Source organism: Gordonia sp. i37 (assembly GCF_002043085.1).
Taxonomy (GTDB): Bacteria; Actinomycetota; Actinomycetes; order Mycobacteriales; family Mycobacteriaceae; genus Gordonia; species Gordonia polyisoprenivorans.
Genome location: NZ_MVPX01000513.1, coordinates 1 through 57,671, shown reverse-complemented (window position 1 = coordinate 57,671; position 57,671 = coordinate 1). Strand labels below are relative to the sequence as shown.

The 57,671-nt window shown below is 64.5% G+C and carries 48 protein-coding genes, 1 tRNA gene and 1 pseudogene (1 of these 50 running past the window's edge); 20 read left to right on the top strand and 30 right to left on the bottom strand.

Annotated features, from left to right (window positions below):
- The 4 genes from B1964_RS25375 to B1964_RS25360 form a co-directional block, all read right to left on the bottom strand.
- Nucleotides 1-2,067: the 5' portion of a dipeptide ABC transporter ATP-binding protein gene (locus tag B1964_RS25375; RefSeq protein WP_079931775.1), read on the bottom strand. It extends 570 nt beyond the left edge of the window; the window shows 2,067 of its 2,637 coding nt (coding positions 1-2,067); the start codon lies at nt 2,065-2,067; the stop codon falls past the left edge of the window.
- Nucleotides 2,064-3,029, bottom strand: coding sequence for an ABC transporter permease (locus tag B1964_RS25370; RefSeq protein WP_079931774.1), 966 nt, complete (start codon nt 3,027-3,029; stop codon nt 2,064-2,066). The genes B1964_RS25375 and B1964_RS25370 overlap by 4 nt, the downstream gene beginning before the upstream one ends.
- Nucleotides 3,026-4,633, bottom strand: coding sequence for an ABC transporter substrate-binding protein (locus B1964_RS25365; protein ID WP_079931773.1), 1,608 nt, complete (start codon nt 4,631-4,633; stop codon nt 3,026-3,028). The genes B1964_RS25370 and B1964_RS25365 overlap by 4 nt, the downstream gene beginning before the upstream one ends.
- 122 nt (nt 4,634-4,755) lie before the next feature.
- Nucleotides 4,756-5,646: a LysR family transcriptional regulator gene (locus B1964_RS25360; RefSeq protein ID WP_079931772.1), complete on the bottom strand. Its 891-nt coding sequence runs from the start codon at nt 5,644-5,646 to the stop codon at nt 4,756-4,758.
- A gap of 83 nt (nt 5,647-5,729) precedes the next feature.
- Here B1964_RS25360 and mqo point away from each other — a divergent pair.
- Nucleotides 5,730-7,232 (top strand): annotated as a pseudogene (mqo, locus tag B1964_RS25355) (malate dehydrogenase (quinone)).
- 24 nt (nt 7,233-7,256) lie between these two features.
- On the opposite strand, the gene B1964_RS25350 reads toward mqo, so the two are convergent.
- The gene (locus B1964_RS25350; RefSeq protein WP_253194188.1) at nt 7,257-7,520 is read right to left on the bottom strand and encodes a hypothetical protein; all 264 of its coding nucleotides are present in this window, start codon (nt 7,518-7,520) and stop codon (nt 7,257-7,259) included.
- A gap of 190 nt (nt 7,521-7,710) precedes the next feature.
- Between B1964_RS25350 and B1964_RS25345 the strand changes: the two genes are divergently transcribed.
- A complete protein-coding gene (locus B1964_RS25345; protein ID WP_079931770.1) occupies nt 7,711-8,571 on the top strand; it encodes an aldolase/citrate lyase family protein in 861 nt (286 codons plus the stop codon).
- Between the two features lie 41 nt (nt 8,572-8,612).
- On the opposite strand, the gene B1964_RS25340 is transcribed toward B1964_RS25345, so the two are convergent.
- From B1964_RS25340 to B1964_RS25325, 4 genes are all read right to left on the bottom strand, one after another.
- Nucleotides 8,613-9,338: a class I SAM-dependent methyltransferase gene (locus tag B1964_RS25340; protein WP_079931769.1), complete on the bottom strand. Its 726-nt coding sequence runs from the start codon at nt 9,336-9,338 to the stop codon at nt 8,613-8,615.
- 89 nt (nt 9,339-9,427) lie between these two features.
- Complete coding sequence (locus B1964_RS25335) at nt 9,428-10,807, bottom strand: MFS transporter (protein WP_253194187.1); 1,380 nt, start codon at nt 10,805-10,807, stop codon at nt 9,428-9,430.
- Nucleotides 10,808-10,858: 51 nt separating this feature from the next.
- On the bottom strand, nt 10,859-11,827 hold the full coding sequence (locus tag B1964_RS25330; RefSeq protein WP_079931767.1) for a PDR/VanB family oxidoreductase: 969 nt from the start codon (nt 11,825-11,827) through the stop codon (nt 10,859-10,861).
- On the bottom strand, nt 11,824-12,951 hold the full coding sequence (locus tag B1964_RS25325) for an aromatic ring-hydroxylating dioxygenase subunit alpha (RefSeq protein ID WP_079931766.1): 1,128 nt from the start codon (nt 12,949-12,951) through the stop codon (nt 11,824-11,826). Before B1964_RS25325 ends, B1964_RS25330 begins: the two co-directional genes overlap by 4 nt.
- 288 nt (nt 12,952-13,239) lie before the next feature.
- Here B1964_RS25325 and B1964_RS31260 point away from each other — a divergent pair, with 288 nt between their 5' ends.
- Both B1964_RS31260 and B1964_RS25315 read left to right on the top strand, forming a co-directional pair.
- A complete protein-coding gene (locus tag B1964_RS31260) occupies nt 13,240-14,067 on the top strand; it encodes a hypothetical protein (RefSeq protein WP_253194186.1) in 828 nt (275 codons plus the stop codon).
- A 422-nt stretch (nt 14,068-14,489) separates the two neighbouring features.
- The gene (locus B1964_RS25315; protein WP_079931765.1) at nt 14,490-15,548 is read left to right on the top strand and encodes a site-specific integrase; all 1,059 of its coding nucleotides are present in this window, start codon (nt 14,490-14,492) and stop codon (nt 15,546-15,548) included.
- 160 nt (nt 15,549-15,708) lie between these two features.
- Here the strand turns inward: B1964_RS25315 and B1964_RS25310 are convergent, their stop codons facing one another.
- From B1964_RS25310 to B1964_RS25290, 5 genes are all read right to left on the bottom strand, one after another.
- The gene (locus B1964_RS25310; protein WP_079931764.1) at nt 15,709-16,503 is read right to left on the bottom strand and encodes a hypothetical protein; all 795 of its coding nucleotides are present in this window, start codon (nt 16,501-16,503) and stop codon (nt 15,709-15,711) included.
- Between the two features lie 83 nt (nt 16,504-16,586).
- Nucleotides 16,587-17,345 (bottom strand): helix-turn-helix transcriptional regulator, encoded by a 759-nt coding sequence (locus tag B1964_RS25305; RefSeq protein WP_079931763.1) that lies wholly within the window; start codon nt 17,343-17,345, stop codon nt 16,587-16,589.
- A complete protein-coding gene (locus B1964_RS25300; RefSeq protein ID WP_139765867.1) occupies nt 17,342-18,223 on the bottom strand; it encodes a TIGR04255 family protein in 882 nt (293 codons plus the stop codon). The genes B1964_RS25305 and B1964_RS25300 overlap by 4 nt, the downstream gene beginning before the upstream one ends.
- Before the next feature lie 208 nt (nt 18,224-18,431).
- Entirely contained in the window at nt 18,432-20,933 is a 2,502-nt protein-coding gene (locus B1964_RS25295) for an AAA family ATPase (RefSeq protein WP_079931761.1), read from the bottom strand.
- A 278-nt stretch (nt 20,934-21,211) separates the two neighbouring features.
- Nucleotides 21,212-21,844 carry a hypothetical protein gene (locus B1964_RS25290; protein ID WP_139765865.1) on the bottom strand — a complete coding sequence of 211 codons (633 nt, stop codon included), beginning with the start codon at nt 21,842-21,844 and terminating at the stop codon, nt 21,212-21,214.
- Nucleotides 21,845-21,939: 95 nt separating this feature from the next.
- Here B1964_RS25290 and B1964_RS25285 point away from each other — a divergent pair, with 95 nt between their 5' ends.
- The 3 genes from B1964_RS25285 to B1964_RS25275 all read left to right on the top strand — a co-directional run bounded on the left by B1964_RS25285 (nt 21,940) and on the right by B1964_RS25275 (nt 29,062).
- A complete protein-coding gene (locus B1964_RS25285) occupies nt 21,940-22,200 on the top strand; it encodes a helix-turn-helix transcriptional regulator (RefSeq protein ID WP_079931759.1) in 261 nt (86 codons plus the stop codon).
- Between the two features lie 113 nt (nt 22,201-22,313).
- Nucleotides 22,314-27,263, top strand: coding sequence for a DEAD/DEAH box helicase (locus B1964_RS25280; protein WP_079931758.1), 4,950 nt, complete (start codon nt 22,314-22,316; stop codon nt 27,261-27,263).
- Nucleotides 27,264-27,307: 44 nt separating this feature from the next.
- Nucleotides 27,308-29,062: a DUF262 domain-containing protein gene (locus B1964_RS25275; protein WP_053778442.1), complete on the top strand. Its 1,755-nt coding sequence runs from the start codon at nt 27,308-27,310 to the stop codon at nt 29,060-29,062.
- Nucleotides 29,063-29,345: 283 nt separating this feature from the next.
- Here the strand turns inward: B1964_RS25275 and B1964_RS25270 are convergent, their stop codons facing one another.
- From B1964_RS25270 to B1964_RS25225, 10 genes are all read right to left on the bottom strand, one after another.
- Nucleotides 29,346-31,115: a relaxase/mobilization nuclease domain-containing protein gene (locus B1964_RS25270; RefSeq protein WP_079931757.1), complete on the bottom strand. Its 1,770-nt coding sequence runs from the start codon at nt 31,113-31,115 to the stop codon at nt 29,346-29,348.
- The gene (gene mobC, locus B1964_RS25265; protein WP_253194185.1) at nt 31,115-31,513 is read right to left on the bottom strand and encodes a plasmid mobilization relaxosome protein MobC; all 399 of its coding nucleotides are present in this window, start codon (nt 31,511-31,513) and stop codon (nt 31,115-31,117) included. The genes B1964_RS25270 and mobC overlap by 1 nt, the downstream gene beginning before the upstream one ends.
- A 444-nt stretch (nt 31,514-31,957) precedes the next feature.
- Nucleotides 31,958-32,500, bottom strand: coding sequence for a hypothetical protein (locus B1964_RS25260; protein ID WP_139765864.1), 543 nt, complete (start codon nt 32,498-32,500; stop codon nt 31,958-31,960).
- A gap of 348 nt (nt 32,501-32,848) precedes the next feature.
- Nucleotides 32,849-33,574: a hypothetical protein gene (locus B1964_RS25255; RefSeq protein ID WP_079931754.1), complete on the bottom strand. Its 726-nt coding sequence runs from the start codon at nt 33,572-33,574 to the stop codon at nt 32,849-32,851.
- Between the two features lie 120 nt (nt 33,575-33,694).
- Nucleotides 33,695-33,904 (bottom strand): helix-turn-helix domain-containing protein, encoded by a 210-nt coding sequence (locus tag B1964_RS25250; RefSeq protein WP_253194184.1) that lies wholly within the window; start codon nt 33,902-33,904, stop codon nt 33,695-33,697.
- 316 nt (nt 33,905-34,220) lie between these two features.
- Nucleotides 34,221-34,445: a hypothetical protein gene (locus B1964_RS25245; protein ID WP_139765863.1), complete on the bottom strand. Its 225-nt coding sequence runs from the start codon at nt 34,443-34,445 to the stop codon at nt 34,221-34,223.
- 98 nt (nt 34,446-34,543) lie between these two features.
- Nucleotides 34,544-35,167, bottom strand: coding sequence for a ParA family protein (locus B1964_RS25240; protein ID WP_079931752.1), 624 nt, complete (start codon nt 35,165-35,167; stop codon nt 34,544-34,546).
- A 339-nt stretch (nt 35,168-35,506) separates the two neighbouring features.
- A complete protein-coding gene (locus tag B1964_RS31610; protein WP_079931751.1) occupies nt 35,507-36,295 on the bottom strand; it encodes a helix-turn-helix domain-containing protein in 789 nt (262 codons plus the stop codon).
- Nucleotides 36,296-36,556: 261 nt separating this feature from the next.
- Nucleotides 36,557-36,628 (bottom strand) — tRNA-Gln (locus tag B1964_RS25230).
- A 126-nt stretch (nt 36,629-36,754) separates the two neighbouring features.
- Nucleotides 36,755-37,510 (bottom strand): SDR family oxidoreductase, encoded by a 756-nt coding sequence (locus B1964_RS25225; protein WP_079931750.1) that lies wholly within the window; start codon nt 37,508-37,510, stop codon nt 36,755-36,757.
- A gap of 211 nt (nt 37,511-37,721) precedes the next feature.
- Here B1964_RS25225 and glmU point away from each other — a divergent pair, with 211 nt between their 5' ends.
- The 5 genes from glmU to asnB all read left to right on the top strand — a co-directional run bounded on the left by glmU (nt 37,722) and on the right by asnB (nt 43,892).
- A complete protein-coding gene (glmU, locus tag B1964_RS25220; RefSeq protein WP_079931749.1) occupies nt 37,722-39,224 on the top strand; it encodes a bifunctional UDP-N-acetylglucosamine diphosphorylase/glucosamine-1-phosphate N-acetyltransferase GlmU in 1,503 nt (500 codons plus the stop codon).
- Nucleotides 39,225-39,303: 79 nt separating this feature from the next.
- Nucleotides 39,304-40,281, top strand: a complete 978-nt coding sequence (locus tag B1964_RS25215) for a ribose-phosphate diphosphokinase (RefSeq protein WP_006370856.1) — start codon at nt 39,304-39,306, stop codon at nt 40,279-40,281.
- Between the two features lie 118 nt (nt 40,282-40,399).
- Nucleotides 40,400-41,575, top strand: coding sequence for an MFS transporter (locus tag B1964_RS25210; protein WP_079931748.1), 1,176 nt, complete (start codon nt 40,400-40,402; stop codon nt 41,573-41,575).
- A gap of 10 nt (nt 41,576-41,585) precedes the next feature.
- Nucleotides 41,586-41,927, top strand: coding sequence for an arsenate reductase (glutaredoxin) (arsC, locus tag B1964_RS25205; protein ID WP_079931779.1), 342 nt, complete (start codon nt 41,586-41,588; stop codon nt 41,925-41,927).
- Between the two features lie 123 nt (nt 41,928-42,050).
- Nucleotides 42,051-43,892 (top strand): asparagine synthase (glutamine-hydrolyzing), encoded by a 1,842-nt coding sequence (gene asnB / locus B1964_RS25200; protein WP_079931747.1) that lies wholly within the window; start codon nt 42,051-42,053, stop codon nt 43,890-43,892.
- A gap of 28 nt (nt 43,893-43,920) precedes the next feature.
- Here the strand turns inward: asnB and B1964_RS25195 are convergent, their stop codons facing one another.
- From B1964_RS25195 to B1964_RS25185, 3 genes are all read right to left on the bottom strand, one after another.
- Complete coding sequence (locus B1964_RS25195; RefSeq protein ID WP_079931746.1) at nt 43,921-44,331, bottom strand: DUF2752 domain-containing protein; 411 nt, start codon at nt 44,329-44,331, stop codon at nt 43,921-43,923.
- A 37-nt stretch (nt 44,332-44,368) separates the two neighbouring features.
- Nucleotides 44,369-44,740, bottom strand: a complete 372-nt coding sequence (locus tag B1964_RS25190; protein WP_253194190.1) for a TM2 domain-containing protein — start codon at nt 44,738-44,740, stop codon at nt 44,369-44,371.
- A 78-nt stretch (nt 44,741-44,818) separates the two neighbouring features.
- Nucleotides 44,819-45,274, bottom strand: a complete 456-nt coding sequence (locus tag B1964_RS25185) for a limonene-1,2-epoxide hydrolase family protein (RefSeq protein WP_079931744.1) — start codon at nt 45,272-45,274, stop codon at nt 44,819-44,821.
- 270 nt (nt 45,275-45,544) lie between these two features.
- Here B1964_RS25185 and B1964_RS25180 point away from each other — a divergent pair, with 270 nt between their 5' ends.
- The 3 genes from B1964_RS25180 (at nt 45,545) to B1964_RS25170 (ending at nt 47,893) form a co-directional block, all read left to right on the top strand.
- Nucleotides 45,545-46,171, top strand: coding sequence for a 50S ribosomal protein L25/general stress protein Ctc (locus tag B1964_RS25180; protein WP_014359295.1), 627 nt, complete (start codon nt 45,545-45,547; stop codon nt 46,169-46,171).
- Nucleotides 46,172-46,180: 9 nt separating this feature from the next.
- Nucleotides 46,181-46,747, top strand: coding sequence for an aminoacyl-tRNA hydrolase (gene pth, locus B1964_RS25175; protein ID WP_006370848.1), 567 nt, complete (start codon nt 46,181-46,183; stop codon nt 46,745-46,747).
- Nucleotides 46,748-46,822: 75 nt separating this feature from the next.
- A complete protein-coding gene (locus tag B1964_RS25170; protein ID WP_079931743.1) occupies nt 46,823-47,893 on the top strand; it encodes a beta-ketoacyl-ACP synthase 3 in 1,071 nt (356 codons plus the stop codon).
- Nucleotides 47,894-47,896: 3 nt separating this feature from the next.
- On the opposite strand, the gene B1964_RS30790 is transcribed toward B1964_RS25170, so the two are convergent.
- Complete coding sequence (locus B1964_RS30790) at nt 47,897-48,319, bottom strand: hypothetical protein (RefSeq protein ID WP_216354287.1); 423 nt, start codon at nt 48,317-48,319, stop codon at nt 47,897-47,899.
- A 158-nt stretch (nt 48,320-48,477) separates the two neighbouring features.
- Here B1964_RS30790 and B1964_RS25160 point away from each other — a divergent pair, with 158 nt between their 5' ends.
- A complete protein-coding gene (locus B1964_RS25160; protein ID WP_253194183.1) occupies nt 48,478-50,214 on the top strand; it encodes a PQQ-binding-like beta-propeller repeat protein in 1,737 nt (578 codons plus the stop codon).
- A gap of 50 nt (nt 50,215-50,264) precedes the next feature.
- Here B1964_RS25160 and B1964_RS25155 read toward each other — a convergent pair whose 3' ends face one another.
- Together B1964_RS25155 and B1964_RS25150 are read right to left on the bottom strand one after the other, a co-directional pair.
- Entirely contained in the window at nt 50,265-51,026 is a 762-nt protein-coding gene (locus B1964_RS25155; protein WP_006370844.1) for an ABC transporter permease, read from the bottom strand.
- Nucleotides 51,023-52,036: an ATP-binding cassette domain-containing protein gene (locus B1964_RS25150; RefSeq protein ID WP_079931741.1), complete on the bottom strand. Its 1,014-nt coding sequence runs from the start codon at nt 52,034-52,036 to the stop codon at nt 51,023-51,025. The genes B1964_RS25155 and B1964_RS25150 overlap by 4 nt, the downstream gene beginning before the upstream one ends.
- A 258-nt stretch (nt 52,037-52,294) precedes the next feature.
- Between B1964_RS25150 and B1964_RS25145 the strand changes: the two genes are divergently transcribed.
- From B1964_RS25145 to B1964_RS25125, 4 genes are all read left to right on the top strand, one after another.
- The gene (locus B1964_RS25145) at nt 52,295-53,311 is read left to right on the top strand and encodes a beta-ketoacyl-ACP synthase III (RefSeq protein WP_014359290.1); all 1,017 of its coding nucleotides are present in this window, start codon (nt 52,295-52,297) and stop codon (nt 53,309-53,311) included.
- Nucleotides 53,312-53,396: 85 nt separating this feature from the next.
- The gene (locus tag B1964_RS25140) at nt 53,397-55,007 is read left to right on the top strand and encodes a peptide chain release factor 3 (RefSeq protein ID WP_079931740.1); all 1,611 of its coding nucleotides are present in this window, start codon (nt 53,397-53,399) and stop codon (nt 55,005-55,007) included.
- A gap of 114 nt (nt 55,008-55,121) precedes the next feature.
- Entirely contained in the window at nt 55,122-55,691 is a 570-nt protein-coding gene (locus tag B1964_RS25135) for a hypothetical protein (protein ID WP_253194182.1), read from the top strand.
- Nucleotides 55,692-55,986: 295 nt separating this feature from the next.
- The gene (locus B1964_RS25125; RefSeq protein ID WP_079931737.1) at nt 55,987-57,276 is read left to right on the top strand and encodes an HNH endonuclease signature motif containing protein; all 1,290 of its coding nucleotides are present in this window, start codon (nt 55,987-55,989) and stop codon (nt 57,274-57,276) included.
- Nucleotides 57,277-57,671: the final 395 nt, after the last annotated feature.

Here is a 57,671-nt window from a genome sequence, read left to right as displayed (position 1 = left end):
GTCGATGGCACGTCCGTCGACGTCGACCTCGATGCTGCCGCGCACGGTGGTGCCCGCACCACTGGTGACGAGTCCGCTGAGCACGCCGGCGATCGTGGATTTGCCCGACCCGGATTCGCCGACGATGCCCAGTGTGGTGCCGGCGGCGACCGCGACGTCAACATCCCGTACCGCGTGCAGGGTTTCGCGCCCGGTACTGCGTCGCACCGTGAAGTCCACCCCGAGCCCGCGGACCGCGACGATCGGCGATTCCTCGGCCACCACCGCCGATTCGGGTTCGGCGCGGTCGGCGACCCGACTGAGCAGCGGTCGCGAATCCAGCAGTGTACGGGTGTAATCGTTACGCGGGTGCGCGAAGACCTCGGCGACCGCGCCGCTTTCGATCACGGCACCCGATCGCATCACGATGACGCGGTCGGCGATCCGGCCGATGACACCAAGATCGTGACTGATCCACACCACCGCCATTCCGCGCTCTCGCTGCAGGTCGGCGACGAGATCGATGATCTGGGCCTGGGTGGTGACGTCGAGGGCGGTGGTCGCCTCGTCGGCGATGAGAACGTCGGGGTCACACGCCAGTGCCACTGCGATCATCACGCGCTGACGCTGCCCGCCCGACAACTGGTGCGGGTAGGACCGCAGCCGCGTTTCCGGGTCGGGTAGGTGCACATCCCGCAAGAGTTTCAGCGCCCGCTCGCGGGCCGCCGACCGGCTGAGACCGAGGTGACGTCGGGGCCCCTCGGTCAGTTGTTCTTCGATGGTCAGCAGCGGATTGAGACTCGACGACGGGTCCTGGAACACGAATCCCACACGCGCTCCGTGCACCGACCGCAGCACCGCGTCGGAGGCGCCGATCACCTCGGTGTCGCCGATGCGCGCGCTACCGGTGATGTAGGCACTCGGCGCGTCGAACAGGCCGGTGGCCGAGAGCACCGACAAGGACTTGCCCGATCCGGATTCGCCGACGATGCCGAGGGTTTCGCCCTTGGCGACGCTGAAACCGACGCCGTGCACGATCTCCCTGGGGCCCACCCCGACGACGAGGTCGGTGACGGCCAGTACCGGGGCGGACCCGGCATCCTGGGGGCCGGAGTCGGCCGTGCTCGAGTCGTTTCGGCGACCGGCCGGTGGCGGCGCGGGTGATACGGCCGTGCGGCGGCGCGATCGCCGAGAGCCGCGGTTGCGCAGCAGGGTTCGCTGCCGTGGGTCGAGGACGTCGCGCACACCGTCGCCGATGAGGTTGAACGCGAATACCGTCAGCAGGATCGCCAACCCGGGGAAGACTCCCATCCACCAGGCGCTGGTGATGAATCCCTGGGCATCGAAGAGCATTCGACCCCAGGACGGTTCGGGCGGCTGCACCCCCAATCCGAGGAATGACAGGGCCGCCTCGGAGAGGATCGCGAACGCCAGCGAGATCGACGTCTGCACCACCACCGGGCCCGAGATGTTGGGCAGCACATGGGAGAACAGGGTGCGCGGGGTCGAGACCCCCATCGTCGTGGCTGCGGCGACGTACTGCGTCTGTCGTACCCGAAGGGTGTCGGCGCGCGCGACCCTCGCGAATATCGGGATGTAGACGATGCCGATCGCCACCATCGCCGAGGTGACGCCCGGCCCGAGGATCGCGACGATCGCGAGCGCCAGCAGCATCACCGGGAAGGAGAACATCACATCGACGATTCGCATCAAGACGGTGTCGACCACGCCGCCGGCAAATCCGGAGAACATGCCGAGGACGACGCCGACGATCAACGAGATGGCCACGGCGACAACGGCTACCCGCATGCTGACCGATGCGGCGAGAACCACTCGGGAAAACACGTCGCGGCCGAGGTCGTCGGTGCCGAACAGGTGCGAGGCACTCGGCGCGGACAACGCGTCGGGCACGTTGATGTCGTTGGCGCCGTAGGGCGCGATCAGCGGGCCGAAGATCGCGCACACGATGACCACGACGAGCACGATCACGCCTGCCACCGAAGCTTGATTGCGCAGGAACAACCGCCACGCCGAATCCGTCGACACCGGTGTTCCGGCCGGAGCGGCCGTGGGCTCGGTCAGGGTCATGAGAGCCGAATCCTCGGGTCGATGATGGCGTAGAGCACGTCGACGACGAGATTGACGATCAGGAAGATCGCCGCGATCAGCAGGATGGCGCCCTGCAACATCGGGTAGTCGCGGGCGGCGACGGAATCGTAGACGAGTTTACCCAAGCCCGGCCAGGCGAAGACCACCTCCACCACGATCACACCGCCGAGCAGCGCCGCGAGTTGGATACCGGAGATGGTCAGCACGGGCACCAGCGCATTGCGGCCGATGTGAGCGACCAGGATTCGGCGGCGACCGAGTCCCTTGGATTGCGCGGTGACGACGAAGGGTGCGTTGGCAGCCTCGAGCACCGCCGTGCGTACATACCGGGTCATGATGGCGCCGGTGACGGCCCCGACGGTGATCGCCGGTAACACGATGTGCTCGAGCCACGGCACCGATCCCGCCGACAACGGGCGATAGCCCGCCGACGGCAGCCATCCCAGTGCGGTCGAGAAGACGGCGATGAGCAGGATGCCCATCCAGAAGTCGGGGACGGAGATGCCGAACTGCGACAGAACGCGAATACTGTTGTCGGCGATCCGTCCTTCGCGCATCGCCGCCCACGTGCCCAGCGGGATCGAGATCACCAGCGCGACGACGATGGCCGACAGGGCGAGCGCGATCGTGGCCGGCAGTCGTTGCAGCAGTGTGGTGGTCACCGGTTCGTTGTCACGAAAGCTCACGCCGAGATCGCCGGTGAACACGTTGCCGATGTAGTGGACGAGTTGGGTCAACGCGGGCTGATCGAGACCCGAGGCGTGCCGCAGGGCGTCATAGGCCTGCGGGGTGTACCGGGTGCCCAACGCGATGCGCACCGGGTCGCCGGGCACCACCTGGATCAGCAAGAACACCACGATGATCACCCCGAGCAGGACGATCGCCGAGTAGAGCAGGCGCAGCAGGATGAAACGTGCCAGGGGCCAACCGAATCCGTTCATTGTCTGCGGCTCCTGTCCAGGCGCGCGTTGCGGAAGCGGATGGCCTTGTCCGAGCGCACCGTGTAGTCGAGCAATGCCGTGGTGTAGGCCTGGGTGGCCGACGGGTTGTAGAGGTAGAGGTAGCTGACGTCGTCGGCGATGCGGGTGGCGGCGTCGGCGTAGATCGACTTGCGCCGGGTGACGTCGAGTTCGGTGCGACCGGCGTCGAGGAGGCGATCGACTGCCGGGTTCGAATACTTCTGGGAATTGGACGTGCCGCCCGTGTGGTGCTGGGCGTAGTAGTAGTCGTCGGGGTCGATGTTGCCCAGCCACCCGAGGAGCAATGCGTCGAACTTGCCCTGGGACTGCCTGTCGAGCCACACCCCGAAGTCGAGTTGTTCGATGGTCACGTCGATTCCGACGTCGGCGAGATTGGACGCGACGACCTGGGCGGCGGTGACGGTCTCGGGGTACTCGGTGGTGACCATCAGGCCCATGGGCAGTGAGCGGTGACCGGCTGCTCGGAGCAACCCGCGCGCCTTGTCCAGGGCCGCGTCGCGTGTCAGGCCGGCGGTGTACCGGTCGTATTCGGTGAACCACGGACTCGTCTTGGGGATGGCGAGCTGGTTGGGGGTGGCGGTGCCGTAGCCGACGACCTGCGCTATCGACGGCCGGTCGATGGCGTAGGCGACCGCCTGCCGAATCCTGGTGTCGCCGAACGGTGCTTTCGCGAAGTTCATGGCCACGTACCAGTAGTCGTTGGCGACGACCGTGCCGACGGTGAGCGCGTCGTCGTTGCGCAGGATGCCGATCTGTTGTGCAGGAATGGAATCGGTCCAGTCGACCTCGCCGGAGCGTACGGCCGAGACCGCGGTGGTGCCCTGGGAGATGAAACTGAAGGCGACGCCGTCCACGTGCGGGCCGCCGGACCAGTGTCCGGGACGAGCCTTGAGGACCAGTGATGTTCCGGGCGAGCCGGATTCGTAGGCGAAGGGGCCGGTGCCGATCGGTCGGGTGGTGATCTCCCCGGATTCCACATTGCGGCGGTTCACGATCGCCATGCCTTTGAACCCACCGATGTTGGCGAGCAGGTTCGGGCTCGGCGATCTGGTCGTGAGGACGACGGTCTGCGCATCCGGTGCCTCGACGGTGGCGACGTTCTCCAATCGCCATGAGCTGGAGAGCTGTTGGTCGATGATCCGGCGATAGGAGTACACCACGTCGTTGGCGGTCAGCGGATCACCGTTGTGGAACTGCACCCCGGGCCGCAGGATGAACGTCCATCGGGTGGCGTCCGGGCTGACCTCCCAACGCTGGGCGAGGGCGGGCACCATCTGCAGTTGCTCGTTCGGCTCGACGAGGGTGTCGAAGACATTCTCGAGGATTTCGAAGGAGAAATACGAGCTGGTCTTGTGCGGGTCGAGCTGATCGGGCTCGCCTGCGATGGCCGCGCGAATGGTGTTGGGCGAGTCCGCCAATCCCGAACCGGCACTCGGTGCACACGCCGACAGAGCTGACGCCCCAACCACTCCCATGCCCGCAGCAGCCGACAACGACAAGAACCCGCGCCTGCTCAGCGGGGACGCGAACGCCGATGACCTGCACTGTTGGTGCGCATCGGCCATGCGGCACATTCCCTCCCGCGCCCGCCGGGCGCCCGTGGTCAGTGTTTCGCAGTCTGCCCGCCGTCGCCCGACTTGGCAACCCAACGCATTTCATATCGTGGGACGGCAACCCGGTAGCCGCACTACAGCGGGGTGGATCGAAGCGCCTCGCGCAGGAAGTCATGCAGCGTCGTCGTCACTGCGGTCTCGCCGGCCGCACCCACCACGAGTGCGACATCTCGCTCAATTCCCCCGATAGGCGCTATTTCGACCATTCCGGTACCGGCCATACCCCGCGGCAGCAATGAGATCCCCAGGCCGCGTGAGACCAGCTCGACGATCGAGGAGAACTCGGTGATCTCGATCGCGACCTGCGGTTCGAACCCTGCGGTCCGACAGATCTCCTCGGTCATTCGTCGCAGGTGGTAACTCGGTGGGTTGGCAATGAAGGTCTCTCCACTGAGCGCGCTGATGCGCAGACGTCGGTGATGAGCCAGCCGATGGTCGTCGGGAACGACGATCACGATGCTCTGGCGGCCGATCAGTCTGTGCGGCAACTTCTCCGGTGGCGGAATCACCACCGCGAGGTCGAGTTCTCCGGACTGCAGGTCATCCACGAGCGCCTGGCCGTGGGCCTGCTTGAGATGCAGGTGTACGCCCGGGTGCCGACGACGAAACGCGGAAAGGATCTCGGGCATCGTGCCTGATCCCAGCGTCAGCGGGTAACCGAATCGCACTGTCCCGCGGTCGGCGTCGGCCGCCGATACCGTGTCGGCCAACACCCCGGCGAGTTCACGGAGTATCGGCCGCATCCTGGTGGCGAGTTCGCGTGCGCGCGGGGTCATCGTGACCGTCCGCCCCTCTCGAACAACCAGGTCCATGCCGAGCTCCCGCTCGAGAGCGTGGATTCGGCGGCTCATCGATGACTGCGGGATACCCAGCGACGTTGCCGCGCGCGTCATATGTCCGGCCTGCGCGTCGAGTTCGTCGAGAGCCCGAAGGCAGGGCGCGAGCGCCTCAACCAATTCATCCATTTTCCGATCATATCGTGCCGAACAATCATTGGACGCATCGATCAGCTGCGGCCCACACTGAGCCGATACCACGGAAGGACATCATGTTCAGTCACCGATATCGCACCCTCGCGCCGACCGACATCCTCATGATCGGCGGCGGAATCATGTGTGCCACGCTCGCATCGATGCTCGCCGTTCTCCAACCAGATTGGCGGACAACCGTTGTGGAGCGTGGATCGGGCGTGGCCGAGGAGAGCAGCAATGCCTGGAACAACGCGGGTACCGGCCACAGCGGATACTGCGAACTCAATTACATGCCGGACCCCAACGATCCGGCGAACGCGGTCGGTATCGCAGAGCAGTTCCTGGCGACCCGGCAATGGTGGTCGTCCCTGGCCGACAATGGACTCGTCGACCCGTCCCGATTCGTCTCGGCAACACCGCATCTCGATGTGGTATTCGGAAAAAGCAACATCACCTATCTGCGGCGCAGGTACGAAACCCTGAAGCGGCAACCATATTTCGCCGGCATCGAGTACAGCGAAGACCGCGCGCAGATCGCGCGGTGGGCGCCGTTGGTGATGGCCGACCGCCACTCCGAGGAAACCGTCGCGGCAACGCGGGTCGCCGACGGCACCGACGTCGACTTCGGCGCGTTGACCCGCGAGATGTTCGCCGTGAGCACGCGCACCGGCGGCACGGTGCTTTGTGATCACGAGATCAGGACGCTGCGTCGGAATTCCCAGGGCGGGTGGAAAGCTCGCGGACAGACCTCTGACGGTGAACGATTCGAGATCACCGCGCGATTCGTCTTCGTCGGCGCGGGCGGAAAGGCACTGACGTTGCTGCAGCGCGCACACGTTGACGAGGTCCGCGGCTACGGAGTGTTACCGGTCGGCGCGGCGTTCTTCCGGTGCGCGAACCCGTCGGTGGTTCAACAGCATCGGGCCAAGGTGTACGGCCAGGCACCGCTCGGCGCCCCGCCGATGTCGGTTCCCCATCTGGACTAACGCGTCGTGGACGGCACGCCCTATCTGATGTTCGGCCCGTACGCCACCTTCAGCACCAAGCTTCTCGCACACGGCGCCTGGACCGACTTCTTCGCGACACTGCGGTGGCACAACCTGCGAACGCTGAGTGCCGCCGGCCGAGACAATCTCGCGCTGGTGCGATATCTCGTATCGCAGCTGATCGCCCGTGAGTCGACCAAATTCGCGCAACTCCAGCGCTTCTACCCCGGAGCCGATCCCGCCGATTGGGACGTGATCGCGGCAGGTCAGCGCGCACAGTTGGTCACCCCGGATGCGGATCGGGGCGGAGTACTGCGGACCGGCACCGAACTCGTCGTCAGCGCGGATCGATCGATCGCGGGTTTACTCGGCGCTTCTCCCGGGGCGTCGACCGCCGTGCCGATCATGATCGAGGTATTGCGGCGCGCATTCCCCGACCACTGGCGTGAGCTGTGGCACGAGGTGATGACCGCCGCCGTTCCCGCACAGTCGAATCCGCCGCGGACTATCGACGGGGTCCATGACGCACTTGCCGCCACCGCGCGTTCGCTGGGTCTCGACGGGCCTGGTGCTCAGGCCGGTGTGTCAGCGTGAGCCCCTGGACCCGGCGGGTCTGGCTCAGCCGATCAGCCAGGCGACGATGGCAACCGCACCGAGATAGAACAAAATAACGCCGACCACGAGCACCAGCGCGAACACCGTCGCCACCGGCATGACGCCCCATCGCTGTGACCACGTTCCGAGGTCGCCGGTATGCGCGAGTGCTACCGCGAGAAGCCCACAGCCGACAACGAACAACAACGTGCGGACGAGATACGCCCACGGCCCGGTGATTCGTGCCGATCCGATCGACACCTCCACACGTCTGTGTCCCCACTTCACGATTGCCCACCTCCCCTTGCCTGCACTTTCGGCAATCGGGGAGTTAGTCGACCGGATTGCCGGAATGAGCACGCGAAAGTGACCGAGGTCTCATCCGCACGTCGGTTCGGATGGTGAACACAATGACAACAACCTTGGCCGACAGGCGTCGGCGCGCAACCATGGGCACGTCAACGGAAAGGCAGGACACATGGCGTTCGACACCACCGCTTCGACCCTCGACCCGACAGCCCGCCCCGATCTCGACATCGCCCGCAGCTGGCTGCTGACCCCGGCAACACCCGACCAGCCCGAGCTGATCGACGCCGCACTGCGATCCGACGCGGATGCGGTCATCCTCGACCTCGAGGACGGTCTGGCCGCCGCACTCAAGCAGGCAGGACGGAAGGCAGTCCGCCGATTCCTCGGCTCGACAAGCGCCTGGGTGCGTGTGGCCCAGACGGGAACCCCGGATTGGGCCGCCGACATGGTCGTTCTCGCCGGGGCATCCGGGCTGCGTGGCGTCGTTCTCGCCAAATGCGAGAGTCCCAACGATGTGGCGGCAACAGCCGGCCGTCTCGGCGTTGGTGTGCCCGTGGTCGCGCTGATCGAGTCCGCAGCCGGGGTGGAAGATGCCACCCTTATCGCCCGGCACCCGTCGTGTGTGCGCCTGGCCTTCGGGTCCGGCGACTTCCGCCGCGATACCGGTATGGCCGATGATCCGATGGCCCTTGCCTATCCGCGAGCTCGCCTGGTGATCGCGTCTCGGGTGGCCGGGTTACCGGGGCCGATCGACGGGCCCACGCGGGCAGCCGACGCCGACGACCTGCACGCCGACACCACACATGCGGCGTCGATGGGAATGACCGGCCGGCTGTGCCTTCGTCCCGACCATGCCGGGGTCATCAACACCGTGTTGAGTCCCACCGACACCGAGCTCGCGCATGCCCGTCGCCTCATCGACCATCTCGGTGATGGACAGCACGTCACCGACGGCAGCGATCTTCCGAATCTGGTGCGAGCCAAGGCATTGGTGGCCCGCGCCGAGCGCCTCGGCATGGCCGTGCTCTGACGCTGCACCGCCACACGAGCGCGGTCACTCCGGTCCGCGAATCACTTCGGCCGCGCGGCGGTGACCGACGTCATCGCCTCCCACGGCCCGCCGAACCAACCGTTCGGACCGATCCGTCGGACATTCACCTCGACCATGCCCAGTTCACGTAGGCGTTGGGCGTATTTGCCGACGCTGCGAATGTCTGCGATACAGAGACGCCCTCCCGGTCGCAGGACCCGCGCCGCCTCATCGATGGCACGCAAGCGCTCCTGGATGCCCGAAATATTGTGGATGGCAAGGGAGCTCACGACGACGTCGAACGACGCATCGGGATAGGGCAACGAACGCAGATCGCCGGTATCGAGTGTGACGCGGTCACCGACGCTCGCGGCTTCGGCGTTCATGTGGGTGCGCGTCTGGTCATTGCCGCTCTGGTCCACCGATCGCCATAGATCGATTCCGGTGGCCGAGCCCGAGTCCAGCCGACGAGCAGCCGCGACCAGGACCGCGCCGCGGCCACATCCGAGATCCAGTACGTGCTCGGGTCCCTGTAGGCCAAGCCGGTCCAGTAACCCGCTCCACACTTGATGTTTCCCGATGAGCGTCGTGTACAGATACATTGCCGTTTGGGCCAAGAAGAACAGTCCGATCACGACCAACCAGACATTGGATCCGACGATGCCGAGTACGACGAGGACGACCGTCGCCGCACCGAGGACGATCGGAACATAGATGGCGTCGATCCCGTAGCGCAGGGCGGGGCCGGACGGCTCTCGTTCGCTCATGAGTGGACGCTACACCCGAGTTTGGCCGATGCGCGGCGATGGCAGAGTCCGCTGCAACCGAGTCCACGCCGTCGCAACCCGTTGCCCGCTCAAGCCGGCTCGGCGGACTTCGTGGGTAGGCGAACCTCCGTCTCTTCGGCCATCGCCCGGTCGGCGTCGCGCATCGGTAGGGCGAACAGCAGTAACAGCGCGACAAGCGATCCCAGCCCCATGATCCCCGACACCTGGAGCAGACTCTGGTCGCCGAGGACCTGGAACATCAAGCCCGCGAGCAACGGCGAACTCGCCGCACCCAATCGTCCGACGCCCAGGGCGATTCCGGTGCCGGTCGCTCGGGCGTATGCCGGGAAGCACCGTGCGAACGCCGAGTAATAGCCCACCATGGCCGCATTGGTGAACATCCCGGCGAGCAGCGCGCCGACCTGCCAGCCGAGCAGGGTGTCCTTGCCCATGCCGAAGGCAAAGACCAGCAATGCGCCGAGAATCAGGGACAGTGCCAGCGGGATCTTGATGTCCCACCAGCGCATGGCGATTCCGAAGATGAGACAGCCGATCGCTCCACCCACGTTGGCCCAGGTGAGTACGCCGGCCGCCTGTGCGGGCGAGTACCCGAGGTCGGCGACGATCTGGGTGGCCCACTTCAACACGTAATAGAAGGTGATGGTGTGGAAGGTGTAGCCGAGCGCGAGCAACACGGTGGTGCGCCGTAGACCGGGCTTGCGCAGCAGATCCAGAGCCCGTGGCTTCTCGGCTGCGGTAACGCGTTTGGGCAGAGCGTCGATGAGCGGAAGCTGCAGCGCTTTGAGGCTCCGGTTGATCTTGCGCACCGCGTCGTCGGGGCGTCGTGCTGCATAGTAGGCGGGGGTCTCGGGCACGAGCAGCAGCACCAGCGGGATCATCACCGCAGACACGATGGCACCGAACACGAAGACCGAACGCCAGTCGAAGGCCACCAGCAACCAGTGTTGCGCCACCAGACCACCGATCACCGCGCCCACCGGGTAGCCGACGACCATCGCCGACATGGCGATGCTGCGGCCCTTGGCGCTCGACGTCTCGGCGGTCACCGCGTTGATCGCGGCGAGCATGCCGCCGATACCGAGGCCGGTGATCAGCCGGACCGCCACCAGGAAGGCGACCCCGTCGGCGGTTGCCGCGAGGAACATGCCGACCGACATCACGCTCAGACACAACAGGATTGCCGGTTTGCGGCCGAGTCGGTCGGCAAGTCCGCCGAGCACGACGGACCCGATGCCCATACCTATCAGCTCTGCGGACAGGATGACGCCGAGCTCACCCCGGGCGATCCCCCAGTCCTTGGCGATGCCCGGCGCCGCGAAAGCGCTGGCGAGGACGTCGAATCCGTCGAGCGCATTCAGGACGACCATGAGTGCCACGCAGATCCATTGTCGAAATCTCATGGGGTGTTGTTCGACGACGAGTCGGGGGTCGAGGGTCGCAGTAGACATGACTGTTCTCCATCGGTCGTGGTGGGCGAAAAGGGTTCCAGGCCCTGGCGTTCAGGGTTTCTCGAGGGTGAGGATCGGCGTCGATCCGCCACCTACGACCCGGGATACACATGCGCACAATCGTTTTGCGTCGGTCTTCTGCTTCTCGCTGTAGAAGACGTCGCGGTGGTCGATCCGGCCGGACACCTCGACAACCGATAACTCACACAGGCCGCATTCGCCGCGTCGGCAGTCCGACATGACGTCGAGTCCGGCGCGCTCGAGGGCACCGAGGAGGGTCTCGGAAGTACCGACGGTGGTGCGGAAGTCGAGGCTCGGGATGGCGACCTCGAAGGGTTCGGGGTCGAACCAGCCGCTGTTGCCGAAGGTTTCGTACCGCAGGTTCGCCAGTGGGAGTCGGCGGGCGAGCCAACGGCGGCGGGTGTCGTCCATGAGTCGAATGGGTCCGCACATGTAGAGTTCGGCGCTCTCGTCGAGATCGTCGACGACGTCGGCGACGTCGAGGTGAGCGCCTTCGTCGTTGGCGTACACCGTGATCCGGTCGCCGTGGAGCACCTGTAGCTCGTCGAGGAAAGCCATCACCCGGCGGCTTCGGCCGACGTAATGGATCTCGTATTCGGCACCGAGTCGGGCCAGCACCGCGGCCATTCCCGCCATCGCGGTGATCCCGATGCCGCCGGCGAGGAGCACATAACGTTGCGCGCCGACGCGCAGCGGAAAGTTCTGCAGGGGTGCGGTGATCTCGACCTCGTCGCCGGCGCGTAAGCCGTGCATGTACTGCGAGCCGCCGCGTGAGGTCGGTGACCGCCGGACGCCGAGCGTCACCGACGTTCCGTCGGGCGAGCCGTGCACGATCGAGTAGGAGCGGGTGTCGCCGTCGGGCAGTCGGATGTCGAGGTGCGCCCCCGGCGGCGCGTGATGTGGCCGGTCGGTGACGATCTCGATTCGCGCAATACCTTCGGCCGCAGGAACGTTCGACACCACTCGGCCGCGCAGCCATTCGATCTGGTTGTCCGTCATCGTCGTGGCCCTGCGGTGGCGGTGAGCGCATCGATGTTGATGATGGCGCTGCGTTCCTGCTCGATCATCCGGGCAACGATGCGCCGCGCCCACATCCCGCCCGCGTCGATGTTGAGGTTGTAGAACTCGTGGTCGGGGTTGGCCTCGATGGCCGCCTGTTGCGCGGTGAGCATCTCCTCGTCCTCGCCGAAGACACCGTGCACGCCGTCGCGTAGTTGGGTGGTGATGAGTTGGCTGTCGAGGCGATAGTTGCGCATGAAGGCCCAGAAGTAGATCGCGGTGCGCTCATCGACCGGGCTGATGGTGTTCATGACGAATCCGTTGACGCCCTGGCTGCGATCGCCTTCCGGAGCCCCGGTGCCCGCCTTGGCGACTCCGACGTCGATGCGGATCGTGCCCGGCGCCTGGAATTCGATGATCTGCCAACGATCGACCTTGCCGGTGAATCCGGGGAACTTGTCGCGCATGTTCTTCAGCCAGAACGGCGGGGCGTCGATGTTGTGCATCCACCGGGTCACGGTGACCGTGTTCTCGTCGTGGGTGGTGATGAACTCGGATTCGCTGAGTTCATCCTGCCCGATAGAGGACGAGTGGACGAACTCCTCGTGCGTGAGATCCATCAGATTGTCCACCACGAGTTGGTAATTGGCGCGTACGTCGATGGTCAGACCGTCGCCGGCCCACTCCGGCGAATCCATCTGGAACATGTCCGGGATCGTTGACGGGTCGGCCAGGGTCGGGTCACCGGGCCACACCCACAGGTACCGGTGGCGCTCCTCGATCGGGTACGACGCGACCATCGCCGACGGATTGATGGTCTCCTGGGCGGGCATCCGCGTACAGCGACCGGCGGCGTTGTACTGCAGTCCGTGATACGGGCATTGGATCTCTTCGGCTCCGATCCGCTTGCCCATCGACAGCGGCGCCAGGCGGTGCCAACACGCGTCGGCCAACGCAACCGGGCGTCCGGAATCGGTGCGGTAAAGCGCCAGCGGTTTGCCCGCGATCGTGCGAGCCAGGATCTGCGTCGAGCCGACCTCGTGGTCCCAGGCGGCTGCGTACCAGGCGTTGAGCGGAAACTGCATGTTCTTCGCGGTGGCTCCCGCGGGGCCGAGATCGGTCATGGCGTGTCCTTCGTGCGATGGGCTGCATCGCGTGTGTGAACTACCTATGCATGTAGATAGTTGGTGAGTGGAGCACACAGTATTCATATCCGTAGAGATTGTCAACGGTTTCGGCATTCACCGACCTTGCGTTGTGGATGAGGCGCAGCAGATTCGGCCGTTCATACGCCCGGGGGTGTCATACGTTCGGGTGGATTGCCGATATTGGCGCCGCATGCGTACCGCGGGCAGCCCGGTCGCGTGCTATTCATTCGTGACCAAACACCGATCGGCTCGAGGTGGGAGACCATGAGAAGACTCGCAATCGCGGGTGCAATTCTCTGCGCGGCGACGGCAGTGGCGTTGACCGGCTGCACGACGTCGGGGACACCCAGCGGCTCCCCACCGTCGGTGACGTCGGCGCATTCGACTGGAGCACCACCAACCGCCACGACGCCGACGACTGTGCCGCTCGTACCGGCGAGCGACGTCGATGTGCAGGGTTTCACCGCCTACAACGGCAAAGCGCGGGGCCGTGGCACCGACCGTGCCGAGATGTACATGCGGACCGCCAAGTCCGCACTGGTCGTGTGCCGCAGTGAGATCAACCGGCTCTATTACCGCGGCTACCGGATCGCCGACGGCGCCAACATCGAGCTCTACGAGGTGTACCCCCAAGGCACCGGCTATGTGGCTGTCAACGTCGCCGACAGTGCCCGCTATGTGATCACCGGCACCGGTTTCCAGGTGATCCAGAACGGCGCGGTGGTCACCGAGGAGTCGGCGATCGGGATCGGGCCACAGTCGTGGGCGAGCGCTCAGACGGCGGCACCGACTTCGACCCCGGCGGCATCGGCGGTGGTGCTCGGCGCAGCCGGGTCGGAGAATGAAACCGGTTATGGCACAGCCCAACCCAGCTCGATTTCGCTGGGTTCCTGCTCGAACTCCATCGATCAGATCACCTGGCAGGGTTGGGGCAACGACGTCGCGTTCGGCACGGGCATCGGTTGCTCCACGACTGGCCCCGGCTCGCGATACACGCTGGTGGCCTCCGACATCGGCATGTGCAATGGCGTTCGGGCGTACCGCAAGCTCAAGATCGGCAGCAACACCTCGCCGACCGACATCTGTCGATGAGCGAACGGCGGCGGGTTTCGGCGCTGTCGGCGGAATACAGAGCGCCGTCGGCGCGATGGTGAGCGCTGTCGGCGAGGGGCAGGGCGCTGTGGGCGGAATAGAGAGCGCTGTCGGCAGTGAAGGGCTCCCCCACCAGGACTCGAACCTGGTTGCACTTGAGGACCCATTCACTTGTGTCACCAGGCGACTTAGTGTGCATATTGCCCGGTGAGAGCGACTCTAGCCCGGAGCACTGACCAGTGCAAGCATCCACGCGCTCCCATCCATATCAGCCACAATATCGACATGAGTGAGCACAAGTGCGCACCGTGACGCATGGGTGACGATGCGGAGGACAAGCCTTGCCGAGTAAGCGCCGACGACGCGGTTGGGGCTACGTCCGTGCGCCACGTTCGGCGAGTTGCCGCTTCGCGGCCTCGTACATGCACATCCACGATGGCACCCTGACGCGGTTCAACGCGCCGAAGACGTTCGATACGCGTATGGCCGCTGAGGCCTGGCTCCACAAGGAACGGCAGCTAATCGCCCAAGGCGCCTGGACACCGCCTGCCGAACGTGCCAAGGCCGCGGCTCGGTCATCAATTCGTCTGCGAGACTTCGCAGACGACGCACTCGCTGGTCGGCGGCTTGAGCCGACGACCCGGTCCAACTACAAGAGGCTGTGGGAAACGCGCATTGAGCCGGGCCTCGGCGATTTCGTTGTCCGCGACATCACGGCCGACGACCTCCAGGAGTGGTGGCGGAACCTCGGCGTCGAACACGAAGCGAGCCGCGCGCACGCATGGAATCTGCTCAAGTCCCTGCTGAAGGAGGCCGTCGAGCGCGAAATCATCACGAGCAACCCGGCCGATAATCCCCGATTCAAGCGCTACGGAAAACGGCCTACCCGGCGCCAGATCATCCTGCTGACCCCTACGGAGATCAGCGAGACCGCTGCCAAGCTGCCCAGCTACTACGCGATCGCGCTACCCATCATGGCCTGGTGCGCCTTGCGGTACGCCGAGGTATCAGAGCTGCGCGTGAAGGACATCGATGACGGGCCTGACGGCATGGTGATCCACGTCCGGCGCTCTGCCCCGCTGGTCGACGGCGTACCCGTCGTCAAGCAGGGCAGCAAGTCCGACGCGGGCACTCGAGATGTGTGGGTGCCGCCGGACTTGGCCGCAGCGATTCGTCAACACTTGAAAAACGTCGAAGAGCAACCGAACACGCTTGTGGTGACCAACTTTCGCGGGGATCGATTGCCTCGCGCGACGTTCACCAAAGCGTTCAAGGCCGCACTTCCACCCGCCAAGTCGGAGATGCACGTGCATGCGCTTCGTCATACTGGCGCAGTCCTCGCTGCTCAGGCTGGCGCATCGACTGCTGAGTTGATGGACCGGCTCGGCCACGTATCGCCTGGGATGGCAATGGCCTATCAGCACATCGTTTCGGGTCGTCAAAGAACGATCAGCAACGACATGAGCAAACTCCAATGGTGAATCGCCCATGACATACCGGCAACGCTGTCCCCGCCCACTGACTTGTCCAGCAGAAACAACCGCTGCCGGACGTCTTATGGGCATTGCTCTTGTCAACTGCTCGTGGCGATGCCAAGCCACGGACTCGGCTCGGGAGCAGCGAATGCCTTTGACAAATCCTTCAGTCGAATCGGCGCCGATCGAGTGTGGGAACATGGATCGGCACAGTCGCGCGGTAAAGCTGCACCGGGCACTTCTCCACGGTGAGAAAACGTATCGGCTCCCAGGTGATGTCGACCGACTTCAGCGCCTTCTTGTGAGACTTCCACTCATCGCGGAGTGGTTTGCTCTCCGCCGGTCCGAAGCGGTGATCAGTGAGAACGAGCAGCCGTACCCGCTTCGGGTACAGCGCCGTGCCCTCGACAATCTCCAGCCGAAGCTGCTCAACCGCGTCACACCAGTCCTGCGACTTCTTCGCCTTCGAGAGCATCTTGCGTAGAGCTTCGAATACAGGACCTGCCAGCGCGTCATGAACCGCCGGGCGCGCGAGTTTGCTAGCCAAGCGCTGCCCGAGGATCAGCTCGTCCGCGATCGTGGCGAAACCATCGACGGGTTCGACCGACGCGAGTAGCCCCTTGCTGACTGGGACGCTCGCGCGCAGGTCCACCGCCCAGCTCGCACCCTCGACCGGAGGGTGGGTGAGCCAGACGTACTCGGAGACTTGGTAGTCCTTGACCTGCTGAATCTTCTCCGACGGGAACGCTGAGATGTCGCGTACAGGGCATACCTGCACCAATGGGTGCCGATGAGCGGGAGCGCCCGCGATGTCACAGGTTTGTGAGACCACCGCCGCGAACCCAGTGTCGCTCAGCGGGGCGGAACGCGCACGCACCTCACCCGCCGCTCCACCGACAGATGGTTCACCTGTCACAGGGTCGTCCACCCAGGTCGGGACGAACCAGGCGCCACGGTCCATCTTGATAAGGTGCCCCTGCCGCCACCGCTCAAGTGCGACTAGCGTCTCCGGGGCCCATGACTCCGGCAGAAGTCGATCAATCGTCACCGGGCGAACCCGACCTCGACATCCTCGGTCACCAGCGTTTCCGAGCCACGGATGATTGGCGTTTCGACGTCAGCAGCGATCCCTTCGTAGACCGAAGTGCCGATCTCACGTCGAGGGAATGGCGCCCTGTTTACAGCCAGGTCCACGAGCTCGTCGAACCTGCCGTCGAGCAGGGCTCCGATGCGCTTCTTGTCTCCGCGCAGCCACCTGCCCAGCGGTTGGTCGAGCGTCTCGCGCAGGTCGTCGACGGCATCCGCCAGCTCCCACAGCCGCCCCAGGCTGGCGACGCGAGGACGGCTCCCGGTGGGCTTGTCCGACCACGAGTGGAAGGTGCGCTTACTGATACCAGTCGCTTTGAACATCTCCTTCTGTGTGAGACCCAGCTCGGCGCGGAGGCGCTCGAACGCCTCAACGACATCAGCTGTCTCATCGACCTTGCTGCCGGTCTTAGTGTCCACCACAGTGTCGATAAAGGTGTACGGGGCCGTCAACCACAAAGCCGAGCCCGAGAGATTCAACTGCCCGTCAAGCCCCTTGAACACCTCGACACGGACCTGATCCCAGGCGCAGGGACCAAGCGCGCCGGAGAAGTGGACGACCGCGTCCCGCAGGCCCGGTGACGAACTGATCTCCACAAAGGTGCTGAACCACGAGTCGGAATAGCAGGGCACCGGATGCCCATCGCGTCGCTCACGCACCTGCGTCGGTGACCAGAGGACGCGAGAACCGGTCGGCTGTTGCTGCATGATGGTCATCCCTCGCCACCCGCCCGGAGCTTTTTCAGGTAGGTGTCGGTGACCGACGACTGGAATATCGACAGCGCCGTGCGATTCAGTCGTTCGGCGGACATGACGACCTGCCCTGGGTCGAACGTGAATGAGGAGTGGCGGAACACATCGGTGTCGAGAAGGTACTGCACGCATTTGCCGGAGTCATCGCGGACAGGGCCGTGACGCAACAATGCGCCGTGGTGGTCGTCGATGCGGATCTCCACCTGCTGCTGGGCTGCCTGGACCCCGGCACCGAAGTCGGGATTCAGTACCGGGCCTAGCAGAGTGTCATGTATCCGGCCGTGCCATGCCGCGGCGGAGTCAAACCCGCTGTCGTGGAAGCGGTCGACGTAACGCAGACCGACTCGGTGCACGAGAGATGGCTTGACCAGCCGGGCGAGGGACTCGACGATGACGGTCAACGGGGGCTTCACGCTTGTGCTCCAGCGCTCGTAACGATTGATCTGCATGATCAGAATATCGGGCATGAGGGTGATGAGAGTGCCGTCTGCCGACGCAATCTGCCATCCCTGCGACTCTGCGGCGACCTGGGAGACACCATTGGCCCCAAAGTCGATGCGCATCTGCTGCTGGACTGCGGGCTGGATGTTCGGGTAATCGACGCCAGTGTCCTCCACAAGCTCGTCACGGAAGGCGGCCGCGGTCTCCGGAGAGATTTCGGAGGAGGACGAGGTGTAGCGGATCTCGATAACCGCGACCTCGAGCGGGGCGTCTCCGAGCAACGTCGGATCGGCCGGCGGAAGGTTCCCCAAGGGGACATCCTCGGCTGGGTGAAGTGTGTGTGGATCGATGGTCATGGTGTCCTGTCCATAGAGATGCACCTTAGCTGCACCTACCGTCAAGTGTAGGCGCTACGAACTGATTTGCAGCTGTGGGAGTGCTAGTCCATGGCGAGGTCAAAGCAAACGCGACAGCACCGACATCCGGCGTCGCTGATGGCTCGTACCCTTTGAGCGGCGGAATCGCCTACTGTCCCGAAATCCCGCGACGGTCATGCTGGGCAAGTGCTTCGTGTCTAGATCGGTAGCGTCTTCGGCGGCCGCCAAGCACTTACTCGACAGCCATTGCCGCGGCCTGTGCGCCCTCTTCCGCAATAGCCACGGCTTCCCCGCTAGCAGGCACCTCATCCGCCTCGGACTCGGCTACTGCGGCGGGAGTTCCTGTAGGAGCGAGTGCATCTGCCTGGTTCTCGCTATTTGTGATGTCATCGACGCTCATTCGCCCTTGGTTGTTGAGACGCGGCAACAGGGGCAGGCGTTCAAGCTCAGCCCGAAAAACTGGGAAGTTCGCGATCCGCTCCAGGGGATTCTCGTCGAGCTGGTGGTCGCGTCTGATGGTCGCGAGGCCCGCTCGGATGATGTCTCCGATCTCCGTATCGTCGGCCGCTGCGTCGATGCGCCTGAGCATGACGAGAGCTTGGTCCTGGATACAGCCGTCGGGATGTGCTTCGAAGAACTCGGTAATGAGTTGTTCTATGCGCCTATCACGGCGGCGCGCAGCCTCAGTCTCGCGTGCCGTGGCAAGGGTGGTGCTCAGCTTTGCGATGAGGGCTGCGAAGTTCGAATCGAGAACCTCAACATCTTCAAGCTTCACGTCGTTATTGGCGTGCTCACTGATACATCCGATCAACTCCTTAGCGAAACCTGCCTTGCCTATGCCAGTGTCAAACACAGAGCGGAAGGCCGTCTCGATGGCGTTCCACAGAGAACATGACTCAGTCGCGACGCCGGCCAGGATCCGCTCGTCAGTCAAGGCTGCGGACTCGTCACCACTCAATCCGAGAAGGTGCGTTGCGTAGCGACGCGCTGCAATCCCGGCCAATCGCAGCGGGACCAAATCCTCAGGCTCCTCGACGACCACGCCAGGTACTGACACAGCGTCAGGCACGGCCTCCCCAAGCATCACGATCAAGTCCTTCGAGACCGTAGGACGACCTTTGGCACCACCCTTCAGGATCTGTCGACGAGCTTCCTGGCCGGCGCCATCACTGTCGAGCAGGACTGCACACGCGGGTTTGAACTGGTCTCGTCCGCGCGCTAGATACAACATGTAGGCCATGTTCGAGCCGCCAGGCACGAGCGTTACTTGGTTCAAGTCCAGGGTGGCGCTAGGAGCAGCTCCTGCAAGTCGCAGTCGGGTGTTCATACCGGAGAGCAGCACTTGGTCAGAGATGCCCTCGACGAACAGATTGTCGCCGCCGATAAACGCAGTTTCGGCCACGAATGCCCCAAGCGAGGTCCGTAGCGGCTCGTAGTGATTGCGAGTTACGTCAGCGACGAGGCGCGTACCTTCATCGCCGGCGCCCTTATCAACGACGCGGACACGGTGACCGGCATTGCGGTTGACTAGAAATGGCGAGTGGGTTACGTACACGACTTGGTCGCTGCGATCGGAATTGTCGGGGTGGGCGTAGTACTCCAGGATGCGCAGCAGATCTTGCTGCCCGACGGCTGACAGGTATGCATCAGGCTCGTCCATCAGAAGCACTTCAGGCACTGGCGGACGCTCATGTGACCAGAGTTGCACGAAGTACGACAAGAAATAGGTCAGTCCGCGGCTGCGCTCGCTGAACGAATAATCGGTGCCGGTTCGGTCACGAATCGTGAAAACCAGCTCGTGCTCCCGCGGTGACACACGAAGTGCGAAGTCCTCGTCCTGACTCCACCACCTCGATACGTTGAGATGTCGAGCAATGGAGTCATTCATCCTCTGGATGAGCGCGTTGACCAAGCCTTCACGTTCTTCTTCGATTGCATCAAGGAGATCAACGAAGGCGCTCTGATCAATGCGCGCGATCTTGGTCAACAAGTCTTGACCCAATTGCTGTCGCCTAACTGACAGCTTCTGCAGGGACTCGTCGTTGATCGATGTGCGAGCCAGCTCGATCAAGGAGAACAGGGTGCTTGCGTGCTCCTTAAGAGCCTCCAGACCACTCACTCCAGCCAAAAAGCGCAACAACTCAAAGCGCTGTTTCCGCTCACACGGAACGGTTTGCAGCCCGGCGAGTGACGCCAGTGACACCGAGTCAGGAAGATCTATCTGCGTCTGCAGTTTGTGGGCTTTCGGCAATAGTGCTTGCAATGAGACGGTCTGGGTTTCATTAAGGAGAACCCGCTCCTCGTCGGCGTTGAGCACATGCACGATTCCGGCTTCAGGGCGAAGCAAGATGAGGTCGTCGTTCCTGGAGAGCGGAATCCTCAGAGCGGCGAGTTTGGCTCGTTCGTCGTTCGACAGCGCGAACACAGCGCCCACCTCGGGGTACAGTCTCTTGTTCTTCTCAACCGAGAACAACGTCGAGTAACGACAGAAGTCGCGACGAGAGTGTTCGTCACCGGAGAGCACAATATGGATGGCATCGAGAAGGTGGGACTTGCCAGACTCGTTCGCTCCAACTACCGCCGTGATGTCGTGCTCAAGACTAATTGTTACGTGCGGCAGCCAACCATCGGACGTCGCCTGCCAGTCCTTCTTTCTCGACGTCGGCGCGAACTTCAGCTCGTAATCGTAGTTGAACGACTTGTACCAGCGAACCAGGACCTCGCGGATGCGCACGACGATGCCTTTCGTCTGTCGGAGTTCGAAGTCGCGCGTGCGACTCGCTAGTCCCGAGAGTACGGTCCCCCTGCGGCCAATCGGTAGAAGTACTGCACTGACCGAATCTCCAGCGTTTTAGTCAGGCAATGATCTACCCGCGTAACACCTGCCATCTGCGACCCGGCGAGTCCACACCCGTCCTGCCGTTCTAGTGTTAGCTGCTCACTGCTCGGTCGTAGAGTGGGTGCCGGTGCGGTCGCTGCCGCCGTCGCTTGCAACAACTTCATGTCGGCCGCCTATCTTCTCTGGCCCAATCGAACCCGACGACGCTCGACCCACTCCGCAGCAACCATGCGGCCTTCCTCATAGAGATGCTCCACCACCTCAGCCCGATGAAGCCTCTCCTGCTCAGCCTGCCTATCCCGACGCTCGTCGTACTGCCGTCGCTCATCCGCGTCGAGGTGGCCGTAGCAATGCGACAGAAACTCATTGGGACCCATCCACGCTGCAGGCTTCGTGCACCTGCGCCCCTTGGACTTCGCGAAGGCCGAGCAGGAGGGACGCTCCGCGCGCGTCTCGCTGAACTGCTGGTGACTATCCAAGACGTCCTCGATAGCCTCCTCAGCCGTCGGGAAGCGAACCGTCGGCACCGCCGGCTTCACACGCGTCGCGCCGTTTCGCACCGCTTTCGAGTGTCGAGCGTAGATCGCACGAGGACGCGACAGATCATCGGTCCACGCCTCGCTCAACTGCGCGTGTTTGTTCAACAGACTTGCTGCTCCAAACGCATTAACGGCTTCGCCGCGAGCGACGTCGACGACCTCGCCCAGCTCGTCAAGGTTGAGCGCCGCCTCGTCAGAGAGCATCAACAGGACTGCTCCGCATTCATCGAGCACCGCGACCATCTCGTCGAGAATCTCCATCGCCATCGGCGAGGCCCACTCCCTACGTGAATCTGCTGCCACGTTATCAAAGTACTACTAGTAGGGCAGACTTTCTGGTAGCCATCATCGGTACTTGGTGGGTGCCAACTCGCCCATCTCAAGTCGATCCGCGTCGACTGGAGTCGTGGGCTCGGCACCGCAAAGCCGTGGGCCAACGAATCAGAGCACTCCGAATTGAGCAGGGACTGACCCAAGAGGCGTTGGCGTTGGAGTCTGGGGTCACCCGCAACGTCCTTATCCAGGTCGAGCACGGGCGGCGCGGCCTTCTGTACGAGCGCCTGTTCGATATCGCCGAAGTGCTGGGGGTCGATGCCGGACAGCTGCTGACGCACGATCGATGAGCGCAGGGCAACCCTCCGCGACGCGCTGGACCGAAGCGCGAGTGCCACGACGCGAGCCTCCCGCCCGATAGGGTTTCGCGACAGACGGCCCGATCGACTGGAGGCAACGGAGCATGGGTTCGATTCACGAGGTGATGGCGGCGTTTCGTGAGGCGCCGTCGAATTCCGAACGTGGCACCAAGTTCGAGAAGCTGATGGTCCGCTACTTCGAACTCGACCCTATGCTCTCCCAGCAGTACGACGCCGTGTGGCGCTGGATCGACTGGCCGGGGCGTCAGGGAAAGCCTGACACTGGCATCGACCTCGTCGCCCGAGAGCGCGACAGCGGCGAGTACACGGCGATCCAGTGCAAGTTCTACGAACCGACCCACACTCTGCGCAAAGAAGACATCGACTCGTTCTTCACTGCGTCAGGCAAGAAGCCGTTCACCAACCGCATCATCATCTCGACCACCGACCGCTGGGGAAAGAACGCTGAGGACACACTCGACGACCAAACCATCCCAGTGCAGCGCATCGGGCTGGCCGAGATCGCCGACTCCCCCATCGACTGGGACGTGAGCCTGGTCGATGGTGAGGTCGAAGTTCACCTCGCCGAGGCAACTCGGCACGAGCCGCGGCCGCACCAGACCACGGCGATCGAGAAGGTGTTCGCCGGCTTCGAGAAGGGCCACGATCGCGGCAAGCTCATCATGGCCTGCGGCACCGGCAAGACCTTCACGGCGCTCAAGATCGCCGAACGCACTGCGACGGAGAATGCCGGCAACGCACGAATCCTCTTCTGCGTCCCATCGATCTCTTTGCTCTCCCAGACTCTGCGCGAGTGGACGGCACAGACTCAGTTGGACCTCCGAGCCTTCGCGGTCTGCTCCGACATCAAGGTGTCGCGCGCAGCTGAGGACATCAGCTCCTACGACGTCGCGGTACCGGTCACCACCAACGCCGACAAACTGGTCGCGGAGATGTCATACCGCAAGCGCGCCAAGGGTTTAACGGTGGTTTTCACCACCTATCAGTCGCTGCCGGTCGTAGCGCAGGCGCAACGTGATGGAGTGGACCCCTTTGATCTGGTGATCTGCGACGAGGCGCACCGAACGACCGGCGTCACACTTGAAGGTGCCGACGAGTCCAACTTCGTCCGCGTCCACGACAGCGAATACATCAAGTCCACCCGACGGCTCTACATGACAGCCACTCCTCGAATCTTCGACGAATCGGTCAAGACGAAGGCCGATGAACACTCCGCCGAGATCACGTCGATGGACGACGAGGACAAGTACGGTCCCGAGTTTCACCGATTGTCGTTCGGCGAGGCGGTCGAGCGTGGACTGCTCACCGACTACAAAGTTCTCGTGCTGACCGTTGACGAAGAATTGGTCGCCGCTCCCCTGCAAACTCAGCTCGCCGGCCCGGACGGGGACTTGCGTCTTGATGATGCGACGAAGATCGTCGGTGCATGGAATGGCCTGGCCAAGCGAGCTGGGCGTACCCCGGATGGCACCGGCTTCACCCCGGGCGAACCACCGATGCGTCGAGCCGTGGCATTCGCGAAGGACATCGCCGCCTCCGACAAGATCGCTGAGCTGTTTCCCCGCGTTGTCGACACCTACCGCGACATGCTCACCGACAGCATCGACGACGGTCACGACGTCAACACCACCAACCTCGATCTGGGCGTACAGGTTCACCACGTTGATGGCACGTACAACGCCCTCGAACGCAACCGCGAACTCCAGTGGCTCAAAGCGCCACTCCCAGACAATGAGTGCCGCATCCTCACCAACGCCCGATGCCTGTCCGAAGGCGTCGACGTGCCAGCACTGGATTCCGTGATGTTCCTGCACCCACGTAACAGCGTCGTCGACGTAGTGCAGTCCGTCGGCCGCGTGATGCGCAAAGCCGAGGGCAAAGACTACGGGTACATCATCCTGCCGGTCGCAGTTCCTGCCGGAGTCTCACCGTCACAGGCACTCTCGGACAACCGCCGCTTTAAGGTAGTGTGGCAGGTCCTCAACGCGCTGCGCGCCCACGACGACCGGTTCAACGCGATGGTCAACTCGATCGCGTTGAACACCTCAGCGGAACTGCAAGCCACCGGACAGGGCTCCGACCAGCTCCTCGGCGGGCACATCGGCCCGACGACGGAGAACCCGGAGAGCATCAGCAGCGGTGAAAGCTCCGGCAGCGCTACTAACGGCGCGAACGACGACCCCGCCAATGGCATCACCGACGGCAGCGGAGCCGGTGGTGGAAGTATGGCGCAACAGATGGCGCTGTTCTCCCTTTCCGAGTGGCAGGAAGCCATCTACACCCGCATCGTCGACAAGGTCGGCACCCGCACCTATTGGGAGGACTGGGCCAAGGACGTCGCCGACATTGCCGCGGCGTTGATCGCCCGAATCAAGATCCTGATCGACGGCGCCGACGAGGCCGTTACCGAAGCGTTCGCGAAGTTCCACAAAGGCTTGCAGGACAATCTGAACGACTCCATCACTCGCGACGACGCCATTTCGATGCTGGCGCAGCACCTGATCACGGCGCCGGTCTTCGATGCTCTCTTCGCCGGGCACGAGTTTGCGGCGCACAACCCGGTGTCGAGGACGATGCAGGCGATGGTGGACCAGCTCGGCGGGGCCGGACTCGAAGCCGAGACCGAGCACCTCGAAGGCTTCTACGACTCGGTGCGGGTCCGGGCATCGGAGGTCACCACCGCCGACGGCAAGCAGCAGGTGATCGCCGAGCTCTACGAGAAATTCTTCAAGGTCGGATTCACGAAACAGGCTGAGGCACTGGGCATAGTCTACACCCCAGTCGAGATCGTCGACTTCATTCTCCGCGCCGCCGACCACGCGTCTCGTGAGGCGTTCGGCCGCGGGCTGACCGACGACGCTGTGCACGTTCTCGACCCATTCACAGGCACTGGCACATTCATTACTCGGCTCATGCAGTCGGGCCTGGTGCGCCCGGAAGACCTGGCCCGCAAGTACGCCAGCGAGCTGCACGCCAACGAGATCATACTGCTCGCGTACTACATCGCTGCGGTGAACATCGAGACCACGTACCACGCACTGACCAAGTCCGAGTACAGCCCGTTCGAGGGAATCGTCCTCACCGACACGTTCCAGATGACCGAGGACGATGATTCAATGGACACGGAGATGTTCCCGCAGAACAACTCTCGCATCGTGAAGCAGCTCGCGGCACCGATCCACATCATCGTCGGGAACCCGCCGTACTCAGTCGGTCAGTCCTCCGCGAATGATCTCAACGCGAATGTGTCCTATCCGACACTCGATAAGCGGATCGCCGACACCTACGCCAAGCGCTCCACGGCGACGAACAAAAACAGCCTCTACGACAGTTACCTTCGGGCGTTCCGCTGGGCCACCGACAGAGTCGGTGACCACGGAGTCGTTGCGTTCGTGTCGAACGGCGGGTGGATCGACGGCAACACCGCCGACGGAATCCGCCTCTCCCTCGCAGACGAGTACAGCCGGATCTACGTCTACAACCTCCGCGGCAACCAGCGCACATCCGGCGAGCTGTCCCGGAAGGAAGGCGGCAAGGTATTCGGCTCCGGCAGCCGCAACACAGTCGCGATCTTCATTGGGGTGAAGGACCCCACCTGCGCTGGACCGTGTGAGGTCCAGTACCGGGACATCGGCGACTACCTGCCCCGCGAGCAGAAGCTAGAAATCGTCGCGGAAGGCGACCTCAAGTCCGTTGAGTGGCAAGCCATTACGCCGAACGAGCACGGGGACTGGGTCAGCCAACGCAACGATGATTTCGCGTCGTGGCCCGTGATCGGTGACAAGTCTGGCGGACCGGCGATCTTCAAGACGTATTCCGCCGGGCTCAAGACCAACCGGGATCCCTGGTGCTGCAACTTCAGCTCCGAGACTGTTGGGATGAGCATCCAGCGCATGATCGACTACTACAACGCCCAGGTCGCGGCGTTCACGAACTGGTGCACAGCGAATCAGATCACCGACCGCAACGCCAACGTGGATTGTTTCATATCCGCTAACCCGCACAGTATCTCGTGGTCAGGCGGCCTGAAGACGCATCTAGCCCGCGGGACCCATCTTTCGTACCGTCCACCGGCGATCGTGCGGTCGAGTTACCGACCGTTCCAGCAGCAGTACGTCTATTTCGACCAGTTCTTGAACGAGCGGCGTTACCAGCTACCTTTGATGTTCCCGTCGCAAAGCCACCGGAACCTAGGCATTCTGCTTACTGGACCGGCGTCGCACTTCGAGTTCACGCCGTTCATGACCGACCTCTTGCCAAATTTGCACCTGCTCGACACGGGTCAGTTCTTCTCTCGCTGGGTCTACGAGCCGGCTGAAACCGACGACGGCACCCTTGATCTTGCAGCTGGCTCTGCCGAGGTAGACGAGTACGGCTACCGACGTATCGACAACATCACCGACGATATCCTCACCCTGTACCAGGAGGCAGTCGGCGATCAGGTCACCAAGGACGACATCTTCTTCTACGTGTACGGGCTGCTTCACGACCCCAACTACCGGGAGACCTACGCCGCGGACCTGAAGAAGATACTGCCGCACATCCCGACCCCAGAGTCACAGGAACGGTTCGAGCAACTCGCAGCGGCGGGCCTGGCTCTGTCCGACCTCCACATCGGGTACGAAGACGTCGCGCCGTACCCCGTCGATGTGCAGCTCAAGCCGGGCGCCGATCCCGCCGACCGCGAGACCTGGCGGATATCAAAGATGAAATGGGCCAAACGAAAAGACCCAGAGACTGGCAAGAGCGTCAGCGATGTCACGAAGCTGATCTACAACTCGAAGGTCACTATCGCCAACATCCCGGAAGAAGCTGAGCGGTACATGCTCGGCCCACGATCGGCGCTGGCGTGGATCATCGACCGGTATCAAGTGAAGACCGACAAGGCGTCTGGCATCGTCAACGACCCGAACGACTGGTGCGACGAGCGCGATGACCCGCGCGACATCGTTGGCCTCATCGCGAAGGTGACAACCGTTGCGGTCGAAACGATGAAGATCGTGGACAGCCTGTCCGAGACCTCCACCGACTAAATCGACCACGCTCGACAAAGACCAAGTGAAACGAGGAGTAGCAGATGTCGTTCCAGACTCCACGCAGTGTCGAGGAAATGCTCACGGCTATCCACAAGCGCGAATATCTGATGCCTGCGATTCAGCGTGAATTCGTTTGGAGCGCAGACCAAATCACCAAACTCGTGGATAGCCTCATGCGCGGGTATCCCGTAGGGTCATTCCTCCTGTGGAACGTCAAGCCTGAGACCGCGCAGTCCTACACGTTCTACGAGTTCTTGACCAACTACCACGAGCGCGACCATCCTTACGCCGACAAAGCCACAGTGCCGGCGGGGAGCGGGACCACCGCAGTTCTTGATGGGCAGCAGCGGCTCACGTCATTGAACATCGCGCTGTACGGCAGCCTCTCCGAGAAGAAGAAGTACGCGTGGTGGAATAGCGCTGATGCGTTCCCTACGAAACGCCTGTACCTCAACCTCGCCGACGACCCGGACGACGAAGAACTCGGTACCAAATACGATCTTCGATTCCTCACCGACCAGGATGCGAATCCAGATGACGGAGAGATTGACAAGTGGTTCAGGGTGGGAGCAGTCCTTGATCTCGCCAACGCCGGTCCCGCGATCATGAAGGAGCTGGAAAAGCGGGGTATCGCAGGGTCAGCAGACGCTTTCCAACGGCTCTACGACCTGTACGAAGCCGTACGCGTGCTCAAGCCGATGAACTACTTCTTGGTCACCGATCAGGACGCCGACAAGGTGTTGGAGATTTTCGTCCGGGTCAACAGCGGCGGCACTACGCTGTCGTATTCCGATCTGCTGCTGTCGATGGCCACCAACCAGTGGCAGGACTTGGATGCCCGCGAGGAGGTGCGCTCACTCGTATCCGAGATCAACAGCAATGCCGGACGTCAGTTCTCGTTTTCCAAGGACGTCGTTCTGAAGACCGCACTGACTATCGCGGACGTCGATGTACGGTTCAAGGTCACCAACTTCACCCAGACGAACATGGCGAAGGTGGAGGCCGCATGGCCACAGATCAGGGGAGCCCTTCTCCGAGCGGCGACGTTGCTGCAGCAGTTCGGGTACAACGAACGAAACCTCACGGCCAACAGCGTGATAATCCCCGTCGCGCACTACCTCCACCTCCGCGACGCCGGTGACTCGTACCTCGACTCGTCTGCCGACGCCGCGGATAGGCTCGCACTCCAGCGATGGGTCACGCGTTCACTTGTCAAACGTGGTATCTGGGGATCGGGTCTCGACACGCTCCTGACTCGCATCCGGGATGTCCTGCAAGACAATTCGGAAAGCGGCTTTCCAGCCGAAGCCATCGAAGACGCCATGGCTGTGGCCGGGAAGAGCCTCACTTTTGAAAGCGCCGAAATCGACGAGCTTCTGAACCTCAAATACGGTGGCCAACGGACGTTCTCGGTGCTGTCGGTCTTGTATCCAGGTCTGGACCTGAGTAAGAAGTTCCACGAAGATCACATCTTCCCCAAGTCCCGGTTCACCAGGAAGAAGCTCCTAAAAGCAGACATTCCAGCCGACAAAGTCGACGACTATATGGCTGCCTTCAACCTCTTGCCGAACCTCCAACTGCTCGCCGGCACCGCCAACATCGAAAAGCAGGACAGTCTGCCGGCTGCTTGGATCGAGAACGCCTTCTCCAGCGAAGACAAACGAACCACGTATCTCGCCGACAACGACCTCGACGGCCTGTCGCTCGAGTTGAATGACTTCCTACCGTTCTTCGAGGAACGCAAGCGGCGCATCAGAGAACGTCTCATTGCTGTGCTTGGAGCCAGCCCGCACTGACACGGTTGGCTGGCTGCCGGACGAGCGTAGCCATTCTGATGTTCAGATACGCAGGTCAACCACATTTTGACGACGCCGGACACGGTCGCGGCGAGCCCCTGTTATGGAGTTGCGCCGAGTGGCATACTCGGTACCGAGCAAGGTATGGATTCTCCGAACTCACCGAGTTCCGACGATCCGTCTGGCCCCAGGTTCGGCTACGGCACCCTGGGGTTGCTCGCTTTCTGTACCCATTCACGGCAACCGCGCGGCGCAGGAGCGAACTACGGTCTCGCTTCTGTGCTTACCGCCCCGTACGTTCTTGACCTCGCCGACGCGCGGGGTCAAGTCGCGCGCGATCGGCGGGCGTGATCGGGTCGAGGCGCGCCGGTATAGGCGAGCCGGGCGCCGCTTTGCGCGTAGCCTTCGGCACGGCCGGAAAATCGCTGGCTCGACCGGTAACGCCTTCAAGTCGACAATCCGACTCAGTGCTTACTGACGCCTGGCGGACCGGGGCCGGCGCAACTCTCGATGTCGCTTCGACCAACGCGCCGAGTTCAGTACGAGTGATGGCGGTCAACGCCGCAGCCCGCGCGGCGTGACCGGCGGCAACGTGCGTAGCAGCGATCGCTTCGACCGCGCTCAGGAGTTGACGCAACAGCACGGCAGTCGCCACCGTCGAATCTGTTCGCCCGCTCGCGGTCAGCAACAGGAAAGCGACGGGGCTCGTGCACTCGACGCGCTTCGGCGCCACCGCACAAGCCGCTGGAATCGACGCTGACGCACCGAGCCCGTCGGCGGCCCGCGCCAGCGGGCCAGGACGCTCCTCGATCTGGACCGACCACGCAGCGAATAGACCGGCCGTCTGCCCGGCCGCGCTCGCCGAGCTCGCGTAATCGTCGACCGCGATAGTGCCGAGGTACTGAATCCACTGCGCGAGGTCGTCGTGCGCGCGGCGGTATAGCGCGTCCATATCGTGTCCGTGACGTCGCGTCTTCCGGGCTTGTTTGAGGGGCTCGCGCCCACGCTTCGCGCGTCGCCATTCGCCCGCCGCTTCCAGCGCTGCGCTCGGTGAATCCGACCATCCGAGTCGCATTCTCGGCAGCGTCAGGTCCTTACCCAATCGTCCACCGCCGAACCAGACCGGACGCGCTTCGAAGTCGCGTGATCCGTCATCGTGTCGCGGTGCCAGAGCCACCGAATACCCCTGCACGACGTCGTCGGTCCCGGCGGCGTAGCGCGGACGGATCAGGTGTCCGAGCGCGCGGACCTGTCGAACGAACTCGGCCTCTGACGTCACCGCCGTCGCGCACGCACGAACGTCGCGGGCCAGTGTGCGTCGCGCCGGTTCATCACCCTTCCCCGCCCCGATGTTCTCCTCGGCGCGCGAATGGGCCGGCGTCGTTGTGGCCCCAGATACACGGCCCGGAGTGACCGCGAGCCCGTACTTGCGTTCCAACTTCGCCGCCGCTCGCTGAGCGCGTGCGAAGTCGTTGTGCGAGGAGACTTTGGTGCCGTCCTCGCGAACCATCGACGCCGCAAGGTGAATGTGGTCGTTGCCCTTCTTGCTCGGGCCGTGATGTACCGCCACCCACCGCGCGGGCGCCAGTCCTTCCTCGGTGAAACCCATCTCACGCATGAAGTCACGTGCGATGTCGCCCCACAGCTCGTCGGTGATCGCCGATTCACCGTCGACAAGCTCCGCCGTGCGCCCGCCGGTCGCAGGATCGACCGCATACACCGGGGCCTTGAGCGACAGCGAACAGTGCCACACGTGAGCGTTCTGCCTGACCTGTTTCCCGTTGTCATCCCGCACGACGACCCTGCGCTGTTCACGCTCGTCCCACCGCCGTTTGGGAACCGTCACCTCGGTCTTGAAAACCCGGCGAGGCTGATCAATCTGTCGCGCGATGTCGCGTGCCGTAGCAGCATCGAGCACCGCGTCGTCATGCCACGCCATGATCGCCGGATCGCCGGCCACCAGGTGCGGCTCGGTGTGCTCATTGGCGTTGCCTGGCCCAACGAGGTAGCTGAGTAGTCCGGTCATGCTCGAGCCACGGGTGATGTTAGGCATCATGTGGATGCTTGCGCCTCCAACACCGCACGCACCCGTTGCCCAGTCCGCCGAATAGCAGTTAACGTTGCGGCGCAGTCCTCCTGCCATTCGCCGTCCGGATTCGTCGCCTTCGCGATCTGGGTGACGTTGTTGGCGATCGACGCCAGCAAGCGGAATGCGCCGAACAACTCGACCGCGAGATCGTGGCGTGCAGTCGCGGTCTGTCCAATTTGATCGGCCAATGTCCCTTTCACCATCAGTCGCGAAACAGTCACCCGTGCGTCCTGCGCGCCTTCCTGCAACCGACGCTCCCGCTCGGGCGACACCTTCACCTTGTGGACAACCTGCCGGCCACCGGACACGTTGGACTGGCGGCTTCGGCGACGCGACTTCGGCGCCGCACCTTCCTCGCTCATCGCCACTCCTCACTTCCGGCCAGCGCAGCGACTCCACCCATGGAGACCCACCGCCTTCCCAAGGTGTGGCAGATCGACCAGCGCAGCGCCAGCACCGATCCCTACTTGGGGCACCCAAGTGTATAGCTTGCTCTGCGCGAGTAGCGTCAGGCCGAAGGCACTAACCCATGCGGGTTAGTCTGCGCGACAACCGATTTGACGTATTCCGATGACCACCGCCATGGCTGCACAAGAGGCGCTCACCGTAGTTTTCCGCTGCGCGTCCGCGAGCCGGGAAGAGGCGTAAACGTCTGCCGAGCCACTACCCGCCATGCGAGGCAGCAGACACTTGTTGGCGCCATACGCACGAGTCCAATTTCATCCCGAAGCCGTCGCGGACACGGCCGCATCGCCATGGCCACCTGGACTATGGGGCCGTGCGCCCAGGGCGTCCTCGCGACTCGGTTAGTCCGCGCGCCGTGCTCGCAAGAGGACGTCGACATCATGCGCGAGATCCTGGTCGACCAACGCAGTCAGCGTGGTCACCAACGGATGATCAGGAGCCGTCGGAATCGGCAGACCGTCCGCAATCCGCTCCTCCACAATCAGTTCCGCGCTGACCTGCCATGCCTGGCTTGCATGCGGCCAGACCCGCTCAACCAACGCCTCGGTCGCCGCGCTCACCTCGATCGCGACGGCAGCGTTCGGTTCCCAATCGTCCTCATCCGCATGCGGGGCCAGCGCGCAAGACTCCCAGAGCTGAGACCGCACTTCTTCCAACGCCTGCTGCCGGGCTCGGCTGAGCACGCTCAACGTCTCGAGGTACTCCAGCGGTCGACCCAACATGCTCTGCACCTCGTCACGAAGTCGGGCCTCAAGATCGGCTTGAAGCGCCGCCAACTCCGCGCTGAGCCTCGCGGTCTCCACGCTCACGAAGTCCTCGAACTCTGCACGGTCGATGTCCGTCAACTCGTCGGCGTACCTTGCGGTCACCTCGTCGCGAAACATGAGATTCTCCTCAGCATGGGGTTCGAACTGGGCGTTGGCCACAACACCCAGGCACGCGTCTCCGCCAACTGCCCAGCGCGGACAGTAAAGCACCCACAGAGCCTGCACCCCGTATAGGCACCTCAATAATCTGGCATGCGGCAGACCGTGACGACGGCAAGTCAGCGAGGAGGCTGCGGGTCTTCAGCCCAGTCGACTACGACGTTGGCGGACAGATGCTCAACCCCCGCGCGCACCCAGTCACACATCTCGCACAACGTCTTCCACGAGATCGGCTCCAAAGATTGCCGCTCACTGAGAGCCCGAAGCACGTCGTCGTGATCCAAGTTCCACAGCCGACAGAGGCGGTCACTTGCGGAGATACAGACATCCATCGCGAACTGCACGTTGCGTAGCGTGCTGCTCCACATGAAGTTGGTCCCCTTTTTGCTCCTGAATCACAGCCAGCGTCATCCAGACCGCATTGCCATGCGTCGGCCGACTGAGTTCGTCGTAGCCGAGATCGCTCCCAAAGTGCGCCTCAATCAACTTCCGCGAGCTACTCGACGGCTGCTTGGGCACGTCCGCGAATTCGGACCCGGTTCGATCGCGCCACCGCTTCCAATCGTCGATCAGCTTGGTCGAGCCTTCGTCGTTGGACGATCGGTATTCCTGCAGTGCTGATCGAAAGAGGTCGTATGCCCGAAGCACCCTGGCCCTCCAGTCGATCGCCGGGTCAGCCAGAAACATCGCCTTGGCGGCGTGCTCGGCAGCAACGCGCGCGAGTGCGCCTGATCCGACGTGCATCGGGAAGTCACGTCCAACCAGGTCACATGCCGAGAGGAGCGCGTCTCCCGACGATATGACGTAGAACTTGGCCAGGCGGTGTGCGGTGAGCAGAGGCCCCTCCACATCCTCTTCGCTGCCGACGATGCTGTCGATCTCGTCTATTGAGTCGATGCCGGGCTCACGGTAGATCGGCGTGAAGTACGCGGCGGTCAACCCAAAATATGCCACTGCCTGGCCCACGTTGGTTGCAGCGACCGCAAACTCTCGGATGCCCTCGATCGACTCGTGGAAGTTCTCGTCTAGCACGCAGACAGAGTACGAAACTGCTCGGACATCTTCAGACTGCTTGATCGGTGCGCATCAAGGCCGAGGGTGCCTCGCAGCGACACTCGCCATATCGGGAACGAGATGTCATCCAACCCGGGCTCAGGCATCCGACGACGTCGGCCTACCGAGCTTCCGATACACCGACTCCAGGTCCAACCGAATGAGCCGCGACCCGACGCGCTGCGCCTCGATTCGCCCCTCCATGATCCAGCGACGGACAGTCGTGGGATGCACCCCGTAGATCTTCGCCACCTCGGAGATGGAGACGAACGATCCTCGATCTCCAGATTGATTCATGCCTGCGCTCACGAACGCAATGCTATGCACATCTACGGCGAGAGACGCGCCAAAGTCCATACGCACGAACATGTTTGGAGTGCATCAGAAGTTTTGGACACGAGTTTTGAAACACCTCGCCACTGCGCCTCGGCGCGCTATACCCCAAACGGCCCGGCCCAAGAGTTCCGGCAGTGCTCACCAAATATGTTGAGCGCCAATCTAATACGGCAACCGGTCGCGGCCACCTTTACACGTTGGCTTACCTGTGGCCAAAGTGATATCGGATTGAGACCGACACGGCTCGCCGCCGCCTACCTTGTGTCCCCGCCGTCATACGGGAAGTGCATCAGCTTTCGTTCTCCACGCACTTGGTGGCCACGAATTCGCGTGTCCGCCTCGCGAGCATGTCATCGTTCAATAGCTCCGTGAGCAACGCATCGACGACGGACTGGAACGTCACACGAGGCACACCCAGGGCGTGGGCCGCTTCGGCCTGCCAGGCCAGCACTCGTTGGTTGAGATCCGCATCGAGGTTGACCGTCTTGCCGACCCTCCTCGACACCGCCGGCATCGCACTCTGACTCGTCGCCTTTGCGGTCGCGGCTGACCGAGTGGACGGCTGGGACGCGACACGCGACGCCTGTGCGCGGATCTGTTCAGCTCGTGAGGTCATCGCTGCGCGACCTCCATGTCAAGCAACTGGGTCAGAGCGTCGCCATACGCGGTGTTGAGCGCATCGTCAATCGGACACCCAAACGCCTGGGCGAAGCGCTCCAACCTCGCAACCCGGGCAGGCAAAACCGGCACCAGCTCGTTTGCTGCCGTCCGATACACCTCTCCCGACGCCGAGTTCGTCACCACGCGGGTCAATAACGCGGCGACAACAGGTGGAGCGGTGCGCAAGGGGCCGACGTCGTCGATCAGATCGAGAACTGCGCCCAACCGATCGAAGTCCATGGGCGTCGGCGACATCGGAATCACGATGTGAGTGGCCACACGCACGGCCGAGGTCACGATGCCCCGTCCAGACTCCATCGGTGGCGTATCGATGACAACGGCTTCGAACCCTTCGGACACGGCATCCAACCGTCGATGCAAGTCCTTGACCGGCATCCCTACGACGGGTGTGGCCCATTCTGCGAGGTCAGACCATCGAACGAGTGAACAGTTTTCGGGATCGGCATCTACTCCCAGCACCGACAAGCCTGATTCGGCCAAAGCGTGGAGTAGATAGGCAGCCGACGTGGTCTTCGTCGACCCACCTTTGAGATTGACAACAGCGATGCAGAGCACTGAAAGTCCCTCCTGTATAGCCAGATAGATGAACAGATGCTTAGGTGTTTGGATGTTTAGCTAAATGCGTAAGTAGGCACATGGCTATTCAGCTGTATACGTAGAACGAGCCAAATACGTTGCTGCTAAACCACTTCCAATGCGCACGATACGATCAAGGAGGCTTGAGCAAGCACGGAGCGTGAAACCAGCCGGGGCGACCGAGCACTCGGGCCGTCGGCAGATACCGGGTCGAGAGACGCCGCCCATCATCACTCAGGCCGTGGCCGACAATCAGTCCATGCGAACCGCACAGATCGCACAATCGACTCGTATCATCCACTCTCGCTGCGGAACCCATCACGACGCACTCCCCCGCGCGAGGACGGCCCGAACCCGCGCCATCCCACGCGCGTGCCGCGCATCACCGTCAGGATCGTGATGGCAAGGCAAGCTCCCGCGGTATCCACGTTCGTCGCACATGTCGCACGCTCGAATTGCTGCCCGCTCCGCCGCCACCGCCAGTTCCCGCTCTTCACGCTGTGCTTCGAGTGCCGACAGTCGTCGTCGTTGCTCGAAATCCTCGTGTCGGCGACGAGCGTCTCCGCAAGCGGCACAAGGCATGTCGGTCCCGTCGGGGTGACGTTCGCATGTCCTGGATGGAGGTTCGGTGACCACCGTCAATCGCGGACGGTCGACACCTGGACGCGCACCCCCTGTTAGTTCTCTTGTTAAAGACCTTGTTTGTGGCTCATCGGTGACCCACCCCCTGGGTCGCGGTTGACCTACCCCCTCGGTCAACGTTGACCCAGCTCGCGCATGACCCGGGTCATCGTTGACCTGGGTCACGCATGACCTAGGTTCGGCCTCGCGGACGCTGTCGACAAACTGGAATCGCGTCGGGCGTCCAGGCTGCTCCGACGCAACGACCAGCCCCAACTGCTTGAGCGTTCCGATGGCTCGTTTGACCGTCGCGGGTGAGACACCCATTCGGCTCGCGATTGTCGCGACGCTGGCAAAGCACTCGCGGCCGTGCACGTCGGGGAACGACGCCATGGTCACGAGGGTGAGTTTGACTGTGGTCCAGTCGGCGCCAGCTTCAGCAGGACGCTCGACGGCGACCGCCCACGCGGTCAGCTCGTAGGACATGAAAAGACCCCTTCGGCTCGTGGCGAAGGGACAACCGCCTATCGGCGGCGACGCTAGACCAGCACTACCGCGAGCGGTACAGTGCTAATCAACGCGATGGAGGATCATGCGACGATCCCCTCGCCAGACCCCGGCAGGTGCTCCAACACCTGGTCGGGGTCGTTCGTTTTCGAGGGGTCCTCGCGTGCGATGTCGACAAAATATCGACATGAGGGTTGCGGAGCTGAAGCGAAACCAGCCCTGAGCTGGACTTTCTCGTTGCTCCCCCACCAGGACTCGAACCTGGAATGCCTGAACCAAAATCAGAAGTGTTGCCGATTACACCATGGGGGAATAACGCGGACCTGATTGTGCCACAGGGCGGCGCGTGGGTCCGCATCGATTCCCGCCAGACCGTTTCCCTCCCGCTCGATCAGGTCGACGCGCGGGAAGGAAACGGAGCAGCGGGAGGCTCGGAGGTCAGTCCTTCGGGCCGCCGGCGACGTAGATGACCTGACCGGAGACGAATCCGGCGCCTTCGCTGACGAAGAACGACGCGGTGTGGGCGATGTCCTCGGGCACGCCGGTGCGGTTGACCGGGATCTGGGAGGCGCTGAGCTTCTTGAACTCCTCGAAGTCCATGCCGACGCGGGCCGCGGTGGCAGCGGTCATGTCGGTCTCGATGAAGCCCGGCGCAATGGCGTTGGCGGTGACGCCGAACTTGCCGAGCTCGATCGCGAGAGTCTTGGTGAAGCCCTGCATGCCCGCCTTGGCCGCGGAGTAGTTGGCCTGGCCGCGGTTGCCGAGCGCCGAGGTGCTCGACAGGTTCACGATGCGACCCCAGCCGGCGTCGACCATGTGCTTCTGGGCGGCCTTGGTGACGTTGAACGCACCGCGCAGGTGAACGGCCAGCACGGTGTCCCAGTCGTCGACACTCATCTTGAACAGCAGGTTGTCGCGGAGCACGCCGGCGTTGTTGACGACGACGGTCGGGGCACCCAGTTCGGCGACGACCTTGTCGACCGCCGCGGCAACCGACGCCTCATCGGCCACGTTCGCGCCGACGGCGATGGCCTTGCCACCGGCCTCGGTGATGGCGTTGACGGTGTCGGCGCAGTTCGCCTCGTCGAGGTCGAGGACCGCCACGGCCAGTCCGTCGGCGGCCAGTCGCTTGGCGACGGCTGCACCGATCCCGCGTGCCGAACCGGTCACGATTGCTGTCTTCTGGGTGCTCATCGGCTTCCCTTCATTGCTGATCATCGGGTGTGATGTGGGTCCCTTTGGTTCTATCAGGCAGCATTCCTGCCGGGGGACGCCGGTCGGCGGCCGCGAACCGGTCAGTACTATCGGGCCGTTGCCGTGCGGCGGGGCCGGCGCCGGATCGACTCGACGCGCGACTCCCGCCCGACGCCAACCCACCCACAGACCAGCTCCATCGGAGGTCGACATGACACAGACGTCCCCCACGACGACCGCCGTCATCGTCCTCGCCGCCGGTGCCGGTACCCGTATGCGGTCCAAGACCCCGAAGATCCTGCACACCATCGCCGGTCGCAGCCTGCTCGGGCACGCCCTGCATGCCGCCGCCGACCTCGGCGCCGCGCACGTCATCGCCGTCGTCGGACACGAACGTGAGCGGGTGACCGCGGCGGTGGAATCCACCTCGCAGGCGCTCGGCATCCCGGTTTCGGTCGCGGTCCAGGACCAACCGCTCGGCACCGGCGACGCCGCCCGGGCCGGCCTTCAAGCGCTACCCGACGACTTCACCGGCACCGTCGTGGTCACCGCCGCCGACGTACCCCTGCTCGACGGGCCGACGCTGCGTGCCCTCGTCGAGACCCATTCCGCCGACGGTGGCGCCGCGGTCACGGTCACCGGATTCCACGCCGGCGACCCGACCGGCTACGGCCGCATCGTCCGCGGCGACGACGGCGGGGTGCACGCGATCGTCGAACACAAGGACGCCTCCCCTGAGCAGTTGGCGATCACCGAGGTCAATGCCGGGGTCTACGCCTTCGACGCGACCGCCCTGCGCACCGCGCTCGGCGGGCTCTCCACCCACAACGCCCAGGGCGAGTACTACCTCACCGACGTCGTCGAGATCGCCCGTGAATCCGGAAAGTCGGTGCACGGCTTCACTGTTGACGATCCGATGCTCGTCGCCGGTTGCAACGACCGCGCGCAGCTCGCCGAATTGGCCGCCGAACTCAACCGGCGGATCGTGCGTCGGCATCAGCTCGCCGGGGTGAGCGTCGTCGACCCGGCGACCACGTGGATCGACGTCGACGTCACGATCGCCGAAGACGTGCGGATCGAGCCGGGAACCCAGCTGCACGGCGCGACCACGATCGGCGAGGACGCCGTCATCGGACCGGACTGCACGCTCACCGACGTCGTCGTCGGACGTGGTGCGCAGATCATCCGCACCCACGGCAGCAGTGCGGCCATCGGCGACAACGCGCTGGTCGGCCCGTTCGCCTACCTGCGGCCGGGCACGGTCCTCGGGGTCGGCGGCAAGATCGGCACCTTCGTCGAGACCAAGAACGCGGTCATCGGCGCGGGCAGCAAGATCCCCCACCTCACCTACGTCGGGGACGCGCGGATCGGCGACGACTCCAACATCGGCGCCTCGAGCGTCTTCGTCAATTACGACGGGGTGAACAAGCATCAAACGGTGATCGGTTCGAACTGCCGGACCGGTTCTGACAATATGTTCGTCGCACCTGTACAGATCGGTGACGGCGCGTACACCGGTGCGGGTACCGTCGTGCGCGACGATGTCCCGCCCGGTGCCCTCGCGGTCTCGGCAGGCGCACAACGCAACATCGAGGACTGGGTGGTCCGCAAGCGGCCGGACACGGCCGCCGCGCAGGCCGCTCGCGCGGCCGCCGAGACGCCCTCGGCACCCACCATCGACGAGACCACCACCGGCGAGGCCATGCGCCCGTAGGCGACATTACCTGCGGCTCAGACCACCCGACCAGAACACCATCGAGTCCCGACCACCAGCCCCGAGTAGAAGAGTTTCCATGACCTGGACGACCGACAACCAGAAGAACCTGATGCTGTTCGCGGGGCGTGCGCACCCCGAGCTCGCGCAGGCCGTTGCCGACGAACTCGGCATCAAGCTGACGCCGCAGACCGCACGCAACTTCGCCAACGGCGAGTTGTTCGTGCGCTTCGAGGAGTCGGTGCGCGGGTCGGATGCCTTCGTGCTGCAGAGCTGCCCGGCCCCGCTCAACGAGTGGGTGATGGAAGCACTCATCATGATCGACGCCCTCAAGCGCGGATCGGCCAAGCGGATCAGCGTGATCCTGCCGTTCTATCCGTACGCCCGTCAGGACAAGAAGCACCGTGGCCGCGAACCGATCTCGGCACGCCTGATCGCCGACCTGATGAAGACCGCGGGCGCCGATCGCATCATCACCGTCGACCTGCACACCGATCAGATCCAGGGCTTCTTCGACGGGCCGGTCGATCACATGCACGCCCTCGGGCAGCTCTCGGAGTACGTCCGCGAGAAGTACGGCACCGACAACATCGCCATCGTCTCCCCCGACTCCGGTCGCGTGCGGGTGGCCGAGAAGTGGGCCGACGCCCTCGGCGGCGCCCCGGTGGCGTTCATCCACAAGACCCGCGACCCGATGGTCGCCAATCAGGTTGTCGCACACCGTGTTGTCGGTGAGGTCGAGGGCCGCACCTGCGTGCTGATCGACGACATGATCGACACCGGCGGCACGATCGCCGGCGCCGTCAGCAAGCTCAAGGACGCCGGTGCCGGCGACGTCGTCATCGCCACCACACACGCCGTGTTCTCCGACCCGGCCGCCGAGCGCCTCGCCAACTGCGGGGCGACCGAGGTCATCGCCACCGACACCCTGCCGATCCCGCCGGAGAAGCACTTCGAACAGCTCACCGTGCTCTCGATCGCCCCGCTGCTGGCCCAGACCATCCGCGAGGTTTTCGAAAATGGTTCGGTGACAAGCCTTTTCGACGGCATTGCCTGACCGGTAGCGCCGGCACCGCGCCTTCGTCCTGCGCCTGCGGGCCGCCACGATCATGATGGTCGAGGCGGCCCGCAGTCGTGTCGCCCTTCCCCGCCCGACCGCGAGAGGAGGATCGCCCGTGACCGACCGCGTCAGCGCCCACACCTGGGCCGCTGTCGGCGCACTCGGCTTGGGCGTGTTCACCGTCACGACCACCGAGATCATGCCGATCGGCCTCTTGCAGCCGATGGCCGGCGATCTCGGGGTCTCCGACGGTTCGGTCGGCTTGGTGGTCACCGCGGTCGCCTTCGTCGCCGCGATCGCTGCGCCCACGTTGTCGACGACGACCCGGCGCGTGGATCGGCGATTGCTGCTGATCGCGGTGATGACGGTCTTCACCCTCGGCAACGCGCTCACCGCGATGGCCCCGGGTTTCGCGACGCTGATCGTTGTGCGGGTGCTGATCGGCGGCGCCCTCGGGCTGCTGTGGACGATCGTGGCGCCGACCACCCTGCTGCTCGTACCACCGCGATATGCGGTGCGCGCCACCACGATCACCTTCTCCGGGGTGTCGATCGCCTCGGTACTGGGCGTGCCGCTGGGCACCCTGGCCGGCCAACAACTCGGCTGGCGGGCCGCCTTCTGGGCGCTGGCCGGGTTGTCGGCGCTGACCCTCGTGGCCCTCGCAGTGCTGCTCGGGCCGACCCGACCGGCCGGCGGGGTCGCATTGCGACGGCTGCCGTCGATGCTGCGCAACCGCGACCTGCGGCTCACGGTCGTCATCACCGCCGTCGTGATCACCGGTGCGTACGCCGCCTACACCTACGTGACACCGCTGATCGTCGACGGCATCGGCATCGACGACGACCTGGTCAGTGCGGTACTTCTGGTGATGGGGGCCGCGGGCGTCGCCGGCAACTTCGCCGCCGGCGCCCTGCTCACCCGCCTCACCTCCGCACGTGCGGGCCTCGCGGCGGTGATCGGGGTTCTCGCGGTGGCATTGTGGCTGGTGGCGGTGACCACCACCATCCCGCCCCTTGCCCTGGTGGCGCTGATGGCGTGGGCCGTCGGCTACGCCGCCATCCCCATCGGATTGCAGACGACCGTGCTGCGAACCGCGCCCGCCCACCGCGAGGCCGCGACCACCGTGTATTCGACAGCCTTCAACCTGGCCATCGGCGTGGGTGCGCTCGTCGGCGCGCAGGCCATCGACAGGGCAGGCGTGCTGGCCCCGATCGTCGTCGGCGCTCTGTGCGCGACGGTCGCCCTGGCGCTGACCGCACGGCTGCCCGGACGAGTCGGCGCACTGGAATAGGGTGGGTCGGGTGAACGCGACGATCTACCACAACCCTCGCTGCACGACGTCCCGCAAGGCCCTGGACAAGCTCCGTGAGGCCGGCATCGAGCCGACCGTCGTCAAGTACGTCGACGAGCCGTACACGCGGGCCCAACTCGAGACACTCTTCGCCGACGCAGGCCTGACCGCACACCAGGCGGCACGCAAGCGTGAATCGCTCTACAAGGACCTCGATCTCGCCTCGGCGTCGGAGTCCGACCTGCTCGACGCGATGGTCGAACACCCGATCCTCGTCGAGCGACCGTTCGTCGTCACCGACAAGGGCACCCGCCTCGCCCGCCCCCTCGACACGATCGACGAGATCCTCTGAGCCCTCAGGCATATCCGGCAACACCGACATCTCACCACGCTTTCTCGACGTCTTCGGGACCTCGTGTTACAACGGGTTTACGAAGATAGTTAGTTTCTCTAATGAAATCGAGAGGTGCGTTCTATGTGCGGTATCGCCGGATGGGTGGGTTTCGACCACGATCTACGACGCGAGGGCCACGTCATCGAGGCGATGACCTCGACGATGGCACTCCGTGGCCCCGACGACGTCGGCACGTATCTCGAGCCGCACGTCGGGCTGGGACACCGACGCCTGGCCATCATCGACCTCCCCCTCGGCCATCAGCCGATGACGGCGCAGACCCCGGCCGGTACCGTGGCGATCGTCTACAGCGGCGAAACGTACAACTTCCGCGAGTTGCGTACCGAATTGCGTTCCCTCGGAAACGAATTCGTCACCGACTCGGACACCGAGGTGGTGTTGCGCGGCTACGTGCAGTGGGGCGCCGAGGTGGCCGATCGCCTCAACGGCATGTATGCCTTCGCCATCTGGGACGGGCGGACCGAAGAACTGACCATGGTGCGTGACCGCCTGGGCATCAAGCCCTTCTACTTCTCCCGCACCACCGACGGCGTCGTCTTCGGCTCGGAGCCCAAGGCCATCCTCGCCAACCCCCTGATCCCCCACACCGTCGACCTCGACGGTCTGCGCGAGCTGTTCGCGATGACCAAGGCGCCAGGATGGTCGCTGTGGCGCAACATCTCCGAGGTGGAGCCGGGCACCATCGTCACCGTCGGCCGCGACGGCCTGCGCACCCGCACCTACTGGTCGTTGCCGGCGCACGGCCACGACGACGACCTCGAGACGTCGGTCGCGACGGTTCGCGAGTTGCTCACCGATATCGTCGATCGACAGCTCGTCGCCGACGTGCCGCGCTGCGTACTGCTCTCCGGCGGCCTGGACTCCAGCGCCCTGACCGGTCTGGCGGCCGCCCGCCTGGGCTCCGAAGGCCAACGCGTGCACAGCTATTCGGTGGACTTCGCCGAACAGGAAGAGAACTTCACCCCCGACGAGATGCGCGACACCCCGGACTCGCCGTTCGTGCGTGACGTCGCCGCGCACGTCGGATCGATGCACCGCGACGTCGTGCTGAACCCGGCCGACCTCACCGACCCGGAGGTCCGGCGTGCAGTGATCGGCGCCCGCGACATCCCCGCCGGGCTCGGCGACATGGACAACTCGCTCTACCTGCTGTTCCGCGCGATCCGCTCGGAGTCGACGGTCGCCCTGTCGGGCGAGTCGGCCGATGAGGTGTTCGGCGGGTACCGCTGGTTCTTCGACGAGAACGCCCGCGCCGCAGACACTTTCCCGTGGCTGGCCTTCTCCTCGGCGATGACGCGCGATCGCCACGCAATGCTCTCCGGCGATCTTCAGCGGCGTCTCGACGTCGAGAACTACATCGCCGACCAGTATGCCAGTGCGCTCGCCACCATCCCCGTCGTCGACGGTGAATCCGACGACGAACGGCGGATGCGCCGGTTCAGTCATCTCCACCTGACGCGATTCGTCCGAATGCTGTTGGACCGCAAGGATCGCGCGTCGATGGCCGTGGGGCTCGAGGTCCGCGTCCCATTCTGCGACCACCGGCTCGTCGAGTACGTCTACAACACCCCGTGGTCGATGAAGACCTTCGACGGGCGGGAGAAGAGCCTACTGCGCCACGCGACGTCACATGTGTTGCCGCAGTCGGTGATCGACCGCACCAAGAGTCCCTATCCGTCCACGCAGGACACCAAGTACACCCAAACGCTGCAGGATCAGCTCACCGACATGATCGGCGAGCGCGATCATGAGGTGTTCGCGCTGGTCGACCGCGCCGCGGTGTCATCGATGATCGCCGCCGATGCGGCAACCTGCGACACCGGGCTGCGCAACCAGATGGATCGGGTGCTCGACCTGTATCACTGGATCGACATGTACTCCCCCGAGCTGGTACTGGACTGAGCCCACGCGCCGCCGGCCCAGCCACGCTTCAGATGACCAGGAGGATCCGCACCACCGCAAAGATCAGCCACGCCGCCACGACCACCTTGGCCACCGGATTCCACAGCAGCCGCTCCAGCCGGGGTGGTCGGCGGCGGGTCACCCGAGCGATCACCACGGTGATCGCGAGCGCGACGATCGCGGCGATGATCGGCAGCCCGAACGGGTGCGCGGCAAAGGATTGCGCCCAGTCGCCGTGCATGCCGTAGACCCAGGACCGCGTTAATCCGCATCCCGGGCAGGGCAGTCCGGTGACCAGACGGAACGGGCACAGGATCGGCCCGTGCTCGATCCCTGCAGGACTCAACGCGCACGCCACACCGACACCGGCGACCCCCACGACGGCGGCGATCTCACTCGCCGCGAGTCTCGGGGTGCGGGTGTCGGTGTGCGTGGTCATGTCAGTGTCCTGGTGAGCCGATGTCCTGGTGAGGCGGTCAGTCGGCCAGCGGTCGGCCGTCGGAGTCGGTCACCTTGCCGACGAGCATCATGATGCCGTCGATCAGCGGCCAGATCGCACCGATACCGCAGGTCAGCCAAGTCACCGCGATCTGCGCGATCGCGATGCCGACGTGGCCGGTGTAGAAGCGACCCACGCCGAAGCTACCCAGGAAGATCTGCAACAACCCCGCGGTGAGCTTGCTCTTGTCGGAGAACAACCCGGGGATCTGTCCGGCCGGGAACGGGTTGGGCGCCTCGGCGGCGCGGATGTAGGTGCTGCTCTTGAGCTGACCCGAGAGCGCCATGTGCTGCAGATCGGTGATACCGAGCGGCCCGTGCTCCTGGCCGAGGACGTTGACGTAGAACATGCCGCCCGCCGGTTGTCCGAAACCGTAGGCGGGTGGTTGCTGGTAGCTCATGGGCAGCAATGCTAGGCGCTCACACCATCACTCGGCGAGGGCGCGTCCGACCTTCGATCGACCGTTCAGCGGACGCACAGCCGCCGGGACGAGCACCCCGACCACTCCGCGCAGAAACGCCTTGGTGATGTCGAAGTAGTCGAAGTAATCCCGCCACAGCGTGATCTGACCGTCGACCACCTCGAACCGCCCGCACACCCAGAACTGCACGTGCAATCGGCCGACACTGATCTGGTCGACACGTTCGGTCAGCACGACGGTGTCGTCGGAGGACACGTTGACCATCCGGTAGTCGAAGGAGACCGGCGAGGAATCCATCGAACCGAAGATCTTGGTGACCGGCCTGCGCCCGCGAATGGTCGCCAGGGACACGTTCGTGTAGACGACGGCGTCGGCGAGATCGAGGCAGGCGGCGGCGCTGTCACCACGCGCGAGCCCGTCGAGGAAGCCGGTGACGATGTCGATGGGAGTGCGTGAGGTCATGGCCGCCAGTATGCCCGGCACCGGTGAACGACACAGACGATAGCGCCGAGGCGGATCAGCGCGGCGCGATATGACATCGGCGCAGCTCATCGGCTAGTCTGTTCGGGTTGTCTCGGCGAGGGTGAGTGATCACCGTGATCGGCGCGACCATCGCACGTCTTCTCCGGTGCCCTCGTACGCACCGACGGGGCCGTGGTGTTGGGCGCCGTCGCGCCGGGAAGCACCACCGACGACCGGCCGACCGGTCCCGCCACCCGAGGAGAACGTCTCATGGCCACTCAAGCCAACGCTCTGACCGTCACCACCCGCACCGCCAAGGGCAAGGGCGCCGCACGTCGTGCCCGCCGCGAGGGCCAGGTCCCCGCCGTGCTCTACGGCCACGGCTCCGACCCGCAGCACCTGAACCTCCCGGCCCGCGATTTCGCCGCGATCCTGCGCAACAACGGCATCAACGCCGTCATCGATCTCGACATCGAGGGCACCAAGCAGCTCGCCCTGACCAAGCAAGTCGACGTCCACCCGATCCGCAACTACATCGAGCACGCCGACCTGCTCGTCATCAAGCGCGGCGAGAAGGTCAGCGTCGAGGTCAACATCGTCGTCGAGGGTGACGCCGCTCCCGGCACCCTGGTCACCCAGGACGCCAACACCATCGAGATCGAGGCCGACGTGCTCTCGATCCCCGAGCAGATCGTCGTCGACGTCGAGGGCAAGGAAGCCGGCATCGCGATCCACGCCTCGGATCTCACGCTGCCCGAGGGCGTCACGCTGGTCACCGATCCGGAGACCCTCATCGTCGCCGTGAACGAGGCCCCGAGCGCCGCCGACCTCGAGGCCGAGGCCGTCGACGCCGGCGCCGAGGTGCCCAGCGAGGAATCCGACGACGAGTCCGAGTGACCCTGACACGTGAAACTCATCGTCGGACTGGGTAATCCGGGTCCGAAGTACGAGAAGACACGCCATAACATCGGCGCCATGGTCGCCGATCATCTGGTCACCTCCGCCGGTGGGCGGTATTCGGTGCACAAGCGCTCCGGCGCCGAGGTCGCATCGATACCGCTCGCCGGCGGTTCGGTGTTGGTGGCCAAGGCGCGGACCTACATGAATACCGTCGGTCGTCAGATCGGGCCGCTGGCCAAGTTCTATTCGGTCACACCGGACGACCTGATCGTGCTGCACGACGAACTCGACATCGACTTCGGTCTGGTGCGGCTCAAACGCGGCGGCGGCGAAGGCGGTCACAACGGGCTGCGCTCGGTGAGCCAGTCCGTCGGCACCCGCGACTACCTGCGGGTCCGGCTGGGCATCGGGCGGCCACCGGGTCGGCAGGACCCGGCCGACTTCGTGCTGAAACCGTTCCCCTCGGCCGCACGTGCCGAGGTCGATCTGCTGATCGAACACGGCGCCGACGCCGTCGAACTGTTGCTCACTGCCGGTCTGGAAGCAGCGCAGAACACCGTGCACGCCTGGTGATCGCCGCGTCGGCGCCAAGGCGTGAAAGCGCAAGCACATAGAATCTCTCCCGGCGCAACCCGAAGGGAACGACACGTGGCGAAACTCGCAGCGAACACCGGACACCGTAACGTCGCGATGCTGGGCATCGGTGCGTACCGGCCGAGGCGGCTGGTCAGCAATGACGAGGTGTGCGAGGTCCTCGACAGCACCGACGAATGGATCTACGAACGCAGCGGTATTCGTAACCGCCGCTGGATCAGTGGCGACGAGAGCGCCCGCTCGATGGCCGCGGCCGCCGCCGAACGCGCCATCAGCAACTCCGGTGTGGCCAAGGAGGAGATCGGTGCGCTGATCCTGGCGACCAACAGTTGGAAGACCAAGATCCCGCACGGCGGCCCGATCGTCGCCTTCGACATCGGCCTCAACGGCATCCCCGCCTACGACATCGCCGCCGGCTGCGGCGGGTTCGGATACGCCCTCGGTGTCGCGGCCGATACCGTGCGGGCCGGGTCGGCGCGGTACGTGCTGGTGGTCGGGGTGGAGACGATGTCGGTGGTCATGGAACCCACCGACCGCAACACCGCCTTCATCTTCGGCGACGGTGCCGGCGCCGTCGTCGTCGGGCCGAGCGAGGAGAACGGCATCTCCCCTACCGTGTGGGGCTCCGACGGCGAGAACGCCGAGGCCATCGGGCAGAACTACGACATCCCCGCCTACATGGACCGCGCGCAGGAGTACCAGCACAAGGATCCGGAGAGCGACCCCGTCGGCCGGATGGTCGTGACGATGCAGGGCCCGCGCGTGTTCCGCTGGGCGGCGATCACCCTGCCCAAGGCGTTGGCCGCGGTCATCGAGACCTCCGGTGTGGGCATCGAGGACATCGAGGTGTTCATACCCCATCAGGCGAACGCCCGCATCAACGAGCTCATGAAGAAGAACCTCGGATTCCCCGACGACCTCCCCATGGCCAACGACATCGAGAACACCGGCAACACCTCAGCGGCGTCGATCCCGCTGGCCATGGAGGAGATGCTCGCGACCGGCAAGGCCCGCGGCGGCCAGACCGCGATGCTGCTCGGTTTCGGTGCGGGGCTCTCCTACGCGGGCGCGATCGTCACTCTCCCACCGGCGCCGGCGATCACGAGTTTCGACGAGCTGGGCTGAGGCTTACCGCTGAACTGTTTCGTTCCCGCGTGGCGAGGTCGTTGCGCGGGAACGGTCGAGAGGTGCCGGATGGAGATGGCGGACGGTTCCCACCGAACCACCTTCGGGTAAACCGGTGGTGACATGCACTCGCGCGAGGTCTGGTTTGAGCAGCGGGAGTCCGAGCATCGCCGCCGCCGACGCGTGACTCAGCGGCAACGGACGTGCGATCTCCGAGGTGGCGACTGCAATTGCCTTGAGCCGGTGCAACTTCTGGGCACCGTCATGCCCGTCGAAATCCGCACTGGGTTCGACGTTGACGCCCGGAATGAGTGAAATCAACTGGCCCGCTTTCACGTCGTTGGCGCGGCAACTGTCCGAAATGCCACGCCTCAGAGCGGCATCCCTACGGATGAGCCCGTAGCGGTCATGTGGATATGCAGTCATGCACGGTTGGACGCAGCCGGCGTCGGTGCGGTTCCCTTCGACACCGAGTTGATGCTCGCGCTGGTCGTTTTCCCTCCCGCGCAACGAACTCGGCGCGCGAGAAGTGAATCGACCAGCGGGAGTCAACGAGCGATGTGCGATGGGCTAGGGTCTTCGGCGTGACGACGCCCGTGGACCCACCGGAACACCCTGCTGTGCCCGACCAACCGGCGACCGACCAACCGGCGACCGGATATCCGCAGCCCGGGTATCCGCAGCCCGGGTATCCGCAGCCCGGGTATCCACCGCAGCCATATCCGGGACCGGGATACGCGGGACCCGGTAACGCGGCGCAAGGCCATCCGGCGCAGGGATACCAGACATCGACACACCAGGCACCGGCATACCCGGCACCGGGCTACCCAATGCCTGCACCGGCACATCAGGCACCGGGCTACCCGTGGCCCGCATCCCCGGCCCCCGGCGGCCCCACGCCCACCGGGTCCTCGGGCCGCACCTGGCTGTGGGTCGCACTGGGGTCCGTGGCGTTCATCGTCGTCATCGCAATCGTGGCGGTGATCATCGTCGCCGGATCGGACGGCGGCAGCGACTCCGCCACGGCCGCACTGGCTCCCGGCGACGATACCGTGCACGCAGAGGAGATCGGGTCCATCCCGCGTCCACCATCGAACGACGTGGCATCGATGCCCACCGAACCGTCCATCACGTGGTCCTCGGGCCCCGCGTTGCCCGGGTGGTGGGGCGCGAGCGCGACCGCTCTGGTGCTCGGAAGTCGGGAGTACTCACCCTCGGTGACGGTGATCGACGCCGCCACCGGACGCACACGATTCGTTCACGCGCTACCGCCCGGCCGGTTCGTCGACCTGTGCGCGGCCACCGACACCCGGATCGCCTGTGCCACAGCAACCAAGGACGCACCGTCGGAAACCCTCACAGTGCTCGATGCGCGCACCGGCGCCCGCATCGCCGACACCCCGTTGCCGCCCGAGCCCAACGGCGTGCAAAGTATGCACGCCGTCGGCGATCGATTCGTGATGACGTACGGCTCGTCGACCTCGCCCGGAGCGATGATCGCCACCGATACCGACGGTACGGTGACCTGGTCGGGTCGGGGTTCGGGCGTCGCCGCCGACCAGCCGATCATTGTCCAAGCCGACTCTCCGCCGCCCAATTCCGATGAGGTCTCGCTGCTGCGTGCTTCTGACGGCAAACAGATCGTCTCGCTGAGCCGATCGTCGATCCCGCGGTTTCCCACGGTCCCGTTCACCGTCTATCAGGGCGGTGTGGCCGTGATCAATCCCCAGGGCACCGGCACCGACTTCTACTCGCTCGACGGCACCAAGACGGGTTCGCTGCAGGGTTGGGCACCGGCGGCGCAGAACGACGACACCGGTGCGCCCGCACCGCCGGCCCCTGTCCTGGGGCGCATCGCGGCCGACCTCGGGAAGACCTCGCACATCGTCGGGGCCGCCAATCCCAGGACCGGCCATATCATCTGGCGCCGAACCGGTTCCGAGTTCAACGCGGTCCAGCTGTCGGCGGTGATGGCCGGTGATCTGTTGGGCCTTCGCCTCCGTCAAGGCGGCGGGTCGACCGCACCGAGCACCAACGACGGCAACCCGAATCCCGATGGCCCGGTGCAACTGTTCGACCCGTTGACCGGTGCAGTCCGCTCGGTGCCCATCACGATCGGTATGACGCAGACGACGACCGACGTCCTGAGCACCGACGGGACACGTCTGATCACGAGTCGGGGATCCACCCTGACTGCCTACGACCTCGCCACCGGGGCACAGGCCTGGCAGTTGCAGAGCGACGGACAGTCGATGCGCAGCGCGGGATCCAACATCTTCGGCACAGGCGGTTCCGACGGCGTCTCGTCGATCGGCCCGTGACCGGGGAATCTCCCGCGAGCCTTCAGAACGGAACGTGAACGCTCCTCTCGTCAGGCGTTCTCCTTCCGGAACACTGATGTCCCCCACCAGGTCCCGAGTGCCGCGAGAATCGCCGCGGCGAGTACCGACCACAGCACCGCCATCGTCGCGATGTCACCGCCGAAGGTGTCGCGGACGCCGTCGACGATCCAGCGGAAGGGCATGAAGTCGCTGAGCCGCTGCAACCAGGCCGGGCCGAGGGTCATCGGTAGCAGGATGCCCGAGAGCAGCAGCACCGGCATCAACACCATGTTGATCACCGGCGCCATCACGTCTTCACTCTTGGTGGTGAGCGCCAACGCATTCGACGCCGCCGCGCAGGCCCCGCCGATGAGCAGCGTGATGACGATGCCGACGATCACCCCGATCACCGAGCCGCGCATCCCCATCGCCCAGCCGAGCAGCACCAGGATCAGCGCCTGCACGAACAGTTGCAGGAGGTCGCGCATCAACCGGCCGGTGAGCAGCGCGGTGCGGCTCGCCGGAGTCACCCGCTCGGCCTCGATGACGCCTTCTCGCCATTCGCCGATGAGGCTGAATCCGGCGAACATCGCCCCGAACATGCCAAGCTGCACGAGCAGGCCGGGCACCAGGAAGGTGTAGGGATTGTCTGCGCCACCGGGGAATTGGGCCACCAAGGGTTTGAGGAGCGGTCCGAACAGCACGAGGTAGAGCACCGGCTGCAGGACCCCGATCACCACCCATGCGGGATTGCGCAGGTTCATCCGGATCTGGCGGCGGAAAACGATGTGGGATTCACGCAGGAAGGTCATCGCAGTACTCCTTCGTTCTCGATCTCGGTCTCCGCGGCGTTCTCGGTCGCGGCTTCGGCGTCGCGCAGCGATCTGCCGGTCATGGTGAGGAAGACGTCGTCGAGGGTTGGTCGGATGATCTCGATGGAGTCCAATTCGATGGATTCCGAGGTCAATTCACGGAGCAACGACGGAATGTGACGGCCGGCGTGCTGCACCCGACCGCGAACGTGGCGGTCGAGGGTCTCCACCGAGCCCGCGATGGTCGCCAGTTTGGCAGCCGCGGTGGACACCTGCGCGGCGTCGGAGATCTCGAGGTCGACGAGATCACCGGACACCCGCGACTTGAGGTTGTCCGCGGTGTCGGCCGCCACGATCCGGCCGTTGTCGATGATGAGGATGCGATCGGAGAGTTCGTCGGCCTCGTCGAGGTAGTGCGTCGTCAAGAAGATCGTCGCCCCGTGTTCGGTGCGCAACCGCCGGATGTGCTCCCACAGGTTGGCGCGGGCCTGCGGGTCGAGGCCGGTGGTCGGCTCGTCGAGGAACACCAGGGTCGGGTCGTGAACGAGTCCCATGGCGATGTCGAGGCGTCGCTTCTGGCCGCCGGACATGTTCTTGGGCATGCGTTCCCAGAGTCCGTCGAGTTGCAACTGCTCGAAGAGTGCCTTGCCGCGCCGTGTGGCGTCGGCGCGCGACATGCCGTAGAGCATGCCGTGATCGACGACCTCATCCCCGGCCTGCGCCTGGCTGAACGTTCCGCCGGCCTGCGACACGTAGCCGATGCTGCGCCGCACCATCACCGCGTCGCGCACCACGTCGTAGCCGTTGACCGTCGCGGTGCCCGCGGTGGGCCGTAGCAGTGTGGTCAGCATTCGCAGCGTCGTCGTCTTGCCGGCACCGTTGGGTCCGAGGAAGCCGACGACCTCACCCTCGGCGATGTCGAGGTCGACCCCGTCGACCGCGCAAACCTCTCGTTTCTGTTTACCGCGTCCGGTGTGGAAGGTCTGCACGAGACCTCGTGCATGGATCATGGGTTCCCTCTCCTCGACTCTGTTCACCATTCTCAAGGCCGTCATCTGTCCTGTCGGTGGATCTGTCCGATTTCCGACGCCTGCACATGTACAGACCCGCGTACCGACGAGAATTCACCGAATCGCGGACAGTCACCGTCCGTGAATCCGCAACGTCCCAGAAGAGCAACCGACGACCTGGCCGGACACGTGTACTTCCCAGTAGCGGCGACATGTGAGACGGTCTATGGCGAGTCGCATAGCGGAAGGAAACCACTTATGACCGTGATCGCCGACAAGACCGGTGTGAACAACATCGGGATGCTCGGAATCGGCGCGTACCGCCCCGAGCGCGTCGTGACCAACGACGAGATCTGCGAGCACATCGATTCCTCCGACGAGTGGATCTACACCCGCACCGGCATCAAGACCCGCCGATTCGCGCGGCGCGACGAGGACGTCACCCAGATGTCGGTCGCGGCCGGCCGCACGGCGATCGCCAACGCGCTGCTCTCGGGGTCGGACATCGACGCGGTGATTCTCGCGACCAACACCCACCTGCTGCTGACGCCGGCCGGCGCGACCAAGGTCGCCACCGAGCTCGGCTGCAACGGTGTCCCGGCCTTCGACGTGACCGTCGGCTGCGCCGGTTTCGGCTACGCGATGGCGCTGGCATCGGACATGGTGCGCGGCGGCAGTGCCACCCACGTGCTGGTCATCGGTGCCGAGCAGCTGTCGGTGACGCTGGACATGACCGACCGCGGCAACTGCTTCATCTTTGGCGACGGTGCCGGCGCCGTGGTCGTCGGGCCGACCGAGGACCAGCAGCTCGGCCCGGTCATCTGGGGTAGCGACGGTTCGCAGTACGACGCGATCCGGCAGGACATCGATTGGGTCACCTTCCTCGACGGCGACCGCGTTCAGCGCCCCTACGTGCGACTTCAGGGCACCGCTGTCTTCCGGTGGGCCGCGTTCGAGATGGGCAAGGCCGCCCAGCGCGCCCTCGAGGCCGCCAAGATCGGCACCGAGGACCTCGACGTCTTCGTACCGCATCAGGCGAACTCGCGGATCAACGAACTGCTCGCCAAGAGCTTGCACCTGCCCGAGCGCACCGTCGTCGCCAACGACATCGAGTACACCGGCAACACCTCGGCGGCCTCGATCCCGCTCGCCATGGAGGATCTGCTCTCCACCGGCAAGGCCAAGCCCGGCGACACCGCGCTGCTGCTCGGATTCGGCGCAGGCCTGAGCTACGCGGCCCAGGTCGTCAAGATGCCGCCGGTGCCGTTCGAGTAGTCGGGACGGCCGAGGGGGTCAGGCGACCGAGCGGTCCGGGTTCGTGGGTTTGGGACGCCGCGGCCTGGCCCGATAGCCTCAACAGGTGAGTTCTTCCGTTGCCGACGAGGTCCGCCGGCGTCGTACCTTCGCCATCATCTCCCACCCGGACGCCGGTAAGTCGACCATGACCGAGGCGCTGGCGCTGCACGCCCGCATGATCAGCGAGGCCGGCGCCATCCACGGCAAGGCCGGCCGCAAGTCCACGGTCTCGGACTGGATGGAGATGGAGAAGGCGCGCGGCATCTCGGTCAGCTCGACCGCATTGCAGTTCAACTATCTGCCCGCCACCGCCGGACCCGACGACGAACCCGCCGTCATCAACCTCGTCGACACCCCCGGTCACGCCGACTTCTCCGAGGACACCTATCGGGTGCTGACCGCGGTCGACGCGGCGGTCATGCTCATCGACGCCGCCAAGGGGCTCGAGCCGCAGACCCTCAAGCTCTTCCAGGTGTGTCGTCATCGCGGCATCCCGGTGATCACCGTCATCAACAAGTGGGACCGGCCGGGGCGCACGCCGCTGGAACTGATCGACGAGATCAGTGAACGCATCGGCCTGCTGCCGACGCCCCTGTTCTTTCCCGTCGGTATCGCAGGCGACTTCCGCGGATTGCTCGATCGCCGAACGGGCCGCTACATCCACTTCACCCGCACCGCCGGTGGCGCCACCATCGCTCCCGAGGAGCTGATGGATGCCGACGCCGCGAGCGCGCGCGAGGAACAGGCGTGGACCGAGGCCGTCGAGGAGAGTGAGTTGCTCACCGAGATGGGGCAGGATCACGATCAGGAACTCTTCCTCGGTGGGCAGACCTCGCCGATGATCTTCGCCTCGGCGATGCTGAATTTCGGTGTGCGCCAACTACTCGAGACCCTCGTCGAGCTCGCACCGTCGCCGGTCGCGCGCGCCGGGATCGACGGCGAGGTCCGCGAGCCCACCGATCCGTTCAGCGCCGTGGTGTTCAAGGTGCAGGCCGGCATGGATTCAAGCCACCGGGATCGATTGGCGTTCATGCGGATCGTGTCCGGCCAATTCGAACGCGGCATGGTCGTGACACACGCGCAAACCGGAAAACCGTTCGCCACCAAGTACGCCCAGGCGGTCTTCGGCCGTGATCGCTCGACCGTCGACACCGCCTTTCCCGGCGACGTCGTGGGACTGGTCAACGCGACCGCCCTGGCGCCCGGCGACACACTGTACGACGACCCGCGCATTCAGTTCCCGCCCATCCCTTCGTTTGCGCCCGAGCACTTCTCGTCGTTGCGTGCCACCACCGCCGACAAGTACAAGCAGTTCCGCAAGGGCATGGACCAGCTCGACAGTGAAGGCGTCGTTCAGGTGTTGCGCAACGAGTTGCGCGGCGACGCCTCACCGGTTCTCGCCGCTGTCGGTCCGATGCAGTTCGAGGTCGTCACCGCCCGCATGAAGGCCGAGTACAACGTCGACACCATCATCGAACCGCTCGGCTACACCCTGGCGCGACGCACCGACGCCGACAGCGCCGACGAGCTCAACCGTCAGCGCGGCGTCGAGGTGTTCACCCGGAGCAGCGACGGGGTGCTCCTCGCACTGTTCAGCGACAAGTGGCGCCTACAGTACATCGAGAAGGAACACCCCGATCTGCTCCTGGAACCGCTTGTCGCAGCCGCTGATTGACAGATCACGGTGACCGCCTCTCGTCGGTGGGGTGCACTCTGCGTGCTGGCCGTCATCGCAACGACTTGCGGGTGTGACACCTCGAAGCCTCCCAGCAGGATGTCGGCGTCGTCGGTGCAGCGTGAGTCGCTCCGGCTCGATCCACGCGAGTGCGCACGGACGCCGCCGACGGGTGCGATCGATCGCGTCGCCTACGATCTTCGATTCACCCGGGGCCGCATGCTTGTTGCGGTCACCCCATCCGGGGGCACCGGATGCTGCTACTCGTTTGCGAAGTCGGGCAACACAAGCCCCGAGGTCCCGCCGGACTCGTTGCTCTTCACCTTCTCCGGGCCGGGCACCGACGGCGCCCAGTTGGAGTTCCTTGCAGGCGATCTCACCGGCGGCGGACCACCCCCGGTCGCCGGCACACCGACTCCCGGTCCGCTGACCGGCCCGATCACCGCTCTCGTCGGAGTCTCCGTGGACGGGGTGTACCGCTCCTCAGCCACCTGCCGGCTGACCGTGACCGCCATGTCATCCCCCCTTGCCGCCGGACACTTCACCTGCCCCGAAGCCACTGTGCCGACCGCAAATCCGCTTTCCCCCAACGATGAACGTCCGTTTGATGATTCGTCGGCACCGACGATGCCGTCGGACGCGGACACCGCGACCCTCTCCGGCTGGTTCGAGCTGACCCCGTAACTCCTCCCCCAATGCCCCCGATGGTCGAAGCCCCCCGGTGGTCGAGGTGCGAGCCGCGTGCGGCGAGCCTCGAGACCCGGCGAGACAACAAGCCTCCCAACCACATCGAAAGCAAGACAAACGAAACCCGCACTCCCTACCACACCCCACCGACAGAAAACTGCCGCCAGCCCAGCCCGAAACCCGTTGTCCACAGGCACCTTTCCCTCCTCAGATCTGTCGAATACCCTTGCCTTGATTCATATGTTCGAGTACCATGGAGGCATCACACCGATCAGCCACCGGGGAGGGGCCCATGGTCGAATCCACTACAGTCCTTGACGCGGAAACCGTTGATGCCGAAGCAGTCTTCGCCGCCATCGTCACCCAACTCAGCGACCTGCAATGGAATCCGGAGATGACCGGACCCCAGGCTTTCGGTGCGATGAAGCAGGTCCTGTTGTTGCGGAACCTGGTTGATCACCACGCCACCACCCTCACCGGTGAAATGGACCGGCTGGGCGTCGCCGATCACAAGACCACCCGACTGCGGGAACTGTTGATCAGCATGGGTTTCGCACCCTCGGTCGTAGGTCGGTACGTGCGGATCTCGGCCACCACCGATGTGGATCTGCTGCTCGCGCACGCAGCGGACGGGTCCATCTCCTCAGAACACACCGACGCCATCGTCCGCGGACTGGGCCACATCGACACCCGCTCCCCCAAACCCCTCGACACCGTCCAACGCTGCGAATACCTGCGGAAACTGCTGTCGCACTATTTCGCCGGCTTCACCCCCGCCGAGATCAACCTCTACGCACGGCAGTTGGGTAACGAGCTCGCCGCGGAGACGCCTGGCGGGTTGCCAGCTGCGGAGGACAAGAAGATCAACTCCTACACCGACCGCATCACCGACGACGGACGGTTGGAGATCTCGGCGAACCTCGACATCGTCGCCGGCGAGAAAACCCGCACCCTGATGGAAACGCTGTCGGCGCCCAAGCCCCAGCCCGATGGGTCGCCGGATCCGCGGACCCCCGAGCAGATCTGTGCTGCCGCGTTCGAGACGATCGTTGAACTCGCGGCACAAGGATTGGCCGACACCACCTTCTCGGCCAAACCGACCAACGGGTTGTTGTGGACCTGGTCAGCGGACAACCCCGCGCTCGGCGGCGAGTTGCAGAACATGGGTCCGATCACCGAAGCCACCGCCAAGCTGTTGTCGTGTGACACCACCATCACCAAGATCATCCTCAACCCCGACGGCGTACCCCTCGACGTCGGACTCAAAGAACGGCTGTTCACCCCAGGACAACGCAAAGCACTACTCGTCCGGGATCGTGGATGCATCAAATGCGGAACACACGCCGGACGCTGCCAAGCACACCATGTGCACCACTGGGCCGATGGTGGTCCCACCGACCTCGACAACGGCTGCCTGCTGTGCAGTAGTTGTCATGATGATGTGCACCACCACGGTTGGGACATCATCATGGGATTCGACCGACATCCGTGGCTCGTTCCGCCCGCCAGCATCGATCCGAAACGACAACCAGTGCCGTCGTATCACCGGCGGACCATGCGACTCGACGACACCGCAGCCTGACCTGCACTGCTCCACTGCCTGATTCCCTGCACCCGGCATCGTCGGGACCGCATCTGTTGTTTGAGAACTCCATAGAGATAATTCCCACCCGATGGTCGAGGTGTCGTGGCCGTCCGTGGCCCGGATAACCTTCGGCACAAGAGGTCTCGAGGCTCGTCGCTGGCGCTCCTCGACACCTCGACCACCGGGATGGGACCGCCGTCGGGCGGGAAGGGCCAACGGGTGTGGGAAGGGCGGAGCATCCTTCCGTGGCGAGTCGCCTTCCCCGCTGGTCGAGGTGCGAGCCGCGTGCGGCGAGCCTCGAGACCACCTGAGCCGGAGCTGGAACCGGACCACCGTGCACCGGATACCCATCGGCACAAGAGGTCTCGAGGCTCGTCGCTGGCGCTCCTCGG

Coding starts and splice junctions, on each gene's coding strand:
- B1964_RS25370 (WP_079931774.1), bottom strand. CDS start 3,029: ATGAACGGATTCGGTTGGCCCCTGGCACGTTTCATCCTGCTGCGCCTG.
- B1964_RS25365 (WP_079931773.1), bottom strand. CDS start 4,633: ATGGCCGATGCGCACCAACAGTGCAGGTCATCGGCGTTCGCGTCCCCG.
- B1964_RS25360 (WP_079931772.1), bottom strand. CDS start 5,646: ATGGATGAATTGGTTGAGGCGCTCGCGCCCTGCCTTCGGGCTCTCGAC.
- B1964_RS25345 (WP_079931770.1), top strand. CDS start 7,711: ATGGCGTTCGACACCACCGCTTCGACCCTCGACCCGACAGCCCGCCCC.
- B1964_RS25340 (WP_079931769.1), bottom strand. CDS start 9,338: ATGAGCGAACGAGAGCCGTCCGGCCCCGCCCTGCGCTACGGGATCGAC.
- B1964_RS25335 (WP_253194187.1), bottom strand. CDS start 10,807: ATGTCTACTGCGACCCTCGACCCCCGACTCGTCGTCGAACAACACCCC.
- B1964_RS25330 (WP_079931767.1), bottom strand. CDS start 11,827: ATGACGGACAACCAGATCGAATGGCTGCGCGGCCGAGTGGTGTCGAAC.
- B1964_RS25325 (WP_079931766.1), bottom strand. CDS start 12,951: ATGACCGATCTCGGCCCCGCGGGAGCCACCGCGAAGAACATGCAGTTT.
- B1964_RS31260 (WP_253194186.1), top strand. CDS start 13,240: ATGAGAAGACTCGCAATCGCGGGTGCAATTCTCTGCGCGGCGACGGCA.
- B1964_RS25315 (WP_079931765.1), top strand. CDS start 14,490: ATGCACATCCACGATGGCACCCTGACGCGGTTCAACGCGCCGAAGACG.
- B1964_RS25310 (WP_079931764.1), bottom strand. CDS start 16,503: ATGGACCGTGGCGCCTGGTTCGTCCCGACCTGGGTGGACGACCCTGTG.
- B1964_RS25305 (WP_079931763.1), bottom strand. CDS start 17,345: ATGACCATCATGCAGCAACAGCCGACCGGTTCTCGCGTCCTCTGGTCA.
- B1964_RS25290 (WP_139765865.1), bottom strand. CDS start 21,844: ATGGCGATGGAGATTCTCGACGAGATGGTCGCGGTGCTCGATGAATGC.
- B1964_RS25280 (WP_079931758.1), top strand. CDS start 22,314: ATGGGTTCGATTCACGAGGTGATGGCGGCGTTTCGTGAGGCGCCGTCG.
- B1964_RS25275 (WP_053778442.1), top strand. CDS start 27,308: ATGTCGTTCCAGACTCCACGCAGTGTCGAGGAAATGCTCACGGCTATC.
- B1964_RS25270 (WP_079931757.1), bottom strand. CDS start 31,115: ATGCCTAACATCACCCGTGGCTCGAGCATGACCGGACTACTCAGCTAC.
- mobC (WP_253194185.1), bottom strand. CDS start 31,513: ATGAGCGAGGAAGGTGCGGCGCCGAAGTCGCGTCGCCGAAGCCGCCAG.
- B1964_RS25260 (WP_139765864.1), bottom strand. CDS start 32,500: ATGTTTCGCGACGAGGTGACCGCAAGGTACGCCGACGAGTTGACGGAC.
- B1964_RS25245 (WP_139765863.1), bottom strand. CDS start 34,445: ATGCCGGCGGTGTCGAGGAGGGTCGGCAAGACGGTCAACCTCGATGCG.
- B1964_RS31610 (WP_079931751.1), bottom strand. CDS start 36,295: ATGTCCTACGAGCTGACCGCGTGGGCGGTCGCCGTCGAGCGTCCTGCT.
- B1964_RS25225 (WP_079931750.1), bottom strand. CDS start 37,510: ATGAGCACCCAGAAGACAGCAATCGTGACCGGTTCGGCACGCGGGATC.
- glmU (WP_079931749.1), top strand. CDS start 37,722: ATGACACAGACGTCCCCCACGACGACCGCCGTCATCGTCCTCGCCGCC.
- B1964_RS25215 (WP_006370856.1), top strand. CDS start 39,304: ATGACCTGGACGACCGACAACCAGAAGAACCTGATGCTGTTCGCGGGG.
- asnB (WP_079931747.1), top strand. CDS start 42,051: ATGTGCGGTATCGCCGGATGGGTGGGTTTCGACCACGATCTACGACGC.
- B1964_RS25195 (WP_079931746.1), bottom strand. CDS start 44,331: ATGACCACGCACACCGACACCCGCACCCCGAGACTCGCGGCGAGTGAG.
- B1964_RS25190 (WP_253194190.1), bottom strand. CDS start 44,740: ATGTTCTACGTCAACGTCCTCGGCCAGGAGCACGGGCCGCTCGGTATC.
- B1964_RS25185 (WP_079931744.1), bottom strand. CDS start 45,274: ATGACCTCACGCACTCCCATCGACATCGTCACCGGCTTCCTCGACGGG.
- B1964_RS25180 (WP_014359295.1), top strand. CDS start 45,545: ATGGCCACTCAAGCCAACGCTCTGACCGTCACCACCCGCACCGCCAAG.
- B1964_RS30790 (WP_216354287.1), bottom strand. CDS start 48,319: ATGACTGCATATCCACATGACCGCTACGGGCTCATCCGTAGGGATGCC.
- B1964_RS25155 (WP_006370844.1), bottom strand. CDS start 51,026: ATGACCTTCCTGCGTGAATCCCACATCGTTTTCCGCCGCCAGATCCGG.
- B1964_RS25150 (WP_079931741.1), bottom strand. CDS start 52,036: ATGATCCATGCACGAGGTCTCGTGCAGACCTTCCACACCGGACGCGGT.
- B1964_RS25145 (WP_014359290.1), top strand. CDS start 52,295: ATGACCGTGATCGCCGACAAGACCGGTGTGAACAACATCGGGATGCTC.
- B1964_RS25125 (WP_079931737.1), top strand. CDS start 55,987: ATGGTCGAATCCACTACAGTCCTTGACGCGGAAACCGTTGATGCCGAA.